41 protein-coding genes, 1 pseudogene and 1 riboswitch (1 of these 43 running past the window's edge) are annotated in these 57,671 nt (G+C 45.9%); of the genes and pseudogenes, 32 read left to right on the forward strand and 10 right to left on the reverse strand.

Annotation, left to right across the window (positions count from 1 at the left end; all coding sequences use genetic code 11):
• Positions 1 to 812: 812 nt before the first annotated feature.
• Entirely contained in the window at positions 813 to 2,144 is a 1,332-nt protein-coding gene (locus tag L3V30_RS20145; RefSeq protein ID WP_041852885.1) for a sodium:proton antiporter, read from the reverse strand.
• A gap of 191 nt (positions 2,145 to 2,335) precedes the next feature.
• On the opposite strand from L3V30_RS20145, the gene metH reads away from it, so the two are divergent.
• Positions 2,336 to 6,016 carry a methionine synthase gene (metH, locus tag L3V30_RS20150; RefSeq protein ID WP_074191829.1) on the forward strand — a complete coding sequence of 1,227 codons (3,681 nt, stop codon included), beginning with the start codon at positions 2,336 to 2,338 and terminating at the stop codon, positions 6,014 to 6,016.
• Between the two features lie 86 nt (positions 6,017 to 6,102).
• On the opposite strand, the gene lysC is transcribed toward metH, so the two are convergent.
• Entirely contained in the window at positions 6,103 to 7,455 is a 1,353-nt protein-coding gene (gene lysC / locus L3V30_RS20155; protein ID WP_145533518.1) for a lysine-sensitive aspartokinase 3, read from the reverse strand.
• 101 nt (positions 7,456 to 7,556) lie between these two features.
• Positions 7,557 to 7,735, reverse strand: a riboswitch (Lysine riboswitch).
• Between the two features lie 220 nt (positions 7,736 to 7,955).
• Between lysC and L3V30_RS20160 the strand changes: the two genes are divergently transcribed.
• Positions 7,956 to 9,077 (forward strand): alanine--glyoxylate aminotransferase family protein, encoded by a 1,122-nt coding sequence (locus tag L3V30_RS20160; protein WP_047009173.1) that lies wholly within the window; start codon positions 7,956 to 7,958, stop codon positions 9,075 to 9,077.
• Positions 9,078 to 9,136: 59 nt separating this feature from the next.
• On the opposite strand, the gene L3V30_RS20165 is transcribed toward L3V30_RS20160, so the two are convergent.
• The 4 genes from L3V30_RS20165 to L3V30_RS20180 all read right to left on the reverse strand — a co-directional run bounded on the left by L3V30_RS20165 (position 9,137) and on the right by L3V30_RS20180 (position 15,633).
• Positions 9,137 to 10,918, reverse strand: a complete 1,782-nt coding sequence (locus L3V30_RS20165) for a PglL family O-oligosaccharyltransferase (protein WP_237309656.1) — start codon at positions 10,916 to 10,918, stop codon at positions 9,137 to 9,139.
• A 67-nt stretch (positions 10,919 to 10,985) separates the two neighbouring features.
• Positions 10,986 to 13,808, reverse strand: a complete 2,823-nt coding sequence (gene uvrA / locus L3V30_RS20170) for an excinuclease ABC subunit UvrA (protein ID WP_237309657.1) — start codon at positions 13,806 to 13,808, stop codon at positions 10,986 to 10,988.
• 149 nt (positions 13,809 to 13,957) lie between these two features.
• A complete protein-coding gene (gene galU / locus L3V30_RS20175; protein WP_005397418.1) occupies positions 13,958 to 14,830 on the reverse strand; it encodes a UTP--glucose-1-phosphate uridylyltransferase GalU in 873 nt (290 codons plus the stop codon).
• A gap of 158 nt (positions 14,831 to 14,988) precedes the next feature.
• The gene (locus tag L3V30_RS20180) at positions 14,989 to 15,633 is read right to left on the reverse strand and encodes a LuxR C-terminal-related transcriptional regulator (RefSeq protein ID WP_005397417.1); all 645 of its coding nucleotides are present in this window, start codon (positions 15,631 to 15,633) and stop codon (positions 14,989 to 14,991) included.
• Positions 15,634 to 15,910: 277 nt separating this feature from the next.
• On the opposite strand from L3V30_RS20180, the gene L3V30_RS20185 reads away from it, so the two are divergent.
• The 26 genes and pseudogenes from L3V30_RS20185 to tldD all read left to right on the forward strand — a co-directional run bounded on the left by L3V30_RS20185 (position 15,911) and on the right by tldD (position 46,417).
• A complete protein-coding gene (locus L3V30_RS20185) occupies positions 15,911 to 16,447 on the forward strand; it encodes a single-stranded DNA-binding protein (RefSeq protein WP_012841367.1) in 537 nt (178 codons plus the stop codon).
• A 242-nt stretch (positions 16,448 to 16,689) separates the two neighbouring features.
• Positions 16,690 to 18,699, forward strand: coding sequence for an RNase E specificity factor CsrD (gene csrD, locus L3V30_RS20190; RefSeq protein ID WP_237309658.1), 2,010 nt, complete (start codon positions 16,690 to 16,692; stop codon positions 18,697 to 18,699).
• Positions 18,700 to 18,710: 11 nt separating this feature from the next.
• Positions 18,711 to 20,156: pseudogene (locus L3V30_RS20195) on the forward strand (MSHA biogenesis protein MshI).
• Positions 20,153 to 20,803, forward strand: coding sequence for a type II secretion system protein GspM (gspM, locus tag L3V30_RS20200; protein WP_047009166.1), 651 nt, complete (start codon positions 20,153 to 20,155; stop codon positions 20,801 to 20,803). The pseudogene L3V30_RS20195 and the gene gspM overlap by 4 nt, the downstream one beginning before the upstream one ends.
• Positions 20,796 to 21,128 carry a hypothetical protein gene (locus L3V30_RS20205; protein WP_046873588.1) on the forward strand — a complete coding sequence of 111 codons (333 nt, stop codon included), beginning with the start codon at positions 20,796 to 20,798 and terminating at the stop codon, positions 21,126 to 21,128. The genes gspM and L3V30_RS20205 overlap by 8 nt, the downstream gene beginning before the upstream one ends.
• 20 nt (positions 21,129 to 21,148) lie before the next feature.
• Entirely contained in the window at positions 21,149 to 22,792 is a 1,644-nt protein-coding gene (gene mshL, locus L3V30_RS20210; protein WP_046873589.1) for a pilus (MSHA type) biogenesis protein MshL, read from the forward strand.
• Positions 22,793 to 22,836: 44 nt separating this feature from the next.
• Positions 22,837 to 23,682, forward strand: coding sequence for an AAA family ATPase (locus L3V30_RS20215; protein WP_046873590.1), 846 nt, complete (start codon positions 22,837 to 22,839; stop codon positions 23,680 to 23,682).
• Positions 23,679 to 24,773 (forward strand): tetratricopeptide repeat protein, encoded by a 1,095-nt coding sequence (locus L3V30_RS20220; RefSeq protein ID WP_237309660.1) that lies wholly within the window; start codon positions 23,679 to 23,681, stop codon positions 24,771 to 24,773. Before L3V30_RS20215 ends, L3V30_RS20220 begins: the two co-directional genes overlap by 4 nt.
• Complete coding sequence (locus tag L3V30_RS20225) at positions 24,770 to 26,494, forward strand: GspE/PulE family protein (protein WP_114323983.1); 1,725 nt, start codon at positions 24,770 to 24,772, stop codon at positions 26,492 to 26,494. Before L3V30_RS20220 ends, L3V30_RS20225 begins: the two co-directional genes overlap by 4 nt.
• 8 nt (positions 26,495 to 26,502) lie before the next feature.
• Positions 26,503 to 27,726, forward strand: a complete 1,224-nt coding sequence (locus tag L3V30_RS20230; RefSeq protein WP_048626840.1) for a type II secretion system F family protein — start codon at positions 26,503 to 26,505, stop codon at positions 27,724 to 27,726.
• Between the two features lie 3 nt (positions 27,727 to 27,729).
• Entirely contained in the window at positions 27,730 to 28,191 is a 462-nt protein-coding gene (locus tag L3V30_RS20235; protein WP_005397399.1) for a hypothetical protein, read from the forward strand.
• Positions 28,192 to 28,482: 291 nt separating this feature from the next.
• A complete protein-coding gene (locus L3V30_RS20240; RefSeq protein WP_033907416.1) occupies positions 28,483 to 28,944 on the forward strand; it encodes a prepilin-type N-terminal cleavage/methylation domain-containing protein in 462 nt (153 codons plus the stop codon).
• Positions 28,945 to 29,014: 70 nt separating this feature from the next.
• Complete coding sequence (locus L3V30_RS20245; RefSeq protein WP_047123887.1) at positions 29,015 to 29,248, forward strand: MSHA biogenesis protein MshA; 234 nt, start codon at positions 29,015 to 29,017, stop codon at positions 29,246 to 29,248.
• Positions 29,249 to 29,363: 115 nt separating this feature from the next.
• Positions 29,364 to 29,843 carry a prepilin-type N-terminal cleavage/methylation domain-containing protein gene (locus tag L3V30_RS20250; protein ID WP_237309662.1) on the forward strand — a complete coding sequence of 160 codons (480 nt, stop codon included), beginning with the start codon at positions 29,364 to 29,366 and terminating at the stop codon, positions 29,841 to 29,843.
• Positions 29,840 to 30,421, forward strand: coding sequence for a type II secretion system protein (locus tag L3V30_RS20255; protein ID WP_237309664.1), 582 nt, complete (start codon positions 29,840 to 29,842; stop codon positions 30,419 to 30,421). The genes L3V30_RS20250 and L3V30_RS20255 overlap by 4 nt, the downstream gene beginning before the upstream one ends.
• Positions 30,421 to 31,134, forward strand: coding sequence for a prepilin-type N-terminal cleavage/methylation domain-containing protein (locus L3V30_RS20260; protein WP_080525247.1), 714 nt, complete (start codon positions 30,421 to 30,423; stop codon positions 31,132 to 31,134). Before L3V30_RS20255 ends, L3V30_RS20260 begins: the two co-directional genes overlap by 1 nt.
• Positions 31,124 to 31,558 (forward strand): MSHA biogenesis protein MshP, encoded by a 435-nt coding sequence (locus L3V30_RS20265; protein ID WP_069505795.1) that lies wholly within the window; start codon positions 31,124 to 31,126, stop codon positions 31,556 to 31,558. Before L3V30_RS20260 ends, L3V30_RS20265 begins: the two co-directional genes overlap by 11 nt.
• A gap of 4 nt (positions 31,559 to 31,562) precedes the next feature.
• Positions 31,563 to 35,426, forward strand: a complete 3,864-nt coding sequence (locus L3V30_RS20270) for a DUF6701 domain-containing protein (RefSeq protein ID WP_237309666.1) — start codon at positions 31,563 to 31,565, stop codon at positions 35,424 to 35,426.
• A 151-nt stretch (positions 35,427 to 35,577) separates the two neighbouring features.
• Positions 35,578 to 36,621, forward strand: coding sequence for a rod shape-determining protein (locus L3V30_RS20275; protein ID WP_005381144.1), 1,044 nt, complete (start codon positions 35,578 to 35,580; stop codon positions 36,619 to 36,621).
• 150 nt (positions 36,622 to 36,771) lie between these two features.
• Positions 36,772 to 37,671 carry a rod shape-determining protein MreC gene (mreC, locus tag L3V30_RS20280; RefSeq protein ID WP_046873599.1) on the forward strand — a complete coding sequence of 300 codons (900 nt, stop codon included), beginning with the start codon at positions 36,772 to 36,774 and terminating at the stop codon, positions 37,669 to 37,671.
• Positions 37,661 to 38,149, forward strand: coding sequence for a rod shape-determining protein MreD (gene mreD / locus L3V30_RS20285; RefSeq protein ID WP_012841380.1), 489 nt, complete (start codon positions 37,661 to 37,663; stop codon positions 38,147 to 38,149). The genes mreC and mreD overlap by 11 nt, the downstream gene beginning before the upstream one ends.
• Before the next feature lie 4 nt (positions 38,150 to 38,153).
• Positions 38,154 to 38,723 (forward strand): Maf family protein, encoded by a 570-nt coding sequence (locus L3V30_RS20290; protein WP_048626847.1) that lies wholly within the window; start codon positions 38,154 to 38,156, stop codon positions 38,721 to 38,723.
• An 18-nt stretch (positions 38,724 to 38,741) separates the two neighbouring features.
• Positions 38,742 to 40,211, forward strand: a complete 1,470-nt coding sequence (rng, locus tag L3V30_RS20295; RefSeq protein WP_005381138.1) for a ribonuclease G — start codon at positions 38,742 to 38,744, stop codon at positions 40,209 to 40,211.
• Positions 40,212 to 40,223: 12 nt separating this feature from the next.
• Positions 40,224 to 44,105: a YhdP family protein gene (locus L3V30_RS20300; protein WP_237309668.1), complete on the forward strand. Its 3,882-nt coding sequence runs from the start codon at positions 40,224 to 40,226 to the stop codon at positions 44,103 to 44,105.
• Positions 44,106 to 44,138: 33 nt separating this feature from the next.
• Positions 44,139 to 44,960 (forward strand): carbon-nitrogen hydrolase family protein, encoded by an 822-nt coding sequence (locus L3V30_RS20305; protein WP_237285305.1) that lies wholly within the window; start codon positions 44,139 to 44,141, stop codon positions 44,958 to 44,960.
• Positions 44,961 to 44,971: 11 nt separating this feature from the next.
• Positions 44,972 to 46,417 (forward strand): metalloprotease TldD, encoded by a 1,446-nt coding sequence (gene tldD / locus L3V30_RS20310; RefSeq protein ID WP_170892775.1) that lies wholly within the window; start codon positions 44,972 to 44,974, stop codon positions 46,415 to 46,417.
• Positions 46,418 to 46,483: 66 nt separating this feature from the next.
• Here the strand turns inward: tldD and L3V30_RS20315 are convergent, their stop codons facing one another.
• Positions 46,484 to 47,860 carry a PhoH family protein gene (locus L3V30_RS20315; protein ID WP_237285307.1) on the reverse strand — a complete coding sequence of 459 codons (1,377 nt, stop codon included), beginning with the start codon at positions 47,858 to 47,860 and terminating at the stop codon, positions 46,484 to 46,486.
• A gap of 560 nt (positions 47,861 to 48,420) precedes the next feature.
• On the opposite strand from L3V30_RS20315, the gene rapA reads away from it, so the two are divergent.
• The gene (gene rapA / locus L3V30_RS20320; protein ID WP_237309670.1) at positions 48,421 to 51,330 is read left to right on the forward strand and encodes an RNA polymerase-associated protein RapA; all 2,910 of its coding nucleotides are present in this window, start codon (positions 48,421 to 48,423) and stop codon (positions 51,328 to 51,330) included.
• A 108-nt stretch (positions 51,331 to 51,438) separates the two neighbouring features.
• On the opposite strand, the gene L3V30_RS20325 is transcribed toward rapA, so the two are convergent.
• On the reverse strand, positions 51,439 to 52,704 hold the full coding sequence (locus tag L3V30_RS20325; protein WP_225462001.1) for a divalent metal cation transporter: 1,266 nt from the start codon (positions 52,702 to 52,704) through the stop codon (positions 51,439 to 51,441).
• Positions 52,705 to 53,046: 342 nt separating this feature from the next.
• On the opposite strand from L3V30_RS20325, the gene L3V30_RS20330 reads away from it, so the two are divergent.
• Both L3V30_RS20330 and L3V30_RS20335 read left to right on the forward strand, forming a co-directional pair.
• Positions 53,047 to 53,799 carry a pseudouridine synthase gene (locus L3V30_RS20330; protein WP_085344289.1) on the forward strand — a complete coding sequence of 251 codons (753 nt, stop codon included), beginning with the start codon at positions 53,047 to 53,049 and terminating at the stop codon, positions 53,797 to 53,799.
• A 93-nt stretch (positions 53,800 to 53,892) separates the two neighbouring features.
• Positions 53,893 to 54,855: a D-2-hydroxyacid dehydrogenase gene (locus L3V30_RS20335; RefSeq protein ID WP_237309672.1), complete on the forward strand. Its 963-nt coding sequence runs from the start codon at positions 53,893 to 53,895 to the stop codon at positions 54,853 to 54,855.
• A gap of 87 nt (positions 54,856 to 54,942) precedes the next feature.
• Here L3V30_RS20335 and yjgA read toward each other — a convergent pair whose 3' ends face one another.
• Entirely contained in the window at positions 54,943 to 55,470 is a 528-nt protein-coding gene (gene yjgA / locus L3V30_RS20340) for a ribosome biogenesis factor YjgA (RefSeq protein WP_005396253.1), read from the reverse strand.
• Positions 55,471 to 55,580: 110 nt separating this feature from the next.
• On the opposite strand from yjgA, the gene pmbA reads away from it, so the two are divergent.
• On the forward strand, positions 55,581 to 56,924 hold the full coding sequence (gene pmbA, locus L3V30_RS20345) for a metalloprotease PmbA (RefSeq protein ID WP_054868193.1): 1,344 nt from the start codon (positions 55,581 to 55,583) through the stop codon (positions 56,922 to 56,924).
• A 61-nt stretch (positions 56,925 to 56,985) separates the two neighbouring features.
• Here pmbA and mgtE read toward each other — a convergent pair whose 3' ends face one another.
• Positions 56,986 to 57,671: the 3' portion of a magnesium transporter gene (gene mgtE / locus L3V30_RS20350; RefSeq protein WP_006742352.1), read on the reverse strand. The gene runs 673 nt beyond the window's last position; the window shows 686 of its 1,359 coding nt (coding positions 674–1,359); the start codon falls outside the window, past its right edge; the stop codon is at positions 56,986 to 56,988.

A 57,671-nucleotide genomic window follows, 5' to 3' on the forward strand; every position in this document is an offset into this window, starting at 1 on the left:
AGTGGTAGTTCAGTTGGTTAGAATACCGGCCTGTCACGCCGGGGGTCGCGGGTTCGAGTCCCGTCCACTCCGCCACTTATATTAAGCCTCAGTCGAAAGACTGGGGCTTTTTTCGTTTTGGTTACCCAACTTCCCTTAACCTCATTTCCATATTGAAACCTTGCATCGAGAGGCAGGCTCCTCTCTCGCTATGCTTTCTAAGTTCTGTCATGAACGAGTTGATGCCAGTCTCGAGCTCTCGTTTTGAGTACCAGCACGTGCTTACCAAAGATTCCACTATAACATATTAGAAATATCTAGCTATGTGATAGAACTTAGTCGTTCGAGGTGTCGCTTTGTTTCTATCTCGAAAACAGAACAACTTTGAATATAAGTTCAGTATCGCTGAGATCAAGTATGAGGACTCTAAACTTCTGCTAAGGGCTTGAGTGCTAGCTCAGACCTTAGTTTGGTGGGATTTCAAGCCCGTTTGGGGGAGTGACCTCGCAATCATCCTCAATGCTTCTTTCTCTATAAAAATACAAACTCGCTCATTGCTAAGTGTTGTGGAAGTTTAGCTGTGGTGTTTACAGGGAGCCTATATTGCTAAGGGAAGAGAAGTGATGATGAAAATGCTTAAACTAAAAGACTCCCTCTATGGATGCTATCTATCGGCAATAGTTAGTATCTATGAAACCGTAGCGTGACGATTATTCGGATATTTAACTGTATATCAAAGAGTAACAAGCGTTTTGTTCTTGAAGGGGAGTCCGAAGATTAGATATGAAAAAGCAGCTAGATAGCTGCTTTTTCATCTATTAAGTTACGTGCCTTTAAGAGTCCACTGGCTCCGTATGCTCTGGAGTGGTTATTGCTTGGTTGTTCTCTTCCATTTTCTTCTCTTCATCTTTTGCTTTTTCAATCATTGGGGTGATTGTTGAGCCTTGAATGAGGATAGAGAAAACAACGACGGAGTAGGTCATTACAAGAATAATCTCTTTTACATCGATTAACTTATCTTGAATCACCCAAATACCAGATGGAATGGAAAGTGCCATTGCTAATGCAAGGCCCCCGCGTAAGCCGCCCCATGTCAAAATACGTACTGACCACGGGTTATATTTTCTGTAACGCTTAAAGCCAATGTACGAGAGAAATACGCTTAAATAGCGCGCTGCCAGCACAAGAGGGACTGAGATAGCCATCATGATCCAGTCTTCTTTGTGGAATTCAAATAGCAGCATCGACATACCGATCAGTAGGAATAACACGCCATTCAAGAACTCATCGACGAGCTCCCAAAAGTGGTCAAGGTGGTCTTCACTCTCTTTTGAAAAGCCAATAAAGCGTGTCCAGTTGCCAATCATAATACCGGATACAACCATCGCGAGTGGGCCTGATACATGGATGTATTCAGCAAATGCGTAACCTGCCGTTGGGACACCAATAGTAAGTAATAACTCCATTGAGTGATCATCGGTGGCACTGATTAAGTAGTGGAATAGCAAACCGAGGACGAAACCATAAGTGATACCACCGATAGCTTCTTGGATGAAGAGCAAGGTGACACTACCTACAGTTGGTGCCTCAGTACCAAATGCAATCGTAAATAGAGTGACAAAGATAACTAAACCGAAGCCGTCATTGAAGAGCGACTCTCCTTCAATCTGGGTGGAGATACGTTTGGGAGCATCGAGCTTTTTAACTATAGCCAATACAGCGATTGGGTCAGTTGGCGATATTAGAGCACCAAATAGTAAGCAGTAGACCAAATCAAATTGGATGCCAATTAACTGACAGAATCCGTAGAGCGCAAACCCGATAAAGAAAGTGGAAAATAGGGTGGCTCCGAGAGCCAAAACGGTAATTTCCCATTTTTGATCTTTAAGGTTCGGGAGTTTGATGCCTAATCCACCCGCAAATAGTAAGAAGCCAAGAATACCCTTGAGCAAGAAATCTTCAAAGTTGATCCTTGTGACCGTTTCTGTCGCAATTTCGGTGAGGTGGAACCAGTTGTTTTGACCTGCAATTAAGATTAGAAGTGAAAGCACCATTGAACCTGCGGTAATCGCAATGGTGGTTTGCATCTTTCCTATCTTGCTGTTTACAAAAGCAATTAGCATTGCAGCTGCGGATAGAAAACATAAAGTATGATAGACCGACATAGAGCTCTCTATTTGTAACATTTTATGAATGGGATTCTCGACTGATGCTGCTTAAATAGCAAACATTTTTTCGCGATTATTTTGTAAGTTAAGAAGGAGATAAAATAATCATTAATTCCACGTTTAGACGTCTAGACTCCTGAAGTTTGTGTGATAGGATGGAATGATAACTAAAGGAATGAGGTTGTACTGTGGGAAGTAATGTAAGACAACAGATTGAAGCTCAATTGAAGCAACGTATTCTTTTGATTGATGGTGGTATGGGAACCATGATTCAGGGATACAAACTTGAAGAGCAAGACTATCGAGGAACGCGCTTTGCGGATTGGCATTGTGATCTAAAGGGTAACAACGACCTGTTGGTTCTAAGTCAGCCTCAACTTATCAAGGAAATTCACGCTGCATATTTAGAAGCGGGTGCAGATATTCTCGAAACCAACACGTTTAACGCAACAACCATTGCGATGGCTGACTACGAGATGGAAAGCCTAAGTGAAGAAATTAACTTTGCTGCTGCCAAGCTTGCACGTGAAGTTGCAGACGAATGGACCGCAAAAACACCCGATAAACCGCGTTATGTCGCAGGGGTTTTAGGGCCGACGAACCGCACTTGTTCTATTTCTCCTGATGTAAATGACCCCGGATATCGAAATGTTTCTTTCGACGAGTTAGTTGAGGCTTACTCTGAATCGACTCGAGCGCTGATTAAAGGTGGTTCTGACCTTATTCTTATCGAGACCATCTTCGATACTCTTAACGCTAAGGCTTGTTCATTTGCTGTTGAAAGTGTGTTTGAAGAGATGGGTATTGAGTTACCTGTGATGATCTCGGGGACTATTACCGATGCTTCCGGTCGGACATTATCCGGTCAAACCACAGAAGCGTTTTATAACTCATTACGTCATGTTAAACCGATTTCGTTTGGTTTGAACTGTGCGCTGGGCCCAGATGAGCTTCGTCCTTATGTTGAAGAGCTTTCGCGTATATCAGAATCTTTTGTTTCCGCTCACCCAAATGCCGGGCTTCCGAATGCATTCGGCGAATACGATTTATCGCCAGAAGATATGGCTAAACATGTTCAAGAGTGGGCTCAAAGTGGCTTTTTAAACTTGATTGGTGGGTGCTGTGGTACAACTCCTGAGCACATTCGCCAAATGGCACTCGCGGTTGAAAATATCGCCCCTCGTCAATTACCTGACCTTCCCGTCGCTTGTCGCTTGTCTGGCCTAGAGCCGCTCGCGATTGATAAAGACTCTTTATTTATCAATGTCGGTGAGCGTACTAATGTAACCGGTTCTGCGCGTTTTAAGCGCTTGATTAAAGAAGAGCTGTACGATGAAGCGCTCGATGTGGCTCGTCAACAAGTTGAAAATGGCGCTCAAATTATCGATATCAACATGGATGAAGGCATGTTGGATGCACAAGCTTGTATGGTTCGATTTTTAAACCTTTGTGCGTCAGAACCTGAAATCTCAAAAGTACCAATCATGGTCGACTCTTCCAAGTGGGAGGTTATTGAAGCCGGTCTTAAGTGCATCCAAGGCAAAGGCATTGTTAACTCGATCTCTCTCAAAGAAGGCAAAGAGAAATTCGTTGAACAAGCTAAGTTGATCCGCCGTTACGGTGCGGCTGTGATTGTGATGGCGTTTGATGAGATTGGGCAAGCAGATACACGTGAGCGCAAAGTAGAAATTTGTACCAACGCTTACCGAATTCTCGTTGATGAAGTGGGCTTTCCACCAGAAGACATCATCTTTGACCCAAACATTTTTGCCATTGCTACGGGGATCGAGGAGCATAATAACTACGCGGTGGATTTCATTGAAGCTGTTGGCGATATCAAACGTGATTTACCGCACGCGATGATCTCGGGTGGGGTTTCTAACGTCTCGTTCTCTTTTCGAGGGAATAACTATGTGCGTGAAGCGATTCACGCGGTGTTCCTCTATCACTGTTTTAAAAATGGCATGGATATGGGGATTGTGAATGCGGGTCAGTTAGAAATCTACGATAACGTGCCTGAAACGCTGCGTGAGGCTGTGGAAGATGTCGTTCTTAACCGTCGCGATGATGCCACTGAGAGGTTGTTAGATATCGCGGCGGAATACGCAGGCAAAGGGGTAGGTAAAGAGGAGGATGCCTCTGCACTTGAGTGGAGAACTTGGCCTGTTGAAAAGCGTTTAGAACACGCGTTAGTGAAAGGAATAACCGAGTTTATCGTTGATGATACCGAAGAGGCACGTGTCAATGCTTCAAAGCCATTAGAGGTGATTGAAGGCCCACTCATGGATGGGATGAACGTCGTCGGAGACTTGTTTGGTGAAGGTAAAATGTTCCTTCCTCAGGTCGTAAAATCTGCACGAGTGATGAAGCAAGCGGTAGCGCATCTCGAGCCCTACATCAATGCAGAAAAGCAGGTGGGACAAACAAACGGTAAGATCTTGTTAGCGACGGTAAAAGGTGATGTACACGATATCGGGAAAAATATCGTAGGCGTTGTATTGCAGTGCAATAACTATGAAATTATCGATCTTGGTGTCATGGTTCCTTGCGAAAAGATCTTAAAAGTAGCGCAAGAAGAGAACGTCGATATTATTGGTTTGTCAGGGTTGATCACGCCTTCATTAGACGAAATGGTGCATGTTGCAAAAGAGATGGAGCGTCTCGACTTTAACTTACCTCTTCTCATCGGTGGCGCAACAACGTCAAAAGCCCATACAGCAGTTAAGATTGAGCAAAATTACAAGCATCCAGTTGTTTACGTGAATAACGCCTCACGTGCGGTGGGCGTATGTACTTCTCTATTGTCAGATGAACGTCGCCCTGAATTTGTTGAAAAACTTGAAGCTGATTACGAACGAGTACGTGATCAACATAATCGAAAGAAACCGAGAACCAAACCAGTGACATTAGAAGCGGCTCGAGCGAATAAAGTTGCGATCGATTGGGAAGCTTACACTCCTCCAGTGCCTGTTAAGCCTGGTATTCATATCTTCGATGATTTTGATGTGGCTATATTACGTCAATACATCGATTGGACACCATTCTTTATGACTTGGTCACTTGTGGGTAAGTATCCAACAATTTTCCAACATGAAGAAGTTGGTGAAGAAGCAAAACGTTTATTCGAAGATGCCAACGAGTTACTTGATCGAGTTGAGCGAGAAGGCCTGTTAAAAGCGCGTGGAATGTGTGGCTTATTCCCTGCTGCGAGCGTGGGGGACGACATTGAAGTTTATGCTGATGAAACTCGTACCGACGTTGTGAAAGTACTGCGTAACTTGCGTCAACAGACCGAGAAACCAAAAGGATTCAACTATTGTTTATCTGACTACATCGCACCTAAAGAGTCGGGTAAACATGATTGGATAGGGGCATTTGCTGTCACTGGTGGTATTGGTGAACGAGAGCTTGCTGATGAATACAAAGCACAGGGAGATGATTACAACGCAATTATGATTCAAGCGGTGGCGGATCGCCTAGCCGAAGCGTTTGCTGAGTATTTGCATGAGCGTGTCCGTAAAGAAATTTGGGGTTATGCTGCGGATGAAGATTTATCTAACGATGATCTCATTCGTGAAAAATACCAAGGTATTCGCCCTGCGCCGGGTTATCCAGCGTGCCCTGAGCATACTGAAAAAGGACCGCTTTGGGAGCTACTTAATGTGGAAGAGAATATTGGCATGACTCTAACCTCCAGCTATGCAATGTATCCGGGCGCGTCAGTCTCTGGTTGGTATTTCTCTCATCCTGACTCACGTTACTTTGCGATCGCACAGATCCAAGAGGATCAGCTAGAGAGCTACGCCGATCGTAAGGGGTGGGATAGGATCGAGGCTGAAAAATGGTTAGGGCCAAACATTAACGGTTAAATTGATGTTTACCTCGTCCAAATGTAACAACTATTGAAACAACAAAGGGCTGCAGATACGCAGCCCTTTGTTTTATTGAGTTGAACTTACTTCTCAAACAACTCGGTGTGAAGTTTTTGTATGGCTTGTTTCGATACCGATTCATGGAGCAAGAAGCATAAGTTGTGAGGGCTAGCACCATAACAAATCATGCGTAGGTTAAAGTCTTCTAGCGTGCCAAAAACCTGTTTCGCGTAGCCTTTACTCTCACTCATGTTGTTACCAATGAGAGCAACGAGGCATAGGTCATGTTCAACTTCTACCTTACATAACTCTTCTAACTCTTCTCGTACAGCTTGCGGCAGCTGCGGCGCGCCGCCGGATGTATCGGTTTGATCAAGTGTTAACGATACACTGATTTCAGATGTCGTGATCAAATCGACAGAGATCTTATGCTTTGCAAGGATCTCAAAGACCTTTGCTAAGAAGCCGTATGCGTGGAACATATTGGCGCTGCGTAGCGTTACCATGGTTTGGTTACAACGCAAAGCTAGCGCACGGAACAACGGTGAGCTTTCGACTTGGTGGCGAATCCAAGTGCCCCCTTTTTCTGGATCTTTCGATGACCCTACAAATACCGGAATGTCGTGGCGCAATGCGGGTACTAGCGTAGAAGGGTGAAGGATTTTAGCGCCAAAGTTAGCCATTTCTGAAGCTTCACTAAAGCTGATCTCGGGAATTGGTGAGGCTTTTGGCGCAATTCGCGGGTCTGTTGTGTAGATGCCCGGAACATCAGTCCAGATTTCTAACCCTGCCGCTTTGACGCTCTCAGCAATTAAGGCGGCGCTGTAATCGCTGCCTCCTCGACCTAGTGTTGTTGTATTACCGGCTTCGTCAGATCCTATGAAGCCTTGAGTAACAACAATGGATTGTTGGCAAAGTGGTACGAGTTTATCTTGCGCAAGCGTCGAAATTGCTTCAATGTTTGGCTCCGCGCGACCAAAGTTGTCATCAGTACGCAGCACATCGCGTATATCAAAGCGCACTGCTTGAATGCCTCGCTCACACATTAACTGAGCTAGAATGTGCGTCGACATGAGCTCACCACATGCGACTAAATGATCGGTTAACTTCGCACTAGCTTGGATAGATGCAGCCTCGGCAAGGCTGGTTACGGTATCTAATATGGCATACACCTCGGCAGCAGTTTTTGTGCTGTCTTCGAGCTGAGTTAAAATGGCGTCATGAATATTGGCCAGATTTTGCAGCAGCTCAGTACGGTGCGTTTGATCCTGTACACCATTGGCGAGTTCCACCAATAGGTTGGTGACGCCAGAACAAGCGCTGATCACGACCAAGCGAGTATTTGGATTGTTTTCGATAATGGTGGCACAACGACTCATTGCCTCAAAGTTGGCAACACTGGTTCCACCGAATTTAGCTACGTTAAATGCGCTCACTGCGTTCTCCCACGACTTCCTAAAAAATTGTACATCCAATGTTTAGTGAGAAAAGGAACAGAGCAAAAAGAGAGGTATTTAGAATGCTATTTGAAAAATTTACCCTCAGAAGCCCTTCATCAGACTGCGCTGATGACAGTTGATGGGATTCAGCCCAATTCAACCGACAAGTCAAATCCTGCAACTTTGACTTACCTCGGCACTACTCCCCCTCAATGATTGGTGTTGGAATTGCGGTTCCACAAATCATCTACCTGGGTAGCGCTCCTCTTCTACATAAAGCTCAAACATTGAACGGTTTTGAGGCCTTAATGTCAATCAATATTTCAACCTTTATGGTGTTTTTTATTAACGATTTTGTGACACTGGTTTGACCTCCATACTTACGGCTAATTGCTGATAGAGGAAAAATCTATTAGGGTGAAGAACCCTACACCTGAGCCATGTTATTGAATAGAACTTTTAGAATGCTCAGGATAAAAGATAATCAAGGAGCTGACATGTCGATCCAAAGCTTTATTCCACCTCACCGTATTTTAATGGGACCTGGTCCTTCTGATATTTATCCTCAAGTGTTACAAGCACTAAGCCGTCCTACGGTAGGTCACCTTGATCCTCTGTTTATCGGTATGATGGATGAGCTCAAGCAGCTATTGAAGTATGCCTTTCAAACTGACAATGAATTCACTATTGCAGTTTCAGCGCCAGGCAGTGCAGGGATGGAAACCTGCTTTGTAAACTTAATCGAGGAAGGCGATAAAGTGATCGTCTGCCGTAACGGTGTATTTGGTGAACGCATGCGCGAAAATGTCGTCCGTGCTGGTGGTGAAGTTGTTATCGTCGATGATGAATGGGGGACGCCTGTTTCCATTGATAAAGTCGAGCAAGCACTCGAACAGCACCCAGATACAAAAATTCTTGCTTTTGTGCATGCGGAAACCTCAACTGGTGCAGTCAGTGATGCTCAAGCATTGGGTAAGCTGGCGAAACAGCATAATGCATTATCTATTGTTGATGCGGTGACGTCACTTGGTGGTGTGCCGTTAAAAGTGGATGAATGGCAACTGGATGCGGTTTACTCTGGCAGTCAAAAATGTTTGTCATGTGTACCAGGGCTCTCACCAGTGACGTTTTCTCCTGCCGCGATTGAAAAGATTCAAGCAAGAACAACACCAGTACAGAGTTGGTTCCTCGATCAGAGTTTAGTATTGGGGTATTGGAGTGGAGAAGGTAAGCGTAGTTACCATCATACGGCGCCAGTTAATAGCTTGTATGCGCTTCATGAAGCTTTATTGATACTGAAAAATGAAGGATTAGAAAACGCTTGGGCTCGTCATCAACTGATGCATGAAAAACTCAAAAATGGCCTACAAAAGCTAGGTTTTGAATTTGTTGTGGACGAAGCCCATCGTTTGCCGCAATTAAATGCGATTTACGTGCCTGAAGGAATTGATGAAGCAAAAGTTCGTGCTCACTTGCTAGAAACCTATAACCTAGAAATTGGTGCAGGCCTCGGGGCATTAGCCGGTAAAGCGTGGCGTATTGGCTTAATGGGTTACGGCGCTCGACCTGAAAACGTTGCACTGTGCTTAAAAGCGTTAGAAGAGTCACTCACTGAATAAAACTATACCGCAATGAGATAAAGAAAAGCGAAGGTCATCCCTTCGCTTTTTGGTATTTATTACTCAGCTCCTGAAGTGGGGGCTGGTGAGGCAGAGATTGCTTGAGAAGGTGGTTGGTAATTGATGTCACTGAAATCAATCTTCGGGAACAAAAACTGCGCTTCAGCTCTAATTTGCTCCGCTTTACTTGAGTCATCTAAGCCTTGGTAGGCCAAAATCAAATTATTATAAAATGCAGGGCGAGGCTTATCTTTGATGATTTTTAGCGACCAATCGATATAAGGCTGAATCAAGGTTGCGTCTTGTTGGTACAGCCCAATATTTAAAAACGTGCTATAGACATCCCAATCAAACCTGTCTTTCCAAACCACAGGGTTACTGACTTGATTCAGAATATCAGGGTTAGTTGGCCTAGTGGTCTCAAACTTCGTCAATACATAGTTCGTATGCAATGCGCTTACCATGTAAAACGTAAACGTAACGGGAAGTACCAAACTAAAGACTCGCAGCAAGCTTTTGGTCACATTACTAAAGCCGACTTGTCGATAACGAGAGACGCGCTGATCGACCCAGTACAGCAGGATAACGAAGATCAACCAATGTACGAGAGAGTGGTAGAAAGGGTATTCCAGTTGTGAGTGCAATACGATAGGTATAAACAAGGCCAGCAACGCAAGACGAGTTCCGCGTTTGGCTTGATAGATTCGATACAGTACCAGTGCCATCGCTAAGAAGATGCCAAGTATTGGCAGCAAACCACCTTCTACTCCCCAGTAAAGTAGCTCGTTATGCGGATGATCCATGGCTGGCAAACCAGCTGGGTAATTCTCATTTAGGGCATGTTGACGAGCCGTATACAGCATGTACTCAGATTCAAACTTGCCATATCCATAGCCAGTAAAAGGCTTTTCAATCACCATGTCTAATGTTTGCGGAAAAGTATACGCTCGAGGAGACTCCATGTTTACTTTTTCTGCGGCTAACCCACTTCCATCAGGAAAGGCAAGATACATGACAACGACTGAGAGTGCGAGCCCAGTGACAAGCGACGTAACCCAGCGGATAAAGCGCCCTTTGGTCGCAAAGCGATACATGTATGGGATGACCAACAACACGGCGATGATCGATGCTAACCAACCAGTGCGTGAAGCCAACGCCACAATCAATGGTAAGGTTAAAACTGGCACTGCATAGAGAAGATAAACATCGCTTAACTTACGGTCGTATTTGTAGGGCTGACGTGCAAGTAAATAGCTGGCAATCACCAATCCTGTCGCAAGAAAACTGGCCATTACATTAGGCTGTTGGAAAATACCATAAGGACGATTGGCCATCGTGTCGTAACCAAACGGATTGCCTGGTTTGAGATACAGATATTGTGTCAGACCAAAAATGGCTTCGATAACAACCGCAAGGACAATAAACCATAACAGGCGTTGGCGATGTTTATTACTGAAATGAAATTGTTGTAAGACAATAAAAAACAGGACACCACACCACAGACCAATGAGCTTGTTGGCTGCCAAACTGCTATTCGCATTTGGGTACAGAATGGGCACCGTCATGATAAGAGCACTAATGAACAAGCCGATGGTTAATTTTGAGTAACGTAGCGCTCGATTATTCGCGAGTTGGTAGCACCCAATGCCTAATGCAAAGCTAAAAGTAATCCAAGTTGTCGCATTGAAGGAAAGTGAAAGCCCTGAACCGCCGGGGTTGGGCATGAAAAAGTGCATTGCCAACACAAATAGTGTTGCCAAGGCAATGAGAAACTTGCGATTGAGGGGAACCTGTACTTTTTCGGGAGAAAGCTTTGTTCCACTTACATGTATAGTAGCCATAGTTATTGCGTTGTTTTGAATGAAAAAAGACCAGCACTTGCTGGTCTCGGTACTTTACCTGTTTTTTCTACTTCAACATAGGCTTAAGGAAGTGAGCTGTGTGCGAACCCTCGATTTGCGACACATCTTCAGGTGTGCCTTGAGCGATTATCTCGCCGCCACCCTGTCCCCCTTCAGGCCCTAGATCGATAATCCAGTCCGCAGTCTTAATGACATCTAGGTTATGCTCGATCACCACGACAGTATTTCCGTGGTCGCGAAGTCTGTGCAATACAGTGAGCAACTGCTGGATATCATGGAAGTGCAGGCCGGTTGTTGGTTCATCCAAAATGTACAAGGTTTTTCCCGTATCACGCTTGGATAGCTCTCTCGCTAGTTTCACACGCTGTGCTTCACCACCGGAGAGTGTCGTTGCCGCTTGACCTAGGCGAATGTAAGACAAGCCAACATCCATTAGAGTCTGTAGCTTACGTGCTATAGCAGGTACGGGTTCAAAGAACGTTCGGGCGTCTTCGACCGTCATTTCTAGCACTTCATCAATGGTTTTGCCTTTGTAACGTATTTCAAGTGTTTCACGGTTGTAGCGCTTACCTTTACATACATCACATGGCACATAAACGTCTGGTAGGAAATGCATTTCAACTTTAATGACACCATCACCCTGACAGGCCTCACAACGACCACCGCGTACGTTAAAGCTAAAACGTCCAGGCTTGTAACCGCGAGAACGCGACTCCTGTGTGCCTGCAAACAGTTCACGGATTGGGGTAAAGATCCCCGTATAGGTTGCAGGGTTAGAGCGAGGTGTACGGCCAATTGGGCTTTGATCGATATCGATGACTTTATCGAAGTGCTCTAGACCTTTAATCGATTTATAAGGTGAAGGCTGAGCTGTTGTCGCTCCGTTAAGTTGGGTATGCGCAATTTTAAAGAAAGTATCATTAATCAGCGTTGATTTACCTGAGCCAGATACCCCTGTAATACAGCTGAATAACCCAACAGGAATTGAAAGATTAACGTTTTTAAGGTTATTACCTGTTGCGCCTAAGAGCTCAACCGTTTTTTTCGGATCACGCGCCGTGCGATCTTTCGGTACTGCGATTTCTTTAACGCCACTTAAGTACTGACCTGTCAGAGAATTCGGGTTCGCGATTATCTCTTCCATGGTGCCTTCCGCAACAACATTACCACCATGTACGCCAGCACCAGGACCGATATCTATGACATGATCCGCACAGCGAATCGCATCTTCATCGTGCTCTACCACAAGTACGGTGTTACCTAAATCACGCAAATGAGTGAGCGTTTTTAATAAGCGTTCATTATCACGCTGGTGGAGACCAATCGATGGCTCATCCAGAACATACATCACACCAACAAGACCCGCCCCAATTTGGCTTGCTAAACGAATACGTTGAGCTTCACCGCCTGATAAAGTTTCAGCACTGCGTGATAAGTTTAGGTAGTTCAAACCGACGTTAACTAAGAATTGCAGGCGGTCGTTGATTTCCTTCATCACTTTTTCAGCGATTTGGGCTCGTTGACCTTCAAGTTTCAAGGAATGGAAGAATTCCAATGCATCAGCAATGCTAAGTTCAACAATCTCAGGCAGTGTCGTATCAGCAATAAACACGTTACGTGCTTCAAGGCGAAGACGAGTACCACCACAGCTTGAACAAGATTTAGTGGAGATGTATTTCGCAAGCTCTTCACGGACAGAGTTGGATTCTGTATCACGATAGCGACGTTCTAGGGTATTCAGAATACCTTCGAATGGATGGCGCTTAACGCGAATATCACCACGATCGTTGATGTATTTAAACTCAATCTCAGTACGACCTGAGCCCTTTAGAATGACATCTTGCGTTTTCTTTGGCAGAGAATTAAAAGGTGCATGGAGATCAAAACCATAATGATCAGCCAATGAGGTGAGCATTTGGAAGTAGTAATAGTTCTTTTGATCCCAACCGCGAATCGCACCTTGTGCCAAGCTTAATGAATCATCTTGAATTACTCGGCTTGGATCGAAGTATTGCTGCACACCCAAACCATCACAAGTGCCACACGCACCAGCAGGGTTGTTGAATGAGAAAAGTCGCGGCTCTAACTCTTGCATGCTGTAACCACATTGTGGACAAGCGAAGTTGGCGGAGAAAATAATCTCTTCACCGTCTCCATCCATTGGCGCGACAACCGCAATTCCTCCTGATAATTCGAGCGTTGTCTCAAAAGATTCGGCTAAGCGCTGTTGCAGGTCTGGACGAACTTTAAAGCGGTCGACCACGACTTCAATGGTGTGCTTTTTATGTAGCTCTAGCGTTGGAGGATCAGATAGATCGCATGTCTCTCCATCAATACGCGCACGAATAAAGCCCTGAGCTGCCAGGTTCTCAAGCGTTTTAACATGCTCACCTTTACGCTCTTTGACAATAGGGGCCAACAGCATCATTTTGCTGCCTTCTGGCATCTCCAGAACTTTGTCCACCATTTGACTGATGGTTTGTGCGGCAAGAGGGGCATGGTGCGTTGGACAGCGTGGTTCGCCTACACGAGCATACAACAGACGTAAGTAGTCGTACACTTCGGTAATTGTACCGACGGTTGAACGCGGGTTATGAGAAGTAGACTTCTGTTCAATAGAAATCGCAGGTGATAACCCTTCAATATGGTCGACATCGGGTTTTTCCATCAGAGACAAAAACTGACGAGCGTAGGCAGAGAGAGACTCTACGTAGCGTCGTTGGCCTTCTGCATACAATGTATCGAAAGCGAGAGAGGATTTACCGGAGCCACTTAGTCCAGTAATGACAATCAGTTTATCGCGAGGGATTGTAAGATTAATGTCTTTGAGGTTATGGGTTCGGGCACCGCGAACTTCTATTTTATCCATCGTTTTTGCTCTATGTATAACCAAGTGGGGCAAGTATTACATAGTGTGAGAAATGTGCAAAGAAAATTACTGGATAAAAAAACAGTAAGAATAAAAGCCCAACATAATGCCGGGCTTTAGAAACAATAATTTCGTACTACGACGATGCTTTATACCGCTTTTTGTGTTGCGTGTTTACCTAACTCAGAGGCTTTTTCATCTTTTAGATAAAGGTTTTCAAAACAGTAGTTGGTTGCTTCGATGTAACCTTCAACACTACCACAGTCAAAGCGTTTGCCTTTGAATTTATAAGCCAAGACACAGCCCGCTTTTGCTTGTTTAAGTAGCGCGTCAGTGATTTGAATTTCACCACCTTTACCTGGCTCTGTGTTTTCAATCAGTTCAAAAATATCGGGAGTCAGGATGTAACGACCAATGATCGCAAGGTTGCTTGGTGCCGTGCCTTTCTCAGGTTTTTCTACCATGTCGTCTACGCGGTAGATGTCATCTTTGATCATTTCACCAGAGATAACGCCGTATTTGTGAGTCTCATCTTCTGGGACTTCTTGTACGGCAACGATAGAACAACGAAACTGTTTAAATAGCGCCACCATTTGAGCTAGCACGCCTTCTTCTTCGTTGACACAAAGGTCATCAGCAAGAACGACGGCAAATGGTTCGTCACCCACCAGTTCACGCCCGGTCAGAATCGCGTGGCCTAAGCCTTTCATCTCGCGTTGACGGATGTAAGTGAAGTTTGCAGATTCAATGATTTCACGGATATCTACCAATAGCTCTTCTTTATTGGTACCGCTAATCTGGTGTTCTAGTTCGTAGTTCTTATCAAAGTGGTCCATGATAGAGTGTTTGCCACGACCTGTCACAATACACATGCCGTTCATACCAGCTTGAATTGCTTCTTCAACGCCGTATTCAATAAGCGGTTTATTCACGACTGGCATCATCTCTTTTGGCATAGATTTCGTTGCCGGTAAGAAGCGAGTGCCATAGCCTGCAGCAGGGAACAGACATTTTTTAATCATTGGGGGAATATCCTATCTCGTTATTATCAAGAATCTGCGCATAACTTTAACACGAGAGCCGTCAATGAATCATGAATAAAGTAGGAAAAAGTGTGAGACTTAGTGCGGAAAAAAGATGAGCGACTCGTCATTTTAGTCATAATAGTCGCGGCATCGCATCATGACATTAAGTTTTGATCTGCCCAAGCAATTGCCTGAACGCGATTCTTCACTGATAGCTTTTTGAATATCTGATACAAGTGCGATTTGATGGTGAATTCACTGACAAATAATTCCTCGGCCATTTGGCTGTTTGAGGCGCCAGCTTGCAAGCAACGCAGTACTTGCAGCTCGCGAATGGTTAGGTCTACCGTGGCTGGGGCAGTATGAGTGTTAATGACGTTACGGTAATAGTGTAAAAGTTGACTGGTTACATTACGCGGCAGCCAGTTTTGACCGTTAACAATGCCTTTTAATCCTTCTCCAATTTGCTCTAGCGTATCTTCGGAATAGAACAGCCCCTTTAATTGACCAAATGAAAGCAGCTCATCCGTGGTCAGCCTTTTAGGGACATTGAACACAACGGTTTCAAAGTTCTTCCATACCAGCGGTAAGTTTTTGATCGATTGAACGAGTGATTTATGTTCACTGAAGTCGATCAGTAGGATTTTATTACGATGCTGTGGCTTAGCTTCCATGAGTGCTTCGGTTGAAATCACCGGGATGCTCATATCAATGTACTTTTCGAGTGCTGCCACCTTTTTTTGCGCATTATCTTCCATACTGATCAGAAATAGCTTTCTTGCGTAAGCCGACTTTCTCACGTGTTCAAATCTCCCAGTGTTCAATAAAGGCCATAAGTTGGCATTAAAGAGAGGTTATAACCATAGCTTTACTGAATAAATGCGTTCGAATTCAAAGCTTCACGAAACGATGTCTGCAAAGCGAATCAAAAATGCTACATGCGTAAGTTGAAATGCGATTTGGGTTCTAGTAGGTGACTCATTAGATCACAATGGTATTAGACTTTAATCAAAACATTAAAGCGTGCTATTCTAATGCGCTAAAATTTTATATATCCAGAGTGAAACGGAGCACATCATGGCCAGCCGTGGAATTAACAAAGTTATTTTGGTGGGGAATCTAGGTAACGACCCTGAAATTCGTTACATGCCGAACGGCGGTGCAGTAGCAAACATTACTATTGCGACTTCTGATTCATGGCGTGATAAAGCGACTGGCGAACAGCGCGAAAAAACGGAATGGCACCGTGTTGTGTTGTTCGGCAAACTTGCGGAAGTAGCAGGTGAGTACTTGCGTAAAGGTTCTCAAGTATACATTGAAGGCCAACTGCAAACTCGTAAATGGCAAGACCAAAGCGGTCAAGATCGCTACTCAACTGAAGTCGTTGTTCAAGGCTTCAACGGCGTGATGCAAATGCTTGGCGGTCGTGGTCAAGGTGGCGGCGCACCAATGGGCGGTCAACAGCAGCAACAAGGTGGATGGGGTCAGCCTCAACAACCAGCTCAGCAGCAGTACAATGCGCCTCAGCAACAGCAACAACAGCAGGCTCCGCAGCAACCACAGCAGCAGTACAATGAGCCACCAATGGATTTTGACGACGATATCCCGTTCTAAATTCTGCTTATGCTTGAATCGAAAAGGCCGCGAATATCGCGGTCTTTTTTATTGTCGCTATCTAATGATCTCAAAGGCTTATCTCAGCAAGGTTAGGCGTAACAATAAAACTTATCAATGAGTGTGATGTTCTTTATGCTCCAGCCTCTCACTATCAGACGAATCCGATTGTTTGATGAACTCTTATCAAGTATAAATATTTCAATAAGGTATATGATGAATAAAAAAGGAATTTGGTATTCATGAGGTATACCCCAACTCTTAAGTTAAGCACACGGCTGGTGGCTTTTGTCACCATGATCGTCATCTGCGCCATGTTTATCTTGTTTGTCGGTGGCACCCTCTCTTTTAAACGTCTTGGGCAGGAATATCTCACCCATTATTTAGAAGGGATCGTAGAGGTGGTCGACAAGGAGATGGAAGATCCTGATGCTGCTTATTCTATGCAGCGCTGGATGCCGAAAATGCTGCAGGCTTCCAATATTGTCGAAATGACATTGTCGACCAACAATGCGGTTGTTTATCGCTTCAAAGATACTTCTCATCAAATGGAAGCGTCAGTCTTGTTTGAGACAGAATACCAACTGACTCACAATCAAGATTACACGATTCATTTTAAAGCGATCCCGCCTTACTTAGGTTACAGCTACTCAATGCAGGCGCTTTGGTCGATCACGCTTGCCGTTATCCTGATCATCTTCTGTTTAATGCGCGGTGTTGCGTGGCTTAAGGAGCAATTAGAAGGCTCTGAAATGCTCGAAGAGCGAGGCAGGATGATCCTTGCTGGTCGGGTAGAGCAGTATGCAAAAGGTGACAAAAAAGAATGGCCTTATACTGCCAGTGAAGCGCTCGATGTATTAATTGAAGAGTTACAAGATGCGCGTCAAGAGCGAAGCCGATTTGATACCTTTATTCGAACTCAAACCTTCCTTGATAAGTTAACAGGTACCGCCAATCGAGTGCTGTTTGATAGCAAACTGGAATCGGCGTTGCTAGAAAGTGGGGCTTGCGGTGCCGTGTTGCTGGTGCGCATTCAAGATTGGAAGTTGGTTGAAGAAGAGCAAGATAAGCAAATAACGGATGAGTTTATTGTTGAAGTTGGGAGTTTATTATCCAACTTAGTTCAGCGATACCCTGATGTTGTGTTTTCTCGTTATTACGATGCTGATTTTGCGTTATTTCTGCCGCATCAAAGTGCCAAAGATGTGGCTAATTTGGCATCACAATGCATTCGCCAGTTAGAAAAATTAATTCCGCCAGAGCCACTCGACCCAGACAACTGGTGCCATATAGGCATCACTACTTATAAAGAGGGTGAGCGACACAGCCAAATCATCGATGAAGCAGAGACAGCTTTGCGTAGTGCGCAACTACAAAATAACAATAATTGGAGTCGCTTCAAAAAATGGAACCACGATGAAGAAGCTCGCGGAAGTGTGAGGTGGAGAACGTTATTTGACACAGCACTTACACCAGAAAATGTGATACTCTACGCACAATCTGTGCACCCAATAAGTGACGCAACGCATAAAAAATCATTATATGAAGAGTTAACATGTCGGATTCGCGATCCTGAGAATGGCATTGTTAAAGCGTCTCGGTTTATTTCTGCGATCAGACAGGTTGGTTATGAAGCGCAAATGGATAAGTCAGTTATTAATAAATTCTTAAGAGAATTTAAGGATAATTTTGATAACTCAAGATCGTATGCGCTCAATTTGAATGTAACGCCTTTTTCTAACCGAGAGTACTTTAAATGGTTTCGTGATGAACTCTTACAGTTGTCACGTGAACAGAGAAAGTGTCTCAGTTTTGAGTTTGTTGAAGCACAATTTGTAAGACACTTAGACTTTATGCGACCAGTCGCTAAAATGCTGGCCGGTTTAGGGTGCCACTTAATGGTTGGGCAGGCTGGACGAACCATCGTCAGCACTCACTATTTAAAAGAAGTGGATATTCGTTACCTTAAACTTCATCGCAGTTTAGTAGCAAAAATCGACCAGCGACATGAGAACCAGCTATTTGTCCGCAGCATGCTAGGTGCTGCGGCAAACAGTAAAACTAAAATCATAGCAGTGGGAATTGAGAATCAAAACGAGCTCAACACGTTAATTGAGCTCGGGGTTTATGGTGGGCAAGGGCGCTACTTCTCTGCAGAGCAGCAGTTTCTTCCTCGTCCACAAGCATTGCCAAGTTCTCAATCAGAATCCCAAGTGAAATTGGGAAGACGAAATCGCTGGCGTAAAAAATAAAGATAATAATCATGGATTTCAAAGCACTACTCGACAAGCTCAAACGATGATCTGGTGGTGGTCGTTCCTGCTTTTTGGTTATTCAGCCAGACGCCGTTTATTTATCATCTTCAATAAAAAGTGGTCGCCCATACCAATTTGATATTTCTGAATCCAATTGGGAGAAAGCCGTAGAGCAAGCATTGAGCGTTGCTGCGAGTGCGTATGATTCTCTGACGGTTGTCCTTTCTCATAACTATTATCAGATGTATCAAATCGACAAACCTGTCATGCCGCGCCAAGAATGGCCTGCAGCATTACCGTTTTTGTTGAAAGAACTGATCTCTGAGCGTGCCGTTGACATCATTGCAGATGCGGTAGAGCTACCCAATTCAACCAAAGTGCAAGCTTACGTCTTATCACGAAAAATGTTGGATAAGATCGTGTTACTGGCCAGTCGCGCCCAGTTGCCATTAGAAGCTATTCTTCCTGAAGACGACATTTGGGGAGAGACCGCAGGTGAACTAGGTAACTTCCTATTATTACAACGCAGTGTGCGTGGTCACTTCCGTATTAGCGCTTTTGTCGAAAATACTATCGCGTTCCATCGTTCGATTCGCAGTGTGACGCCACCGTTAACGGGGGTTCCGTCTAGCGAGTTACAGATGGATAGCCTCTCGTTAGAACTGCAACGTTCGATTGATTATCTTTCTTCTCAGTTGCGCCATGTGCAGCTGCATCAATTGAAAGTATGTTGTGATGAGGAGGATGAGAGTGAGCTTGTTCAGTCTCTGAACTACCGTTTAAGCACTAAAGTTTCTCCGTTATTACCACCAGAACATGAGTTATCAGGACACGTTTTAACAGATGCTGCTGCGGCTTCTAATACTCGACGCGTTAACTTATACCCTGATTACTTAAAGCCGAAAAAAGAGCTCCTGACACTAAGAAATATCGCGTTATCTTGGGGTGTCGCGGCTGCGGCCATTCTACTCTCTTACGGCTATGTGACTTGGCAGAGCAGTGGTTTAGAAGATGAAATTGCTATTGTAAAAAGCAAAGGCGATATCATGAAGTCAGAGCTTGAACGCTATCAAGTCAAGCTACGTAAGCATCAGCCCGACAATAATAAGCTGGCAGCTAAAGCCCGCTTAGAGCGTGAAGTCAAGGCGAAGCGAGACTCGCTTAAAGCCGTCGGGAAATACGATGACTCGCAGCGCACGGGTTACTCTGGCGTGATGCAATCATTAGCTAAGCTAGGAAACCAAGAAATTTCTTTGTCCGAAATTCGAATCAATAACCATACCTTAGATCTGAAGGGACTGGCGAAAAAGCCGAGCTCAGTACCAAGTTGGGTTAACCAATTTAAAACTGAGATTAGCTTGGTTGGCCGGACATTTGACGACGTCAAAATTGGCCGAAATGATAAGGATATTGTGACGTTTGAGCTAAAAACGCGCGAGGATAAAGAGAAATGAACGAATTCTGGCTCTCATTAGAAGAGCGCTTTGGCGAAATGAGCGCGCGTGAAAAATTGCTTATCGCGCTGTGTGGTTTAGTTGTCGTGATCATGTTGCTTTTTACGCTGGTACTGGAACCAAAGCTTAACGAGATCATCAGTAATGAGAGGCAACTAAGCAATTTAAAGCAAGCCAATCAAAAGATTGAAATCGACACGCTACGTATTCAAGCGCAGCTGAAGAAAGATCCAAACGCTGAGATTGATCGCTCGATATCTAACCTGCTAACAGAAAGTCAGCACCTTTCGATGCAGCTAGCGGAGATCATCGAACACCTTATTACACCTTCGCAAATGGCTGAGCTGCTGGAAAATGTATTAGAGCAGCAAAGTGGCATTCACCTTTTGTCTTTGCAAACTTTGCCATCTGAGCCAATTACGGAAGATAAAGAAGCATCGCAATACTCTGGTTACTACGTACACCCTGTACGTATGGAGCTGACTGGCGACTACTTTTCTATTGCCAATTACCTAAATAAGTTGGAGAGCCTTCCTGCCAGTTATTATTGGCGCAGCTTTAGTTACAAAGTCGAAGAGTACCCGAAAGCGAAGCTTGTGTTGGAAGTCTACACACTAGGATCTCGAGAGGAGTTTATTGGTGGTTAAAAAACTCATCATCTCATTACTTGTCATGGCTGCGGCAGGAACCGCTTGGGCGAACCAAGATCCAACGGCACCACTTGGCTGGGAAAAGCCTGCGGTTGAAACGTCAGCGAAACCAAAAGCAAAACAGTACCGACTGCCTACGCTCAACAGTATTGTGTGTAAGCCAAGTACTGCTTGTGTCGCGATTATGGATAACAAGCTTGTTGAAAAAGGCGAGCTATTTAAGGGTTATCGCGTCGCGAGCATTAATAGTGAATTTGTAACTTTAAAGCGTGGTAACCGTCAGTGGGACCTAGAGCTTTTTGGTTTAAACGTAAAAAAATAATAACCAGAGCCTGATCAGATATGCGCAAATTAGTTGTAGGAATAACGATTGCTTCTTTAATGGGATGTTCAATGGGTCACCGTGACCCAGTGGAAGTCAAAGAAGCGCTCAATGAATCTATCAATCAAGCGAACAGCCGCACGTTAGAAGAAATTCCTTCTTCTGTCGAAGCGGACCTGATGCCTAACTTAGACTCGAATGTTGCTTCAGAGCAAGGCACCTCGAAGCGTTTCCGTATTCAAGCGAATGCGGTCGATGCACGAAGCTTTTTTGCCTCTCTAGTCAAAGGCACTGAGTACAGCGTGGCGATTCATCCAGCGGTACAAGGTAATATCACCGTCAACTTGTCAGATGTTACGTTGGATGAAGTCCTGAGCGTTGTACAGAACATGTATGGCTATGATGTGGTGAAGTCTGGCAAAGTTATTCAAATCTACCCTGCTGGTATGCGTACGGTAACCATTCCTGTTGATTACCTCCAGTTCAAACGCTCTGGTCGATCATTGACGAGCATTGTCACGGGCTCAGTGACCTCGGCTGGTACGTCTAATTCTGGCGGTAGCTCAGACAGTTCTGACTCATCAGACTCTGACAATGGAAGTAACAGCGGCGATAGCTCGACGACTTCTACGGGCGGTACGCGCATCGAAACCATCACTGAAAGTGACTTCTGGCCGATGCTGCAGCAAGCCGTTGCGAATCTAATTGGTTCAGGCAAAGGACAAAGTGTTGTCGTAACACCACAAGCAGGAGTGATTACGGTTCGAGCGTTTCCAGATGATATTCGAGAAGTCCGTGAGTTCTTAGGTGTATCGCAGGAGCGCATGCAGCGTCAGGTCATTCTTGAAGCTAAAATTCTAGAAGTGACGTTGAATGATGGCTACCAACAAGGCATCAACTGGTCGAACTTATCGGCGTCAATTGGTAACTCGGGTAGTGTCGTAGTGAACCGCCCTGCGTCGGCATTACCACCGTTGGATGCGATTGGCACGCTATTGGGCGGCCAAACCAACGTGACTATCTCTGATGGCAACTTCAATGCTGTGTTGAGTTTTATGTCTACACAAGGTGACTTGAACGTTCTTTCGAGCCCTCGTATTACCGCAGCCAACAACCAAAAGTCGGTCATCAAAGTGGGTACCGATGAGTATTTTGTTACCGAGTTATCGAGCAATGCAGGCAACGGTGAAAACTCAAATGCCGTTCCAGAAGTGGAATTGACACCATTCTTCTCAGGTATCTCTCTCGATGTGACTCCGCAAATTGATAACAAAGGCAATGTGTTCCTGCATGTTCACCCTGCGGTTATTGAAGTCTCGGAAGAAGTGAAGAAATTGAACTTGGGCGGTGAGTTCCAAAACATCCAATTGCCATTGGCAAAAAGCTCTATTCGTGAATCTGACTCGGTTATTCGTGCTAAAGATGGCGATGTTGTGGTTATCGGCGGTTTGATGAAACAGCAAAATCGTGAGCTTGTTTCTAAAGTCCCATTCTTAGGCGATGTGCCCGCATTGGGGCATTTGTTCCGCAACGTAAATAACGTGACTGAGAAAACAGAATTGGTCATCTTGCTAAAACCGACCGTAGTTGGTGTGAACTCTTGGCAGAAAGAGCTAGAGCGCTCTCGTGATCTGCTGCAAGAGTGGTTCCCAGATGCGCAATAAGCGCGGGGAAAGGTTCCGTTTTTCAATGAGTTTGTGATTCGAGTATGTACTTGTCACATTTTGGATTTCGAGTTCAGCCTTTTTCGTTAACCCCAAACACAGAAATGTTCTTGGGGTTAGTCCCTCACTATGAGGCGATCCAAACCATTTTAGCCGCTGTGCAAATGGGAGAAGGGGTGATTAAGGTGACGGGAGAAGTCGGCACCGGAAAAACCATGGTGTGTCGTAAGTTAATTGAGCAGATTGAATCTGAAGTCGAGCTGATTTACTTACCTAATCCAGTTTTGAATGGAGAGCAGTTGCAGTTTGCTGTCGCCAGAGAGTTAGGCATCGAGAACGATGACCCGCTACGTATTGTTTCTCTCATTCAAGAACACCTGATTCAAGTGCATTCTGCGGGAAAGAAAACCGTCTTGATCGTCGATGAAGCGCAAGCTCTTTCTCCACAAGCTTTAGAAACATTGCGTCTGTTCGGTAACCTAGAAACGGAACAAGATAAACTCATTCAACTGGTGTTATTCGGACAACCTGAGTTGGATGAGCGGTTAGCCAGCCACGAGCTAAGGCAGTTTCGTCAACGTATTACGTTTAGTTGTCAGCTGCGTCCTCTTTCTATCGATGAAGGCGTGGCTTACATCAATAATCGTTTAGACAAGGCAGGCAATGGAGCGCACATTTTTTCTATTGAGCAGAAAAAAGCGATTTGGCGTTCATCCATGGGGATTCCACGTTTGATCAACCAAATTAGCCACAAGTCGTTGCTTGCGGCATTTAATGATCGTTGCACACTATTAAAAAATCATCACGTTTACGCAGCTATGCACGATACGTTTGATGCCCGTAAACCTAAGTTTAAAACACCCGTATTTTGGGGATGGAGTCAACCTTGAGTGCCATCAATAAAGCATTATCAGAACTCGCTGAAAAAACATCACCGTCAGAGCTTACTCGTGCGGACATTCCCAACGTTTCACGCAGTAAACCTTGGCTTTGGCTCGTTGCTGGTTTCTCGTTAAGCCTTGCGGTGGGCGGCTGGGCGGTCTCTCGCGGTCCTATCCCTTCAGGCGAGCTTTCATCTGCTCAAACAGAAACCATGCCATTGTCGTCAGTGAATGCTTCGTCAATCACATCATCAGAGCGTACTCATTCGCCAACGAGTAAAATGACGCCCGAGACAGCCCATGTGGTTTACACGAAGCCAGTGACACAATCGGCTGCGCAACAGCTTCATATGCCTGAGACTGATAGGTTCACGCCAAGAGCGGAGGTAAATGCGGTCTCTGAAGATGCAGTGCTACTCGCGCAAGTGGCAACGATGCCAAGCGATGAGCAATCTAATCACGTAACCCGCACGACAGCAGAAAACAGTTCAATGCATATTGAGCAGGTTGAGCTGACGCACCGCCAGTTATCTCTTAAAGCGGTTAGCCGAGCGGAAAAAGCACTGGATGCTAATGATATGCAAACGGCGTTGTCCGCTTATGCTGAGGCGTTACGTTATGAGCCAATGAATGCAGACACGCGTCAAAAATTATCGGCGTTGTACTTTGGCAAAGGCGACACGCGTAAAGCGTATGAGATTATCCAAGAAGGCATCAACCTTGACACGAACAACCAAGTACTTCGCTTGGCCTTGTCTAAGTTGTTAGTGAAAGCCAATCAACCTGAAGCGGCGCTGAGTCCGCTTGTGCATTTGCCTCCAAGACCAAGTCGAGATTACTTGGCGATGCGTGCGGCATTGGCACAAAAACACAAGCAGAATGATATTGCGCTTGAGAGTTATCAACTCCTTACTCAGCGTGAGCCGGAAAATGCGCGCTGGTGGCTAGGTTTAGCGATTCAACAAGAGCGCGCTCTGACGTTTACCGCCGCGATCAACTCTTACAACCAAGCTCTGGGTAAAGTTGGCATTTCGAATCAATCGCAAGCGTTTATTCGTGACCGTTTGAGCATCTTGAAACAGCTGGAGAATGCACAATGAAAATTCAGTTGAGAAAACGCTTAGGCGATCTTCTGGTTGAAGAAGGTATCGTCTCTGAAGAGCAAATCCAGCAAGCACTAAACGCACAACGTAGTACCGGGCAGAAGCTGGGTGATGCGTTAATTGATCTCGGCTTTATTACTGAGAAGCAAATGTTGGACTTCTTGTCCCAACAACTTGGTTTGCCATTGATCGATCTTGGTCGCGCCCCTGTGGATGCGGAAGCGGTACAGATTCTACCTGAGGTACACGCACGTCGCTTACGTGCGATGGTCGTTGCTCGAAATGGGGACACGTTGCGCGTTGCCATGAGTGACCCTGCGGATTTGTTCATCCAAGAGTCACTGATGAATTTGCTAGGTGAATACAACCTTGAGTTCATCGTGGCTTCAGAGCGCCAACTTATTTCAAGCTTTGACCGTTATTATCGCCGCACTAAAGAGATCGCTTCTTTCGCGGAACAGTTGCATGAAGAGCATAAAGACGAGCAAAGCTTCGATTACGGTATTGATGGAACCGACAGTGAGGAAGTTACCGTTGTAAAGCTGGTTAATTCCATGTTTGAAGATGCGGTACAAGTCGGGGCATCGGATATTCATATTGAGCCAGACGATCAGATTTTGCGCTTACGTCAGCGTATTGATGGTGTACTGCATGAAACCATCCTGAATGAAGTGAATATCGCATCGGCTTTAGTTCTTCGATTGAAGTTGATGGCGCACCTAGACATCTCTGAGAAGCGCTTGCCGCAAGATGGCCGATTCAATATCAAAGTGCGTGGTCAATCAATCGATATTCGTATGTCGACGCTACCAACGCAATACGGGGAGTCCGTAGTAATGCGTCTGCTTAACCAGTCTGCTGGTTTGCGTCCATTAGAAGAGTCAGGTTTGCCGCCAGATTTGCTTGCTCGTTTACGTCGACAGTTGGCTCGTCCGCACGGCATGATCTTGGTGACGGGGCCGACAGGTTCAGGTAAAACCACCACGCTTTACGGCGCATTAAGTGAGCTCAACGAGCCAGGGAAAAAGATCATTACAGCAGAAGATCCGGTCGAATACCGTTTGCCTCGCATCACTCAGGTACAGGTAAACAGTAAGATCGATCTGACTTTCTCGCGTGTGCTTCGAACCTTCTTGCGTCAAGACCCAGACATCATTCTCGTCGGTGAGATGCGTGACCAAGAGACGGTAGAAATTGGTCTGCGAGCTGCATTAACGGGTCACTTAGTATTGAGCACTCTTCACACCAATGATGCTGTCGACAGTGCGTTACGCATGATCGATATGGGCGCACCGGGTTACTTGGTTGCCAGTGCGGTCAGAGCCGTGGTGGCGCAGCGTCTTGTTCGCCGTGTTTGTCCAGACTGCAAAACAGAAGACCATCTAGACGAGTCACGCCAACAGTGGTTAGCTGGGCGTTTTCCAAACCAAGTAGGGACCACTTTTTATAAAGGTGTAGGCTGTCAAAACTGTAACTTGACTGGTTATCGAGGCCGAATTGGTGTGTTTGAAATGCTCGAACTTGAGCAAGAAATGATGGATAAATTGCGCGCCAATGATGCGGTTGGCTTTGCCCAAGCCGCGCGTCGCTCAGAAAACTATAAGCCACTGCTTGCTTCTGCAATGGAACTGGCGCTACAAGGTACCGTCAGTTTGGATGAAGTGATGACCCTAGGTGAAGGTGACGCTTCTGGTAAGACTGATCCCATTTTCATATAGGTAAGTGAATGCCAACTTTTCGTTATCAAGGCCGCACGCTAGACGGCTCATCCACTAACGGCAAAATCGAAGCAGTGAACTCAGAGGCTGCAGCGGAAGCGTTGATGAACAAAGGGATCATCCCGCTCAATGTGCGGTTAGAGAAAGAGTCGGCAAAAAGCCAAATGAGCTTGTCTAAGCTATTTGTGCCAGCCATTCCATTGGAAGTGATCATTCTTTTCTCTCGCCAGTTGTTTAGCTTAACTAAAGCGGGCGTACCGTTGCTGCGTTCTATGCGTGGCCTGCTGCAAAATTGTGAAAACAAACAGCTCAAAGAGGCACTGGAAGATGTCGTTTCTGAACTGAGTAATGGCCGAGGTTTGTCTTCTGCGATGCAGCAACACAGCAAAGTATTCAGCCCACTGTTCGTTTCTATGATCAACGTAGGTGAGAATACGGGTCGACTCGATCAAGCACTATTGCAACTGGCGAATTACTACGAGCAGGAACTCGAGACTCGTAAACGCATCAAAGCGGCGATGCGTTATCCGACGTTTGTCATTATCTTTATCACTATCGCCATGTTTATATTGAATATCTTGGTGATCCCTGAGTTTGCATCGATGTTTACGCGCTTTGGTGTTGAGTTACCACTGCCGACGCGTATTTTGATCGCTACTTCTAATTTCTTTGTTAATTATTGGGTGTTGTTGATTGTGGCAATGATTGGCGCGTTTGCGGTTTTCAGAGCCTGGGTGGCGACGGCTGATGGTCGGGAAAAGTTCGATAAGTTTCGGCTTCGGCTGCCAATTGTAGGCGATATCGTTAATCGCGCGCAGCTTTCTCGTTTTGCCAGAACCTTCTCGTTGATGCTGAAATCAGGCGTTCCACTTAACCAGTCTTTAGCTTTAGCCGGGGAAGCCCTGGGGAACCGCTTTTTAGAAAATCGAATTCTTGAGATGAAATCCGCGATTGAAGCGGGTAGCACCATTTCAGTAACTGCCATCAACAGTAAAATCTTTACCCCTTTGGTGATTCAGATGATTGCAGTAGGGGAAGAAACCGGTCGTATTGATGAGCTGCTGCTGGAAGTGTCGGATTTTTACGATAGAGAAGTTGATTACGATCTAAAAACACTAACCGCAAGAATAGAACCGCTACTTTTGGTGATTGTCGCCGGCATGGTCATGGTGCTAGCACTGGGTATCTTCCTGCCAATGTGGGGAATGCTAGACATCATCAAAGGCGGCTAATAGGTGGTTGAAAATCAAAGTCGAGCGACGCTAATCGTTTTTGGGGTAATTGCTACCATCATTGCTGTTGGCTTGGCGGTCAAATTACGTCCTGTTACCGAGCAGGCGCAGGTGACTGGAGCGAAGTTGGCGAGAGTTTGGATGCAAGATAGTGTTCAGCGTTATCGTCAAGCTTGGCTCGTAAAAGGCGAGCCAGAACATATGCTGATGGATGGTTTTAATCTCACGATGACTGAGGGCGGGCTAGTGTCTCCCTTTACTCAACAAGGTGTTTTAGATTGTGGTTATTGGCTAGCAGTGCATTATCCACAACGTAAAATAATGACCAATAAGTTAATAGATATCAGTGGAGCCATCAAAACTGATCGTTATGTCTGTCACTATACTTATGAAAATGGTCAGTCGATTGTAGTTATTTCAACAGCTAATCAACTGAAAATAGACGTCGAAATGTCGGCGGAGTGAATTTTTTGACACCTAATCACTATAATTGGTATTGAAAGTCGGTATAATGCAATCATTACCATAAGTAAGAAGCTGTAATAGAGGGTAAACAATAATGTGTTTTTCTCATTGCAGCATGAACTGAATAATGGCGAATCGTCATTCTGCTCAAGCGGTAGATACAGTATCCACTTCACGGTCAGTTTTAGTGAACGTTGCTGCCCCAAACCGTTTTGACAATATCCAAAATGGTCGCGTGACCTAAACGAAACTTTGCAGTTGTACTGCATGCTTACATAGAGAGAGTAAACAATGAAAAGACAAGGTGGTTTCACCCTTATCGAATTGGTAGTGGTAATTGTAATCCTAGGTATTCTAGCGGTCACTGCAGCACCACGTTTCCTTAACCTGCAAGATGATGCTCGTGAGTCTGCTCTTCAAGGCCTGAAAGGTGCCATTGATGGTGGTTCTGGTATTGCTTTTGGAAAAGCTGCAATTGAGAGTCAGGATGGTCCAACTGGTTCTATCAGTGCTGCCGGCAAAACTTTGAACCTTGTTTATGGTTACCCTAAAGCAACTAAAGATGATTTAGAATTAGTGGTTGATGGTCTGGATACTGATTGGGCTAAGAAAGCTTCAAGTGGCGCTGATACGGGTGTTCTATTCGGTATTAAAGGTTTTTCTGATAGCTGTGTGCTTTACACACAAGCTACAGAAAACGTTCCAGCGAAAACCTCTATTGTTGAAGGCTCTGCTAGCTGTACAGACGAGTAATTTCTTTAATATAAAGGCCAGCTAGTCTGGCCTTTATCTCTTTATTTTGATGAATATCGGAATAGCTCATATGCGTAAATCATCGGGTCTTAGTGCAATAGAGTTTGTGGTTGTGCTGATTATCTTGGGGGTGATCGGTTATGTGGTATTACCAAGATTTATCAGCTTTGAGCCAGAAACTTACGAAGCGAAGTGGGAGCAAACCAAGCAGACCGCTGAGCACGTTTCTGAAACGCTGAGCAATAAAGAAACTTACGATCGAATTGAAGAAGAGATTAGTCGTTCAAAGGGGAAAAATAACTAGACATTGGTTATTTGTTCGTCTGTTCACATTTCGAATCGAAAAATTATAAACCTATCATTAATCTCATAATTTCATCGTATACTTATCTCGCTTGTTCTAAGCCTAAGGTTGGGTTATGAAAATTCGCAGCTCTGCATTAGGATTCACGTTAATGGAGTTAATCCTCGTGATTGTCCTCCTCTCTATCCTTTCACTTGTTGCAACTAGCCGTTTTATGGGCTCTAGCAGTTTCTCTGCATATACATTACAAGAACGAGTGATTTCTGTGATTCGCCAAGTGCAGGTGAATCGTATGCAGTCTAATGTTGCAAGTCCTGACAACAATTTTCGTTTACAAGTTTCTAGCTCATGTGTTGGTTCGGTTGTTGCCTGTGCACTAACAGGTAGTGCACAAGATGCCCGTAGTGACGTGGTTATCGATAAGTCCGCAAAGTTTTCCGTTATCAGCGGTGCCGCAAGTACAATTAATTTTAACCTTCTCGGTAATCCTGTAAGTGGTGCTGTAAACATCTTAATTGAAGATAAACATGGTCGAAGCCGTTGCCAAGTTGAAATTAATTCTCAAGGTTATGTTTCTAAAGGTACATGCTCATGAAGAAATCTAGTGGCATGACGTTAATAGAAATGATCATCGCGATTGTTTTAATGGGCATTGCGATGGTGGCGTTTACTTCTTTTCTTGTCCCTCAAATTCGAGATTCCGCCATTCCTCATTATCAAACTCGTGCCGCTGCATTAGGCCAAGGTTTTATGTCTCAGATGTTGGCGCGAGGCTTTGATGAGAACAGCGATTTTGATGGTGGTACTGTTCGATGTGGTGAGAATGGAGTGAGCTGCACTGACGTAAATAAATTAGGTGCGGATAAAAAACTAGACGGTTCTTTGGAAACAACGCCTAGTGATTTCAACGATGTAGATGACTATATCGGGTGTTGGAGCACATCTACAACGGCTTCTCAGTGTGATGGTTCCCCTAGAGGGAATATCAGTGATGTACTTGGTGCGGACAGTACAGAGCAGTACAAAAACTTTAGATTAGAAGTTAGCGTTGCGTATGATGATCTGACGGATAAAGCTCCCGATGAAATAACCGACTACAAGAAAGTAACATTAAGGATTTTTGCGGGAAACACGCAGCCCCTTACTTTAACAGCTATTAAGGGGAACTACTGATGAAAGATCGTGGTTTCACCTTAATGGAAATGATAGTTACGATTGTAGTCGGCAGCTTCATCATGTTGGGGATAGCTGGGTATGTCCAGTTAGGAATGAAAGGTTACGCTGATACTATCGATCGCCAACGAATACAAACACAGGCTCAGTTTGTTTTAGAAAAGATGACGCGTGAAATCCGCCATGCTGTACCTAATAGTTTTCATGTGCCAAAAGGAACAACTAATTGTCTAGAGTTTGTGCCGATTGAATATTCTGGTTTTTACACGTTTAAGAATAATGACTTAGAGTTTTTGCTAGGTAATGACTCAACGCTTAATCCTATTCCTGCGAATCGCAGGATGGTGATAAATCCGAGCCGATATGAAGATTTACAATCAACTTCTTCGCGAAATATAGCCATTGGTGGTTTAGCTAAAACAGGTAAGGTTTTTGTTGTTAGTGGGGGGGCAAGTACGATTACGGGATCCTCTGTTTCTAGCCGTCTTTATATTTATCAAGAGAAGTCGGAGGTTCGCTACTGTTTTGATACCAAGCGAGTTACGCGAAATGGTATTACGGTTGCGGATAGTGTCGATACGTCCGTAAGTGGTATGCGTTATCTAGAGCCAACTTTGCAACGAGGTGGTTTAGTTCATATCAATTTAGAGTTTGAGCAGGATGGTGAACGTAGTGTGTATCAACAAGATGTGCAGGTGCTCAATGTCCCGTAGAAGAAACTCCATCGGAAATGTACTAATCATCGTGTTGTTCGTCATTATTGTGATGGGATATTTGGCTTCCTCTTTAATGAAAGTGACATGGTCGAACCAAAGCGGATTAACAAGAGAGTTTTTGGGAACAAAAGCTTGGTTTGTTGCTCAGTCTGCAAATGAGTGGGCACTGACCAAGATGTATCCGTTAAATGCCAGTACAACAGATATCGCGGCCGTATGCAGTGGGGAGGTCAGCGGTGCCGTTCCTCAAGTAGCTGTGGGAAGTGGGTGCAAGGTTAATGCGATGGCATGTACAAATATAGGTACTTTCAATGAGGGTACCCTTGATGCTGAATCTCTGTTTAGGGTGCAGGCCACGGCAACGTGTGGTTCTGGGGTTATACAGGTACAGCGTCAGCAAGAGGTTTGGGTAAAGGATTAGAATAATGAAAAAGACCATACTATTTTTAATTTCGCTATCACTGTCTGCCTTTTCGTATGCTAAGGCAGTGACACATGATTTGGCCGACTCGGGGGGCAATATTTGTGATGATAGTGGTGCTGGTCAACTCGATGGTATGGTTTACCGCTGCAGCACCGGCAGTCTCACGCTGAGGAATGGTGACTCCGTCATCTATAGTGGTAACTCTGGTGGTAAACCGATCACACTAGAAGTTATGCATGGTGATATTACGCTTGAAGGTAATAATAGCGTAGGGAGCCAGCAGCAGAGAATCAACCTGAAAACTTCAAGCGCATCTTCGAGTTTGCAAGTGATGAAGCCATCTGAAAATAAAAAGAATAAGAAGAAAGACTCAAATGGCTATAGAGACATAGTAATTAAAAATGGCAGCACAGTCTGGGGTGACATATATGCTCACAACGATGTGACGATCAAAAACAGTGTTATCCGGGGCAATATCACCTCTGATGGTGGTGGTGTAATCACTGAAGCTTCCGGCAATAAAATCTTTGGTAATGTTACGGCTTTACATGATGTCACAATCAAGCAGGCCTTAGTTTGCGGCACGCTGGAATCTAAAGGGCTCACGGTTACAGTTGAAAACTCTAAAACTAATGGTCAAGGCGACGGTGGAGGCAACCACAATGGCGTTTTTGCCTTGCATGATGCCATTAAATCACATGGTCAAGTAACACTAAAACAGGCGGATGTTTGCGGTTCGATTAGCTCCCAAGCGAGTCAGTATAATTACAAACAAGATAGAAGATACTGTGGAGTAAACGAGCCAAATTGTAACTATGCTCCAGCCGGTAAATGTTCAATATCGGATGTGAAAGCGGTTTGTGGTTGGGATGTTGAACCAGAGCCTAAGCAGTGTAAGCCATTACCACCCGAAAACTTCGATAATGGTAGCCTAGCTAACTGGTCAGTGATGGGTTTTGAAAGCAGTACCCAGCCGCAGACGAACAATGGGCGTTTCAGGCTGAATGAAAGTATACGTCGTCAGGCCACGGCGTCGGCCTACAATTATATCTTTCCATCGGCACAAAACTATTTGCAGATTGAGTTTGACCATTACGCCTTTGGTGGTGATGGTGCTGATGGTATAGCTCTGGTGCTGTCGGATGCCAATGTGCTGCCGAAAACCGGTGCCTTTGGCGGCCCGCTGGGCTACGGGATGAAGCTGCAGAAAAACCACAGCGAAGAAGTGACTAAAGACATTGAAGGCTTTGCTGGAGGCTGGCTAGGAATCGGTCTTGATGAATACGGTAACTATTACCGTACTGGTGGAGAGGTTGTTGATAAATATTCACCACGAAAACAGAACTTGATAGGTGTTCGTGGTCCCGGCTCCACGGACTCAAATGGTCAGTGGCTTAAGGGCTATAAATACATTAAGGGCTATGAACCTAGTCGAAAAGATCTGCCAGTTGAAGATATTGATGGTCCCCGCAGTGGCTTACATAAATACAGAATCGTGCTCAACTCACGTGAGGCAGGTAAATATTATCTCTCGGTCGAAAGAAAAATAGATACAGGAGAATGGAAAACACTAATCGAGAAGTTTGATGTACTTCAGCAGGGCAGCTTTAATACGGTGCCAGAGAATTTCCGCCTTTCTGTCACCGCATCAACCGGTTGGTCGACCAATACTCATGAGATTGATAACTTCCAGGTTTGTGCCGATGAGGCCATCCCGCTGACCGAAGGCATCCACCACTTTGAGTTTGATTATTCGGGCTCAGGCAGCACTTGTCAGGCCTCTCAAGTGGAGCTGCGAGCGTGCATGAATGCGGACTGTAGCAAGCGCTATCCGCGTGACGCATACAATAACGGGATGCTTAAGCCACTCAATGTGACGCTGACGCCTTCGGCGGGGCATGACATTGCTAACTGGGTCGGTGGTACACAGGTAACTGTTCAAAACCAGAAGGAATTAGCGCTAAAGGCTTCGGAATCTGGCACTATTACCATGGGCGTGGCCAGCAGCTCGGTACCGCAGTTTGGTTTTGAAGGTGCACGCTGTCGTATTAATGGCGGCGAGCTCTCGGCAGAGAACTGTGAGGTGACTTTCGTTAAGAATGTTTTAGCGGTCAACGTGGCCGATGTGGTGGCCAACCGCCAAAGCCAGGGTGAGGATCACTTGTCGTTCTGTTCTGCTCAGGCAGATGCGGACGGTGAGTCGCGCAACGTGAGAATGTCGATGGCGTATGAAGTTGCACCGGTTGATAAAACTCAGCCGGTGTCGATCTGGTACAAGAGAAAGGTCGGCAACAACACGGTCGACTGGACAAGTGAGCCAACTTTACTTCAGACACAAAGTACAGTGTTGAATAATGTGTATTTTGACTCGCAGGGCAAGGCGTACTTTAAAATTAAGTATCCGGAAGCCGGCAAAGTGAAACTCAATGCGAGCGTCGATGGTGTGGGCGATTCTGCCGGCTTTGCCAGCTTTGTCAGCTTCCCTGAGTATCTGAAGCTAACGGCAACCAAAGCGGATAAAAAAGGTACCTGCACCAAGGCCGTTTCTGGCTGTAGCAACAGTTTTGTTGCCGCTGGTGAGTTGTTTGACCTGACCGTGACCGCCTATCAGGCGGCGGATGGAAATACAGAAAAGGTCGCAAAAAACTACCAGGAGCCGGCCATTACTATCGCCAACAGCGTGAAATACCCGGCTGAGGGGGCTTCAGCCACTCTGTTGAATACATCACTGCCGGAGGGGAGCAAATGGGCAAATGGTAAGGTGATGCTGCCGCAGTCGGTCTCGGAAGTCGGCGCATTTGAATTTAGCGTAGCTGCACCAGTTGCGAGTGATGAAAACGGCAAACCGCTGGCTACCTCAAGCTATTTAGGTAGTAGCGCGTTCAAAATTAAGGATGCAGTAGCGACAATAGGCCGCTTCTATCCGGCTTACTTTAACGTTACGGAAACCAACTGGGACTATCCGGATAACCAGGGCGAGTCGGCCTACATGGGGCAGGCATTCGATTCGGTAAGCTTTGCTGTGACCGCCTATAACGCCAGTGGCGGCGCGACACAAAACTACGGTTTGTTTGCCAGTGGATTAAAAGCCGATTTCTATCTGTCCGGTGAACATTCGGATCGCTTGAATATCGCGAATGCGGATCTCGGCGATAAAAACTGGAGCGGCGCGGTGTGGCGTAAGCAGTGGGATAATTCGGTTCAATGGAGCAAACCAATTTTGCCCGATGGGCCGTTTAACTCGAAAGTGGTGGTGGACAAATCTACCAGTACCTCGATTGGCCTGTCATTGAGCAACTCAGGTGGTAAAACCAGTAGCTATGTTGACCCGACATTATTCAGGTTTAAAAGTAGCGTTAATGGCAATGAACGATTGACTACCAACGTGGCTCAAGCATTGCTGGCACAACCGGATGTGCGCTTTGGTCGCATCGCTCTTGATGATGTTGGTGGAAATCAAGGGGCGACCTTACATATTCCTCTAAGAATCGAATACTGGAATGATAGCCGCTTTATTGTTAATCAAGATGACAGCCAGACAAAAGTTATGGGAGTGATGGAAAAGGATTCCTTGAGTCACATTTGGCCAAAAGATAATAGTGCAAAAGACGTAATTCTAGGCGATGGTGGGACCGTTTCCTCAGGTTCTTCTCGTTCTGTTACTGCAACTCAAGCTGAACCATACCGTCAGCAAACGCGCGTTTGGTTAGATCTTGATGATTCAAAAAATGGCTTACCTTGGCTCAAATACGACTGGGATAAAGATGGCTCCGAAGAAAACCCATCCTCCGTCGTCACCTTTGGTATTCACCGTGGTAACGATCGCGTGATTTACCGTGGTGAGCCTGGGTTAACCGGACAGTAACAACTTAGGTTTTTGGCCTTAAGTTAGGAAACTGCAAGAAATTGAGGCTTTCTGCTCATGTTTGTGTACCAATACCTTGCTGTGACAGCGAGGCATTGGTACATTTAGAGCAATTTTTGTCTTCTATATTTTTGCAGGATGAGCGAAGAGTATGTTTAAGAAACTTCGTGGCATGTTTTCTAACGATCTATCTATCGATTTAGGTACAGCCAACACTCTAATTTACGTAAAAGGGCAAGGAATTGTCCTTGATGAACCTTCTGTAGTTGCTATTCGTCAAGATCGTGTAGGTTCTGCAAAAAGCGTTGCTGCAGTCGGTCACGCAGCAAAACAGATGCTTGGTCGTACACCTGGCAACATTTCCGCTATCCGCCCAATGAAAGACGGCGTAATCGCTGATTTCTACGTAACCGAAAAAATGCTTCAGCACTTTATCAAACAAGTGCATGACAACAGCATCCTAAAGCCAAGCCCACGTGTTCTTGTTTGTGTTCCTTGTGGTTCTACCCAAGTTGAGCGTCGCGCAATTCGTGAATCAGCTCTCGGTGCTGGCGCGCGTGAAGTTTACCTAATCGACGAGCCAATGGCGGCGGCAATTGGCGCTGGTCTGCGCGTGTCTGAGCCGACAGGTTCAATGGTGGTTGATATCGGTGGTGGTACAACTGAAGTTGCGGTTATCTCTCTAAACGGTGTGGTTTACTCATCGTCAGTACGTATCGGTGGTGATCGCTTTGATGAAGCCGTGATCAACTACGTACGTCGTAACTACGGCAGCTTGATTGGTGAAGCCACGGCTGAAAAGATCAAACACGAAATCGGTTCTGCTTACCCTGGTGATGAAGTTCAAGAGATTGAAGTTCGCGGTCGTAACCTTGCAGAGGGTGTACCACGCAGCTTTAGCTTGAACTCAAACGAGATCTTAGAAGCGCTTCAAGAGCCGTTATCTGGCATTGTATCAGCAGTCATGGTTGCACTAGAACAGTGTCCACCGGAGCTTGCTTCAGACATTTCTGAAAATGGTATGGTTCTAACCGGTGGCGGTGCGCTACTGAAAGATCTCGATCGACTATTAATGGAAGAAACCGGTATCCCTGTGGTTATCGCGGAAGATCCACTAACGTGTGTTGCGCGTGGTGGCGGTAAAGCACTAGAAATGATCGACATGCACGGTGGCGATCTGTTCTCTGAAGAATAAAGGTTTAGGTGAAGCTCATGTCGGGTTTCACCTTCATTTCTGCTCTCTCTGTAATTCAAACATGCTCCATACCTAAAAGTATTTATTTAAGTATTTTTAGGTTGCCAAGTAAGGCTCAATAATCATGGAAGCAATCAGGTCAAAAACAAGATGAAACCGATTTTTGGCAGAGGTCCGTCTCTGCAATTACGTCTGTTTTTTGCTGTCATCGTGTCGGCGAGCTTAATGCTGGCTGATAGTCGTCTAGATACGTTTTCCAACGTCCGATACTTATTGAACAGTATGGTTGCGCCCATTCAATACGCAGCCAATTTGCCTCGCAGCATGTTCGATGGCGTATTTGAACGTTTTAATACTCGTCAGGCATTAGTTGAAGGCAATCGCAACTTAAAGCGAGAAGTGCTACGCCTGAAAAGCGAGCTGATCTTGCTCGATCAATATAAAGAAGAAAACCAACGTCTACGCAAATTGTTAGGCTCTTCATTTGTCCGGGATGAAAAGAAAGTCGTAACTGAAGTGATGGCGGTTGATACTTCACCTTATCGTCATCAAGTGGTGATTGATAAAGGACAAATAGACGGTGTGTACGTCGGACAGCCAGTGATCAACGAAAAAGGCATTGTTGGTCAAGTCACGTTTGTCGCAGCGCACAACGCACGTGTTCTGTTGCTAACGGATGCGAAAAATGCGATTCCTGTCCAGGTGATCCGTAACGATATTCGAGTGATCGCGTCGGGCAATGGTGAAATGGATGAAATCCAACTGGAGCACATTCCAACCAGTACTGATATTCAGGTTGGCGATCTATTGGTGACATCCGGCCTAGGTGGAATTTACCCAGAGGGATACCCAGTCGCGACGGTTACCAATGTGGATCACGATACGCGCCAAGAGTTTGCATCAATCAAGGCTGAGCCAGTTGTAGAGTTTGATCGCTTACGTTACCTACTGCTGATTTGGCCGAATGAAGATCGTCAACACAAAGTGCTGCGATCCAATGTGGAAGAAGGGTTAGAGCAAGAAGAACAAGAGGTAACTGATGGCCAATAATGTAGTGAGCAGCCGAATGGTGATTGGTGTCAGTTTCTTCGTTGCGCTGGTATTGCAAACCATTCCGTGGCCAGGTGTGTTAGATGTTTTACGTCCATCATGGTTGTTCCTTGTCACGTGTTATTGGGTGTTGGCACTGCCGCACCGAGTGAACGTTGGAACCGCGCTAGTGCTGGGCTTATTATGGGATATCTTGATCGGATCAACGCTTGGAATTCGCGGCATGATGATGTCGATTGTCATCTATCTGGTGGCGTTGAATTTCCTATTGATTCGTAACATGGCATTGTGGCAACAGTCGATTTTAATTGCCTTTTTTACTGCGCTATTGGAAGTTTTGATATTCTGTGGGGAATATTTGAACCAGGACGTAGTATTTAATCCATTATCTCTGTGGACGGCGGCAATAAACTGTATACTTTGGCCATGGATGTTTTTATTAATGCGACGAGTTCGTCGTGCATGGCACGTAAGGTAAAGCGGTGAAGAAAAGCTTATCTCTCGTTCTCGCTTCGGGTTCTCCGAGAAGAAAAGAGCTGCTTGCTCAACTAGGTTATGACTTTGAGATCGTATTGCCTGATATTGAGGAAGCTAAACAGGCTCATGAGCAGGCACGAGAGTACGTGCTGCGTCTTTCTTTGGAAAAAGCTCAGGCAGGCTTAGCATTAGCTAAGCCTGATTCCGTTGTATTGGGCTCTGACACGGTCGTAGTATGCGATGACCGTGTGCTAGAAAAACCAAAAAGTTTTGAAGATTCAAAGCGTATGCTTACTGACTTATCCGGTCGTCGTCATCAAGTGATGACTGCGGTGAGCGTCGTATCATCGGAACAACAACATTCAGTGGTCGTCACCACTGACGTGTGGTTCAAACAACTGACTCACGAAGAAATCGAACAATATTGGCAGTCAGGAGAGCCATGCGATAAAGCTGGAAGTTATGGTATTCAGGGACTCGGAGGGCGATTTGTCACCCGAATCGAAGGCAGTTATCACGCTGTAGTAGGCTTACCTTTGTTCGAAACCGATCAGCTAATTCAAGAATTTTTATAATTGTTTTGAGGTGTGCACATGAGTGCAGAATTGCTGCTTAACGTGACCCCGAGTGAAACTCGTGTGGCCATGATTGAAGGTGGAGTACTACAAGAAATACATATCGAGCGCGAATCGCGTCGTGGCATTGTGGGCAATATATACAAAGGCAAAGTCAGCCGAGTACTGCCAGGTATGCAAGCGGCTTTCGTCGATATCGGTTTAGATAAAGCGGCGTTTTTACATGCGTCAGATATTGTCCCGCATACCGAATGTGTGGCAGAGAACGAAAAACAGCAGTTTCAAGTCCGTGATATCTCTGAGCTGGTACGTCAGGGACAAGACATTGTTGTACAAGTGGTCAAAGATCCGCTCGGTACGAAAGGCGCGCGTTTAACGACGGATATCACCTTACCTTCGCGTTATCTTGTTTTTATGCCGGGGGCCAGTCATGTCGGTGTTTCGCAGCGTATTGAGAGTGAGAAAGAGCGCGAGCGTCTGAAAAAAGTGGTGAATCATTACTGTGATGAGCACGGTGGTTTTATCATTCGTACCGCAGCGGAAGGCGCAGATGAAAAAGAGCTTTCTCAAGACGCGGCATTTCTTAAGCGCTTGTGGCTAAAAGTCATGGAGCGTCGTTCAAAATACAAAACACGTTCAACGCTTTACGGTGAACTTGGTTTAGCCCAGCGCATTCTACGTGATTTTGTCGGCACAGAGCTCGATAAAATCATGGTCGACTCCCGCCTCGAATATGAAAACCTGAAAGAATTCACTTCTGAGTATGTACCTGAGTTAACAGACAAGCTTGAGCTTTACGAAGGTGACAAGCCAATCTTTGACATGTACGACACCGAGAATGAAATTCAGCGTTCTTTAGAGCGCAAGGTTGAGCTAAAGTCGGGTGGCTACTTGATCATCGATCAAACTGAAGCCATGACAACTATCGACATCAACACTGGTGCATTTGTTGGTCGTCGTAATCTTGAAGAGACCATCTTTAATACCAACATTGAGGCAACGCAAGCTATTGCTCGTCAGCTGCGTTTGCGTAATCTTGGCGGTATCATCATCATCGACTTTATCGATATGGCGTCTGAAGAGCACCGTCAGCGAGTGCTTACCTCATTGGAAACCGCACTGGCTAAAGACCGAGTAAAAACCAACATCAACGGCTTTACTCAGCTCGGCTTAGTCGAGATGACGCGTAAGCGCACACGAGAAAGTATTGAACATATCTTGTGTTCTGGCTGTCCTACTTGTGAGGGCCGTGGCAGTGTGAAAACGGTTGAAACCGTGTGCTTTGAGATATTACGCGAGATTACTCGTGTAAACCGTGCTTACGACGCCGATAATTTTGTTGTGTACGCATCGCCGTTTGTTGCTGAAGCGCTGTTGGGTGATGAGTCGCATGCATTGGCTGAGCTCGAAGTATTTATTGGCAAGCAAGTGCGAGTTCAGGCTGAGCCCCTGTACATTCAGGAACAGTTTGACGTCGTAATGATGTAATTTGGAACATTTGTGAATTCTGGTGTTAACCGTTTTGGGCGTTTTTGTGCGTGGAGTTTAGTTACTGTACTGGTGTTATTGGCCATATTAGTAACCACACTGCGCGTCACATTGCCACAGCTTAACCACTTCCAAGATGAGATCAAAACCTGGGTCAAGCAGGACACAGGTTTTGACTTTTCTATCGCCAATGTCGCAGGGACGTGGCGCAATAATCACCCCTCGATCGCGCTACTCGGTTTAGAAGCTAACCTGCCGAATATTCAGGATGCACGCTTTGCCGTTGAAGAAATCCAAATTGAATTCGATCTCATTCAATCTCTTTTGCAACTCAAACCGGTGGTCGCAGACCTCACCATCCATAACCTCGCTCTGGATATTCACACCGTAGACATTCTGCCGACCTCTAGTCGTCAAGAGCAGGAGCCGAGTGTGGACAAGAGCGAAGTGAAGCTCATCGACCAACTCGACTCACTTCTTTTACGTCAGTTTGAAGACTTCACCATTACCGACTCACGGATTTGGTATAAATCGGTATCTGGTGAGACTCGCCGTTTAGATATCGAGCAGCTCCGTTGGAGCAACCAAGGCAAGCACCACTTAGCCGAAGGCACCGTGAACATTGCCGATGTTCGTCTGAATTCATTGTTAGTGAGCGCTAACTTTAAAGACCATGGTTCGCTGCGTGATGTGTCTGGTGAGTTTTACGTGAGTGCCCAAGATGTCTCAGTGACGCCTTGGTTAACCACTTACATGCAAGAAGAGTCGGGTGCTGAGTCGGGTAAGGTCAGCTTAAACACTTGGCTGACGCTGAAACACAGCCAACCGAATGATGCGTATGTTGAACTATTACCTTCTGAGCTGGTGTGGAATGAAAACGGTCGTCATGAGCTGTTTATCGAGTCAGGTATTTTCAATCTTCGACCAGATAAACAAGGTTGGAAAGTAAATGGTCACTCACTTCGGATCCGAACCGACAACACCCCTTGGCCGGAATTAGACGCAGCGTTTGATTGGCAACCGAATGGTTGGACGCTCAACCTTTCTCAACTCGATATCGAAGCACTTATTCCGCTCATCAAATTGGCTCCAGAGTCGGAATCGACCAGTGATCTTATCAACAAATTGGCACCGAAAGGCCGAGTTGAAGATGTTCGCTTGTCCATGAACGGTGGTTTAGACACGTTACGCTACTCCGCGGAACTGGATGAACTTGCGATGACGCAATGGGAACTGCTACCAGGATTCCATCATGTACAGGGCAGTGTATCTGGTGATTTAGATCAAGCCAAAGCGAAAGTAACCGTCATTGATGATGTCTTTCCGTACGGTGATGTATTTCAAGCTCCGCTGAATATCAAACAAGGTGAAGTCGATATTATCTGGCAGCAAGATGAGAGCGGCTGGCGCTTGTGGTCTGATAAAGTGACGGCAGCGACACCGGATCTTCAAGTACTAGGAGCATTCCGTCTTGATTTTCCAAAAGAACAAAGCCCATTTTTATCGTTTTATGCTGAAGCAGATCTATATAACGCAGGTGAAACATGGCGTTACCTGCCGACTCTGGCACTCGGACAAGACTTAACGGATTACCTATCGACTGCGATTCAAGGCGGTAAAGTGAATACGGCTAAGCTGCTGTGGTATGGTGAGTTAGGGGATTTTCCTTACAAAGATCATAATGGCATGTTTCAGGCGTGGGTCGGTTTAAAAGACGCTAAATTTAGCTTTGATACGGCGTGGCCAACCATCACGGATCTGCAGCTGGACTTGCTGTTTGAAAATGATGCCATGTATTTGGATTCAAAGTCTGCCACTTTAAATGGTGTCCATGCCAAGCGTATTACCGGGCGAATCCCTGAGTTGGCGGAAGGTGGACACATTGAGATTGAAGCCAAAGCGAGCGCGCCGGGTAATGAAGTTCGTGACTACATGATGGCGACGCCATTGGTGGACTCGGTTGGGGCAGCGTTGACGGCGCTGCAAGTGAGTGGTCCGGTTTACTCTGAGTTCCAGCTCAACATTCCGTTTGATTTTGAAAAAGAGTCCCGTGCTTGGGGTTATGCCGATTTAACAGAAAATCGTGTCGATATTGAAGCGCCGCCAATGACGCTGGAGAAAGCCACAGGGCGTATCCACTTCGATAATGATGTGGTCACCACATCGGGTTTGTCTGCAGAGTTGCTTACCCAGCCTATCTCCCTCGATTTTCGTGGTGAGAGTGCGGAACAGGGCTACAATGTGACGATTAACACATTAGGGGATTGGGACGTTGAGCCTCTCAAACCTTATGTTGGTGAGCGTTGGTTAAAGCTTGTTTCTGGGCATGCGCCGTGGCAAATGGACATTGACTTACAACTTAATGATGTAGGCTTCACCTATCAACTTGATGTGTTGGCGCAGCTAAATCGTTTAGCGAGTCAATATCCCTATCCGCTAGCGAAACAAGTTGGCGAGTCCGGGCAAGCAAAACTACAGGCATCCGGCAACCAAGAAAGCATTTCAGCAAGACTACAGATACCAAATGCTAAGTATCAAACCGAGATAGATATAACTGGCGATGTACCTGTTCTGACGGCGACTCATTTAATGGTCGGTAAAGGTGGTTTCAGGATCAGCCCTATTGTCGGACACGATGCATCAGTGCGTGTCGCTGAGCTTAATTTAGACCAGTGGGCAGAGCTGGTTCAGGGCTCGGAAGGTAAGCAATCCTCATCTGTTCTGGCAAGCATGAAGACGCCGAGTATTCCATTGCCGACACGGATTGATGTTGAAACGCCAAACTTGCAGCTTGGTGGGATTGAGTTTCATGATGTGGACTTCTCCGCAAGCAAAAAGAATTTGAGCTGGCAACTCGATGTGGACAGTCAAGAGGTTAAAGGTAAGGCTAACTATCTGAAGCCGTATGACTTATCGGTCTCTTTGGAGCACTTGCACCTGTATATTCCAGGGTTTGAAGAGATGACCAAAGAGCGCAGTTCGCTCTTTGCCAGTGAGGATCAAAACGCGCCTTTGATTACCAATTTTGACCGCCAGTTTCACGCTGAGATGCCAAACTTAACTTTGAACATCGATGATTTTTGGTTGCAAGGTTACAAAGTGGGGAAGGTGAATGTTGATTTGCAGCGTCGCGAGAACCGTTTGGAGTGGAAAAATATCACCTTTAGCAGCGGCAAAAACCGCATTGATATGAGCGGTTGGTGGGATCTGACAAAAGAGAGTAGCCATTCCAACTTAACCATGAAAATGAAAGGTGATAACAACACTGATCTTATGGAGCGCTTTGGTATCACATCGGGTATTCAGCAGGCACCATTTGAGATCAACGCCAATATGGAATGGGACGGCGCGCCTTGGTCGATGAAGACACAAACGTTGCAAGGGAATGTCTCAACGGAATTTGGTAAAGGCGTGATCAGTGAAGTCAGTGGTGCGGCACGCTTGTTAGGCTTGTTCAGCTTGGATTCTATTATCCGTAAGATGCAGCTCGACTTTACCGACGTATTCGATAAAGGCATGGCGTTTAACTCGATCACAGGCACGGGCAAGATCCAAGATGGCATATTTATCACCAACGATATCGTGATGGATGCGTTAGCAGGGGAAATGCAGATCCGCGGCATCGCCAATATGAACAGCAGAATGGTCGATGCGGAAGTGAAGTTCACCCCAGACATCACATCAGGCCTACCAATGCTGACCGCGTTTGCAGTAGCGCCACAAACCGCGTTGTATGTTTTAGCCATCTCAACAGTGATTTCTCCGGTGGTTGAGGTCTTCACTCAAGTCAATTATGAAGTGAAAGGCCCACTAGACTCACCAACGGTAAAAGAAATTTCTCGAAGTAAAGGTGAATACAAACTGCCAGAAAAGCTGCGTGAACAGGCGAAATAACTCACCGACTAAAATGGAATAGGGAGGAAACACATGGAACGTGTTGGCATTATTCAAATGACATCGGGTCCAGATATCACTGCGAATCTGGACTTTATTGAAAAACAGTGTGCTTTGGCGAGTAAGCAAGGTGCCAAGCTTGTCCTTACCCCTGAAAATACGGTGCTGTTTGCCAACCGCGAAGCGTACCATCAACATGCAGAGCCACTTGGGAGTGGCATGATTCAACAGCGGCTCTCTGAAATCGCAAGAAAGAACCAGTTAACACTGATTGTCGGAAGCATGCCCATTCAAACCGCAAAAGGTGTCACGACCACAACGCTTGTATTGCCGCCGCACGGTAAATGCATTGCTCACTATGACAAACTGCATATGTTTGATGTCGACGTAGCCGATGGTTATGGTAGTTATCGTGAGTCGGATACGTTTATGGCGGGTAATCAAATTGTAGTGGCGGAAACCGATATCGGCAGCGTTGGATTGAGCATCTGTTACGATCTTCGTTTTCCTGAGCTTTATAAAGTATTACGCCAAGAAGGCGCGGATATCATTGTGGTGCCTGCTGCGTTTACCGCTGTGACGGGGCAAGTTCACTGGGAAGTATTATTGCGAGCTAGAGCGATTGAGACACAATGTTGGATTTTGGCGAGCGGACAAACTGGAACGCATCCATGTGGACGAAAAACATGGGGACACTCAATGGTCGTTGACCCTTGGGGACGTATTCATAAACAGCTTCAGGATGAAGTAGGCTTGTTAGTGACAGAGATAGATTTGTCACAGAGCCAACAAGTAAGGCAGAATATGCCGCTGACTCAACACAGTCGCTTTCAAAATGAATTGAGACGGAAATAAAAGAGCTAACTATGAGCACAAACCAAATAGAACAGGCACTCCTTGCCCCAAATGGTCTGACAGAACAAGACATTGCTGACACGCTTGCCAGCATTGCGACGCGCCAGATCGATTATGCGGACATTTACTTTCAGTCCAGCTGGCACGAGTCTCTGGTTCTAGAAGACAGCATCATCAAAGATGGCTCTTTTAACATTGATTGTGGTGTTGGTGTTCGTGCGGTAACTGGTGAAAAAACCGGCTTTGCCTACTCTGATCAAATTCAGCCTGAAGGTCTGAAGCAGAGTGCAATGGCGGCGCGCGGTATTGCTCAACAAGGGCAAAATGGCAAAGTCCAAGCGTTTAAACGCACCGAAAACCAAGCGTACTACGCGGCTGTGAATCCATTAGCTGGGTGGGAAAAGCAGCAAAAAACAGAGTTGCTCAAATCTCTAGATGCTTACATCCGCACTAAAGAGCCATTGATTAAAGAAGTCTCGATCAGCATCAGCGGTGTGCATGAGCAGATGCTTGTTGCGGCAACAGACGGTACTTATGCAGGCGATATTCGTCCTTTGGTGCGTTTGTCTATTAGCGTGCTCGCTCAAAAAGGTGAACGACGTGAACGAGGTAGCGCTGGTGGCGGTGGCCGTTTTGGTTACGATTTCTTTTTAACGGAAAGCAATGGTGTGAAACAAGCTTTCCATTATGCAGACGAAGCGATTCGCATGGCGCTGGTAAACCTTGAAGCAGAAGCCGCACCAGCAGGCATGATGCCAGTGGTATTGGGCTCAGGTTGGCCAGGCGTATTGCTACATGAGGCGGTAGGTCATGGCCTAGAAGGTGACTTTAATCGTAAGGAATCTTCGGTTTTCTCTGGCAAAATGGGTCAACAAGTGACGTCTTCACTGTGTACCATTGTTGATGACGGTACATTAAAAGACCTTCGTGGTTCACTCAATGTGGATGATGAAGGGGTGAATGGCCAGTACAACACGCTTATCGAAAATGGTGTGCTGAAAGGTTACATGCAAGACAAGCTAAACGCGCGGTTAATGGGTGTGAACCCAACAGGTAACGGTCGTCGTGAGTCGTATGCACACTTGCCGATGCCGCGTATGACCAACACCTACATGCTTCCAGGTGAACATACGCCAGAAGAAATCATCTCGACGGTAGAGAAAGGGTTGTATGCGCCAAACTTTGGTGGCGGTCAGGTGGACATTACTTCGGGTAAGTTTGTATTCTCCGCATCGGAAGCGTACTTGATTGAAAACGGTAAAATTACGCGCCCTGTTAAAGGTGCGACGTTGATTGGCTCAGGTATCGAAGCCATGCAGCAAGTCTCTATGGTCGGCAACGACCTAAGTATCGACAAGGGCGTTGGCGTATGTGGTAAAGCAGGTCAAAGTGTGCCAGTTGGTGTTGGTCAGCCGACCTTGAAATTGGACTCACTGACGGTGGGTGGCACTGAGTAACTCATTCGAATCGTTATAAAAAGAGCGCTCATTAGAGCGCTCTTTTGCTTTGTGAGTCGGTGTCGATTATAGATTTTCTTCAGCAAATTCCGCCAAGCGGCTACGAACCACGCCGTTGAGGTGAATATTTGCGCTGCCTTCAAAGTTCTTGAAGCGCTCAACCATGTACGTCAACCCTGATGTCACTGGGGTGAGGTAATGAGAGTCAATCTGCGCCAAGTTACCGGAGCAGACGATTTTTGTTCCTTCACCACAGCGGGTGATGATGGTTTTGATTTGTGATGCGGTGAGGTTTTGACACTCATCAAGCAGTACAAACGCATTTTGGATCGAACGGCCACGCATAAAGTTGATCGATTTAAATTGAATGTTGGCTTTATCGCAGATGTACTTCAATGAGCCTTCAGTGCAGTGATCGTGTTTATGTAGCGCTTCCAAGGTATCGGTCACCGCCGCTAACCACGGCATCATTTTCTCCTCTTCTGAGCCGGGTAAGAAGCCGATGGATTCACCGATGTCTGGCGTGTTACGCGTCACGATAATTTTATCGAACATGCCTTTTTCAATGGTTTGCTCCAGTGCTGCTGCCATGGCTAATAGCGTTTTACCACTACCAGCGGCACCGGTTAAAATCACTAGGTCAATATCCGGGTCAAGTAAGGCATCCAACGCCATTCCTTGGTAGATGTTTTTTGGTGTGATGTCCCAAGCCTTACGGTGCATCATGCGTTCACGGCTCAGGTCGAGTAGCGTTAATTTGTCTTCATTGATGGTTTCCACGCGGCCAGCAAAGTCGCTGTCTTCATCAATCACATATTGGTTAATAAAGGTTGGTTCAAAAGGTTCACGATTGAGCTTGTGATAGGTTTTTCCGCCCAGCGCATAACTTTCCACTTCCTCAATATCACTCCAGAAGTCCCCCTCACGCAGTTGAAAGCCTTTGGTGAGGTATTGAATGTCGTCAATCAGTTGATCGGTTCGGTAGTCTTCAACAAAACGTACGCCAGCGCCTTTGGCGCGCAGACGCATGTTAATGTCTTTCGTGATCAGTACCACTTCACGTGGTGCTCGTTTGTTTTGCAGATAAAGCACCGCATTGAGTATGCGGTTGTCACCGGCTTTGTCGGCGAAGGCTTTGACGGTTTCCTGCAGTTCGAAATCCGCCAAAATGGAAATGGTGCCTTGGTCGGGGCTGTCTTTAGAAACAGGAATACCTTCAGAAATTTCATCGGGCGTTGCTTCTTTAAACAAATCTTCCAAAGCGCGAATAGCCACGCGAGCGTCTCTTGCGACATCGCGTTTGCTGTCTTTGATTCGGTCGAGTTCTTCCAACACGGTCATGGGGATAACGACATCGTGTTCTTGGAAAGAGAAGATGGCAAAGGGTTCATGAAGAAGAATGTTGGTATCAAGTACAAACAGTTTCCGATCGGTATCGCCCATAGCGTCTCCTTGCCGTAATACGGCTCTGCATGCGAGTGGTTAGGTCATTCTCAAATAGGTGTGAAGCGGCCTAACTCTGATTGCTTGCAATAGAGGTTGTCGGGCTGATGTCGGTTAGTGTGCAACCGAGTAGCAAGACAACTTACTGCAAACCCGTGTTGATCCTAATCGTGTACTAACGCGCTTAAATCATATGCAATGGTTTTAAACGCCCCTCACTAGAAGTATACGTAATATTTACGTTCTACAACTTAATAATTGGCATGAGTATTTTACAATTTGATTGCATTTATAGTTTGGGAAAAAAAGTTTCCGCTTGATGCGGTTTCGGCGTGACCTAAATCACAGCTTCAAGTAAGATTAGCGACCTTTTTCTGCGTATAGGCTACGTCCGATTTATCATGTTGAGCTGGCTTAAAAATACTCAGTTCATACTGGAATGACGAATGCTATCGGCATAGCAGAAGCCAGAATCAGATCTAAACTATTATCCATGCCTACGGGCATGAGTAGACCAACAAGAAACACGAATCAAGAACTAATAACGAGGTAGTCAATTCATGACATTTGCTTTGGGGCAGCGCTGGATTAGCGATACGGAAAGCGATTTAGGTTTAGGTACCGTTGTAGCAATGGATGCTCGTACTGTGACATTGATGTTTGCAGCGTCAGAGGAAAACCGAGTTTACGCACGTAACGATGCACCTGTTACCCGAGTCACCTTTAACGTTGGTGATGTCATCGACTGCCAAGAAGGTTGGTCTCTAAAAGTTGAAGAAGTACTGGAAGATGAAGGCCTATACACCTATTTCGGTACTCGTGAAGACACGCAAGAAACCGCCGTTGTTCTGCGTGAGATTTTTCTGAGCAACCAAATTCGTTTTAATAAACCTCAAGATAAGTTGTACGCCGGTCAAATCGATCGCATGGACAACTTTGTTCTGCGTTACCGTGCGCTAACCAATCAGTTTGAGCAGCATAAGAGTCCAATGCGTGGCTTGTGTGGTATGCGTGCAGGTTTGATCCCTCATCAGCTTTACATCGCGCACGAAGTTGGCCGTCGTCACGCACCACGCGTATTACTGGCGGATGAAGTTGGTTTGGGTAAAACCATCGAAGCGGGCATGATCATCCACCAGCAAGTGCTGTCTGGCCGTGCTGAACGCATTTTGATTGTGGTGCCTGAAACACTGCAGCATCAATGGCTGGTTGAGATGATGCGTCGTTTCAATCTGCATTTCTCTATCTTTGACGAAGAGCGTTGTATCGAAGCATTCGCGGATGCAGAAAACCCATTTGATACCCAGCAATACGTGCTGTGTTCTTTGGACTTCCTACGCAAGAGCCGCAAGCGTTTTGAACAAGCACTGGAAGGCGAATGGGACCTATTAGTTGTCGATGAAGCGCATCACCTTGAGTGGAGCCAAGATAAACCGAGCCGTGAATACCAAGTAGTGGAAGGCTTGGCTGAACGCACTCCGGGCGTACTGCTACTGACGGCAACGCCAGAACAGCTTGGTCGTGAGAGCCACTTTGCTCGTCTGCGTTTGCTGGATCCTGACCGTTTCTACGATTATGAAGCGTTTGTCGAGGAAGAAGAGCAATACGCGCCTGTAGCGGATGCGATTACTTCACTTTTCTCTGGTGAAAAACTGCCTGATGAAGCGAAAAACCAGATTACTGAGTTGTTGTCTGAACAAGACGTAGAACCACTTTTCCGCATTATCGAAAGTGAAGCGGACGAAGAAGCGAAAGCGTCAGCGCGCCAAGAGTTGATCGACAACTTGATGGATCGTCACGGTACGGGACGAGTTCTGTTCCGTAACACACGTGCGGCTATCAAAGGGTTCCCTGCGCGTAACGTGCACCTGATGCCAATGGATATTCCACCGCAATACACCACGTCAATGCGTGTTGCTGGGATGATCGGCGGTAAGATGAGTTCTGAAGCACGTGCGATGAAGAACCTTTACCCGGAAGAAATTTTCCAAGAATTTGAAGGCGATGATGCAAGCTGGTGGCAGTTTGACTCGCGCGTGAATTGGTTACTTGAAAAGGTAAAAGAGAAGCGCAGCGAGAAAATTCTGGTGATTGCCTCTCGTGCAAGTACGGCTCTGCAATTGGAGCAAGCGCTGCGTGAGCGTGAAGGCATTCGTGCGACCGTCTTCCATGAAGGTATGTCGATCCTTGAGCGTGACAAAGCAGCCGCTTACTTTGCGCAAGAAGAAGGTGGTGCACAGGTTCTTATCTGTAGTGAAATCGGCTCTGAAGGCCGTAACTTCCAGTTTGCCAACCAACTTGTCATGTTCGACTTGCCATTCAACCCAGATTTGCTTGAGCAACGTATCGGTCGTTTGGACCGTATCGGCCAAAACCGTGACATCGACATTCATATTCCTTACCTGAAAGGTACCTCGCAAGCCATTCTTGCTCGCTGGTTTGATGAAGGTTTAAACGCTTTTGCAGAAACTTGCCCAACAGGCCGTGCCGTTTACGATAAGTACTCTGATGATCTGATTGAAATCCTTGCTTCTGGTGATACCAGCACGCTAGATGAGATCATTGAAGCGTCAGCAAAAATGAATAAAGAGCTGAAATCCCAATTGGAGCAAGGCCGTGATCGCCTGTTAGAAATGCATTCAAATGGCGGAGAAAAAGCTCAACAAATCGTTGAGAAAATTGAATCAACCGACGGTGATACCAATCTGGTCACCTTCGCACTTTCTCTTTTTGATACGATTGGCTTGAACCAAGACGATAAAGGTGAAAACGCACTGATTGTGACCCCATCTGAGCACATGATGGTACCAAGCTATCCAGGTCTGCCATACGAAGGAGCGACGATCACGTTTGATCGTGATACGGCTTTATCTCGTGAAGACATGCACTTTATCAGTTGGGAGCACCCAATGATCCAGGGTGGTATCGATCTTCTGATGAGTGAAGGGGTGGGTACGTCTGCGGTATCTCTTTTGAAAAACAAAGCGCTACCAGTCGGGACCATTCTTCTTGAGTTGATTTACGCGGTAGATGCGCAAGCGCCAAAACGCAGTGGTATCGCGCGCTTCTTACCGAAAACGCCAATCCGTTTGATGATGGACTCGCGTGGCAATGACTTGTCTGCTCAAGTGGAATTTGAAAGCTTTAACCGCCAGCTCAGCCCTGTAAACCGTCACTTAGGCAGCAAGTTGGTCACGTCGGTACAGAAAGACGTACACCGCTTAATTGAAGCGGGGGATAGTCTTATCGAAGCGAAGGTTGAGGAAGTACGCAAGCAAGCTCATCAAGATATGCAGCATAGCTTGAATGCAGAACTTGAGCGTTTGCAAGCACTGAAAGCGGTAAACCCAAATATTCGTGATGAAGAAATTGAAGCCATTGATGCACAAATTAAGGAGCTCACTGGTTACATCAACCAAGCTCAAGTGCAGCTCGATTCGCTACGTTTGATTGTGGTGAGCCACAACTAAGTAAGCATTTATTGCTCATTAAAAAAGGTCTTCAGTTGAAGACCTTTTTCTTTATTTGCGGTTTAGTTTCTTTATGCAGAATGCATTACTCACTCATAGCTAAGTAATTTATATCAACCACTTCCACCAGATAAATACAGCCAAGAAGCCAAACAAGTAAATCAAACCAGCAATCGACAACCACTTCAATTTAGGTCCAACAGCCAAAGGTTCAGGTAACTCGGTTTTGCTCACTAATGTGTAATTCAGCAGAGCAAAGAATGGCGTGGTCATAAAGGCGAGGATCATCGCAAAGTTCAGCATAGGCAATAACGCAGAAGCCCAGAAAACCACAATACCTAATGCAAGTAAGGCGACCACCAGCATGATCGCTGACGTGGCTTTAGGGTTAGTGTCTGGTTGTGAGCGCAGTAGACGTTGAGAGTCAGAAATAACGCGTGAGTAGCCATCAATAACGGTAATCGTGCTGCCAAAGATACAGAAAAACGCAATTACCGCGATTAAGTAACGAGACCATTCGCCAATTGTTGCCGCATATAAGCCAACCAATTGGTGGGAGAAGCCAACGCCAGAGCTTTCAAGCGCAACGCCAGAGCCATAAAGCATCAAAGAACCTAATGATACAAAGATAATGGCAAGAAAAGCCGTGCCAATATAACCGACATTAAAGTCAAATAGAGCAGAGCGGTATGTTACTTCTTGCTGGCTTGATTGGCGTTTTAACCACGCAGAGGTCAAGCAGGAGATCTCTATCGGTGCTGGCATCCAGCCCATTGTTACGACGATAAAGCCAATTGCCGCAATCGACCAAGGTGACGGTGGCTCGAAGTTGGCCACTTGCTCAACAGGGTTACCAAAGGCGATAGAAACGGCAAGTAAAGTCGCGATGGTTAACACCGACATGATCACCTTAGATAGCGTATCGAGCGCTTTGTAATGGCCAGCAAATAATATGATCAGGCAGGTGACAATCACAATGATACTGAGTGATGCCATTGATAGTGAAAACGGAATGAAGTAGCCCAGCAAGCTAGCGCTAAACATCAACAAAGCGGCGGTATTGATTACGGCTGAGACCACGCTCAGAAATAGAAATAGCCATAGATAAGGCCGACCTAATTTCGCGTAGCCCTCAACCAAGGTGAGCCCTGTCCCCATGGTGTACTGTACGCCCGCTCGGAAAAAAGGGTATTTAAACAGGTTTACGAGCAGAATCAGCGCCGCCAGTTGCCAGCCATAAATCGCCCCCGCTTTGGTTGATGCGACGAGGTGAGAGCCACCCACCGCAGCAGATGCCATTAATATGCCGGGGCCTAGCGAACGAAAAAATAAGGAAAGTTTGGATTGGGGTTTATCTATAACGGCGGAGTCCATTGCTTATTGTCCTTTTTATCTTATGTATCTTTCTAAAGAGATACATATCGCAGTACATGACAAGCTGAGCGCTCGCCCTATACTGCGCAACGGTAATGTCTTTTAAATGCTGTGTTTTGATGTATTTATTTTAAGTATTCTTTGCGAATATCATGCTGTGTGCATCTAGCACTCTATTCAGTTATGCGTCTTGTTGTCAAACTAAATTTACAACGTGCTATTTTTAGTTTTTATGCTAAAGGATTGACTTTGTTTTATTGGTTTGAACTTTTCGTCATAACCCTGCATTTGGGTGCTATTTGGTTATATAATCGCGGCGTTTTTATTTTGTAGAGATCTCCCATGGCAATGCTTGAGTATACCCCTCCCACCGACCCTTGGGTCGACATCGTTTTTGAGGATGACGACATTCTGGCAGTGAATAAGCCATCTGGGTTACTGTCTGTTCCTGGTCGACTTGCAGAGCATTACGACAGCATGTGGAGCCGCCTCAAGGAAGTGCATCCAGAAATCCAAGTAGTGCATCGCTTGGATATGTCGACATCAGGGTTGATGCTGCTGGCGAAAAACAAACCTTCGGAGCGAGCATTAAAAAAGCAGTTCCAATATCGTCTCACCCACAAGGTGTATTACGCACGTGTTTGGGGGCATGTCGAGCCGCAAGAAGGGAATATTGACCTTCCATTAATTTGTGATTGGCCAAATCGTCCGCGACAAAAAGTATGCTTCGACGACGGCAAGCCATCTCAAACTTTATTCCAAGTGGTGAAGCGTGAAGTGCATCCAGATGGCACCCATACGACCGTTGTGCGGTTACTCCCCATTACTGGTCGATCGCATCAGTTGCGCGTGCATTTGATGGCGATTGGTCATGCAATTGTGGGTGATGAATTTTATGCAACTGAAGAGGCGTATCAGTTTTCAGAACGTTTAGAGCTGCACGCTGCGGAGCTAAGTTTTTATCACCCAGCCACGGATCAGCTGAGTAGTATTTTTGTACCTTGTGACTTTTATCCTGGAGCCGAGGCGGCGATCTTTAACTATTTTTCGCCAGAACGTACATTGCCTGATTATAAAACGTTGCCACACCCTTAATGCCAGCCGCAGTCAACAACGGTTCTTTCTAGTTCGCTATTTCGTTACTGTGGTTGATGTATCCTGTCTTTCAGCCGTGAACAAGGAGTTGTTATGTCTTTGCCGACCATCGTATTTTTGGACCGTGCGACCATCCCAGAACATATTGAGATCCCACGACCTAGCTTTCAGCACTACTGGCGTGAGTACGACTTAACCGCGCCAGAGCAGGTAATAGAAAGGTTAGCAGATGCAGATATCGTGATTAGCAATAAAGTCCTGCTTGACCAAAATATATTAGAGCAACTACCACAATTGCGGATGATCGCGGTTGCCGCAACTGGTTTTAACAACGTCGATGTGGACTACTGTGCTAAGCATAATATTGCGGTTGCCAATGTACGTGGTTACGCGACACGTTCGGTGCCTGAGCACGTGATTGCGATGCTGTTTGCTTTACGCCGAAATTTATTTGGTTACCATCAAGATATTGCCGCTGGCGAATGGCAGCGTAATAAGCAGTTTTGCTTTTTTACGCACCCAATCGGGGATATAGGTGGTAGCACGCTAGGTGTTATTGGCAGCGGCGCTTTAGGGCAAGCGACAGCACAGTTAGCTGATGCGCTAGGCATGCAGGTGATCTTTGCTGAGCGTAAAGGTGCATCAGAATGCCGACCTGGTTATGTACCGTTTGAGGAAGTGTTAAAACGCTCTGATGCGTTGACTTTGCACTGTCCGCTCAACAAGCATACTCAGAATTTGATTGGTCAAGCAGAATTACAGCAAATGAAGCCTAACGCCATTCTAATTAATACGGGGCGTGGAGGCTTGGTGAATGAGCAAGCGCTGGTGGATGCCCTAAAACAGGGAGAAATTGCTGCGGCTGGTTTTGATGTTTTTACACAAGAACCAGCTGATGAGAGCAATCCGCTGATTGCCAATATGGGTTTACCTAATTTGTTACTTACACCGCATGTTGCATGGGGCAGTGACCCTTCGATTCAACGTTTAGTGGAAATCTTGATTGAGAACATTGACGCTTTCGAGCGCGGAGAGCGTATTAATCGCTTGGTGTAACGCTGACATTTAAGTAAAAGATAAAAAAGCAGACATCATGTCTGCTTTTTTCGTTAATTGCATGCTTGTTGGCATCGAACCGTCGAATTAAAACTCTTCTTCGTTCAGACCTTTTAGGATCTGGAAGATTTCGCGGTACGCTTTTGCTGGTTTCCCTGCTTTTTTCTCTTTGGCTGCTTGGCGAGCCAATTGGCGTAGACGCTGACGATCCGCCTCTGGGTACATTTCCATTACGTCATCAATGGCTTTGTCGCCTTCTTCTACCACGCGATCACGCAGAGCTTCAAGCTTGTGGAATACCGCCGTTAATTGAGAGTGCTTGTTACGAATCTTATCCAACGCTGCTTGGATTGGCTCTGGATCTTCATAACGCATCAACTTACCAATACGTTGTAATTGGCGACGACGTGCTTCGTTTTTAAAGCGTTGTGCGTCTGCAATTGCTTCTCGCAGGTCTTCGCTCAATGGAAACTTTTCGAGAACTGCAGGTTTGAGGCCGACAAGCTCCTCACCTAGCTTTTGCAGTTCTTCCATGTCTCGCTTCATCTCGGATTTGCTTACCCAGATGATCTCTTCTTCTGGTTCCCATGGCGCTTTTTGATTCTTACGTGCCATTTCAGTTGCCTGTGTTTTGATTAATATTATGACTATTTTAACAAGAATCGTGGGGAGAAAGCGAAATTCTTGTTATCCTATTGTTCATCAAAGACAAGATGTGAAAGACAATGGATATTAAACAGCAGGTTGCTGAGCAACGTACCGAGCTAGAGCAAGCCGTCGCAAGAGCCTTAAAGCTTGCATCGGCAAAATCTGACGCCGCCGAAGTCGCAATTACCAAAAGCACTGGTTTAAGTGTATCTACTCGCATGGGCGAGGTAGAAAATGTCGAGTTCAACAGCGATGGTGCGCTGGGCATTACCGTTTACCGAGGTCAACGTAAAGGCAGTGCTTCCACGTCTGATTTAAGTGAAGCTGCTATCGAGCAAACCGTTATTGCGGCGCTGGATATTGCGCATTACACATCTGAAGATCCATTCGCAGGGCCCGCTGCCAAAGAATACATGGTGCAAGAGATCCCTGAGCTTGATCTTTTCCACCCAGACGCACCAGATCCTGACTATGCTGCCAATGTGGCGATTGCCGCAGAAAAAGAAGCGTTAAGTTATGACAGTGCAATCAAGCAAAGTGATGGCGCGAGTTATGATAGCCACTACGGTGTAAAAGTGTATGGTAACAGCCATGGCTTATTAGCAAGCTATGCGTCTAGCCGCCACAGTACCAGCTGTTGTGTTATTGGCGTTGGTCAAAATGGCGAAATGGAGCGTGATTACAGCTACACTGTGGCACGTCATCGCGATGACTTATGGACACCAGAAACAGTGGGTCGTAAGGCGGCAGAGAATACGATTAACCGCTTAGATGCGCAGCGCCTAAAGACAGGTAAATACCCAATCATGTTTGCCGCTGATGTTGCAACTGGCTTGATTGGTCACCTAGTTATGGCGATCAGCGGTGGTAACCTGTACCGTAAATCTTCTTTTCTACTTGATCACCTTGGTAAGCAAGTGCTTCCTGAGTGGTTCAATATCTCGGAACGTCCACATGTATTACGTGGTTTGGCGTCAAGCCCATTCGATAGCGAAGGCGTATATACTCAAGACCGTGAGATCATTACTGACGGTGTGCTAGCAACTTATCTGTTAACCAGTTATGCCGCACGTAAAATGAAGATGGCGCCGACAGGTCACGCTGGTGGGATTCATAACTGGTACGTGAAGTCGACAGGCCAAAACTTCGAACAAATGCTTAAAGAGCTCGGTACTGGTCTTCTAGTGACAGAAGTGATGGGACAAGGCGTGAACGTGGTAACAGGTGATTACTCTCGCGGTGCTGCAGGCTTTTGGGTTGAGAACGGCGAAATCCAATACCCAGTATCGGAAATTACCATTGCTGGTAATCTAAAAGACATGTTCAATAAGATTGTTGCCGTAGGTAGCGACGTTGAAACGCGCTCGCAAATTCAAACGGGTTCAATCTTACTGGATGCGATGAAAGTTGCGGGTGAGTAAGCTTTCCTAATTCAGAATTAAAAAAGCCTGATGTGTTCATCAGGCTTTTTAGTTTTTGCAGTTAGGTAATCAGTATTGTGGCAAGCCCTAAGAATACTGATAAACCAATTACATCCGTTACGGTCGTTAACGCCATACCACCAGCTAAAGCTGGGTCGATGTTCATTTTCTTTAAGAGGATTGGAATCGTTACTCCGGCAACCCCAGCGACCAATAAGTTAGTCAGCATCGCGGCGGAAATGATTCCCCCTAGCATCCAGTTACCTTTCCAAGCGACAACAATGCCGCCAATAATCAGCGCCCACATGATGCCGTTGAGTAAACCGATCGAGGCTTCTTTCATCAACAGTTCTCGTTTGTTCGAGTCACCGATATGACCAAGAGCAAGACCACGAATCACTAGTGCGACGGTTTGGTTACCAGCGACACCACCCATGGAAGGAACAATCGTCATCAATACGGCAATGGCAGCCATCTGGTCTAGCGTAGCTTCAAACATGTTAGAAACAGAAGCGGCGGCGAGTGCGGCCAACACATTAGCCCCAAGCCAGATACTGCGTTTGCGAGCTGATTTTACAACGGGTGCGAAGGTATCTTCGTCATCGTCCATACCTGCCATACTCATCATCGAGTGTTCGGCATCTTCACGGATAACGTCAACTACGTCATCGATAGTGATACGGCCAACGAGATGCTGATTCTCGTCTACGACAGGAGCAGAGACCCAGTTCCGACGTTCGAACAGAC

Source organism: Vibrio sp. A1-1, from assembly GCF_021728175.1.
In the GTDB taxonomy this organism is placed as follows: Bacteria; Pseudomonadota; Gammaproteobacteria; order Enterobacterales; family Vibrionaceae; genus Vibrio; species Vibrio diabolicus.

Bases quoted from the DNA above. Each gene is read 5' to 3' on its own strand.
- tldD (WP_170892775.1), top strand. From the start codon at position 44,972: ATGAGCACAAACCAAATAGAACAGGCACTCCTTGCCCCAAATGGTCTG.
- L3V30_RS20160 (WP_047009173.1), top strand. From the start codon at position 7,956: ATGTCGATCCAAAGCTTTATTCCACCTCACCGTATTTTAATGGGACCT.
- L3V30_RS20215 (WP_046873590.1), top strand. From the start codon at position 22,837: ATGTACTTGTCACATTTTGGATTTCGAGTTCAGCCTTTTTCGTTAACC.
- L3V30_RS20225 (WP_114323983.1), top strand. From the start codon at position 24,770: ATGAAAATTCAGTTGAGAAAACGCTTAGGCGATCTTCTGGTTGAAGAA.
- mreC (WP_046873599.1), top strand. From the start codon at position 36,772: ATGAAACCGATTTTTGGCAGAGGTCCGTCTCTGCAATTACGTCTGTTT.
- galU (WP_005397418.1), bottom strand. From the start codon at position 14,830: ATGATTAAAAAATGTCTGTTCCCTGCTGCAGGCTATGGCACTCGCTTC.
- L3V30_RS20275 (WP_005381144.1), top strand. From the start codon at position 35,578: ATGTTTAAGAAACTTCGTGGCATGTTTTCTAACGATCTATCTATCGAT.
- L3V30_RS20325 (WP_225462001.1), bottom strand. From the start codon at position 52,704: ATGGACTCCGCCGTTATAGATAAACCCCAATCCAAACTTTCCTTATTT.
- L3V30_RS20255 (WP_237309664.1), top strand. From the start codon at position 29,840: ATGAAGAAATCTAGTGGCATGACGTTAATAGAAATGATCATCGCGATT.
- mshL (WP_046873589.1), top strand. From the start codon at position 21,149: ATGCGCAAATTAGTTGTAGGAATAACGATTGCTTCTTTAATGGGATGT.
- L3V30_RS20185 (WP_012841367.1), top strand. From the start codon at position 15,911: ATGGCCAGCCGTGGAATTAACAAAGTTATTTTGGTGGGGAATCTAGGT.
- L3V30_RS20145 (WP_041852885.1), bottom strand. From the start codon at position 2,144: ATGTCGGTCTATCATACTTTATGTTTTCTATCCGCAGCTGCAATGCTA.
- L3V30_RS20245 (WP_047123887.1), top strand. From the start codon at position 29,015: ATGCGTAAATCATCGGGTCTTAGTGCAATAGAGTTTGTGGTTGTGCTG.
- L3V30_RS20265 (WP_069505795.1), top strand. From the start codon at position 31,124: ATGTCCCGTAGAAGAAACTCCATCGGAAATGTACTAATCATCGTGTTG.
- L3V30_RS20305 (WP_237285305.1), top strand. From the start codon at position 44,139: ATGGAACGTGTTGGCATTATTCAAATGACATCGGGTCCAGATATCACT.
- uvrA (WP_237309657.1), bottom strand. From the start codon at position 13,808: ATGGATAAAATAGAAGTTCGCGGTGCCCGAACCCATAACCTCAAAGAC.
- L3V30_RS20240 (WP_033907416.1), top strand. From the start codon at position 28,483: ATGAAAAGACAAGGTGGTTTCACCCTTATCGAATTGGTAGTGGTAATT.
- csrD (WP_237309658.1), top strand. From the start codon at position 16,690: ATGAGGTATACCCCAACTCTTAAGTTAAGCACACGGCTGGTGGCTTTT.
- L3V30_RS20250 (WP_237309662.1), top strand. From the start codon at position 29,364: ATGAAAATTCGCAGCTCTGCATTAGGATTCACGTTAATGGAGTTAATC.
- L3V30_RS20335 (WP_237309672.1), top strand. From the start codon at position 53,893: ATGTCTTTGCCGACCATCGTATTTTTGGACCGTGCGACCATCCCAGAA.
- yjgA (WP_005396253.1), bottom strand. From the start codon at position 55,470: ATGGCACGTAAGAATCAAAAAGCGCCATGGGAACCAGAAGAAGAGATC.
- L3V30_RS20330 (WP_085344289.1), top strand. From the start codon at position 53,047: ATGGCAATGCTTGAGTATACCCCTCCCACCGACCCTTGGGTCGACATC.
- pmbA (WP_054868193.1), top strand. From the start codon at position 55,581: ATGGATATTAAACAGCAGGTTGCTGAGCAACGTACCGAGCTAGAGCAA.
- gspM (WP_047009166.1), top strand. From the start codon at position 20,153: ATGAACGAATTCTGGCTCTCATTAGAAGAGCGCTTTGGCGAAATGAGC.
- L3V30_RS20270 (WP_237309666.1), top strand. From the start codon at position 31,563: ATGAAAAAGACCATACTATTTTTAATTTCGCTATCACTGTCTGCCTTT.
- L3V30_RS20315 (WP_237285307.1), bottom strand. From the start codon at position 47,860: ATGGGCGATACCGATCGGAAACTGTTTGTACTTGATACCAACATTCTT.
- rng (WP_005381138.1), top strand. From the start codon at position 38,742: ATGAGTGCAGAATTGCTGCTTAACGTGACCCCGAGTGAAACTCGTGTG.
- mreD (WP_012841380.1), top strand. From the start codon at position 37,661: ATGGCCAATAATGTAGTGAGCAGCCGAATGGTGATTGGTGTCAGTTTC.
- L3V30_RS20230 (WP_048626840.1), top strand. From the start codon at position 26,503: ATGCCAACTTTTCGTTATCAAGGCCGCACGCTAGACGGCTCATCCACT.
- L3V30_RS20260 (WP_080525247.1), top strand. From the start codon at position 30,421: ATGAAAGATCGTGGTTTCACCTTAATGGAAATGATAGTTACGATTGTA.
- L3V30_RS20165 (WP_237309656.1), bottom strand. From the start codon at position 10,918: ATGGCTACTATACATGTAAGTGGAACAAAGCTTTCTCCCGAAAAAGTA.
- rapA (WP_237309670.1), top strand. From the start codon at position 48,421: ATGACATTTGCTTTGGGGCAGCGCTGGATTAGCGATACGGAAAGCGAT.